This window comes from Methylophaga sp. UBA678, from assembly GCF_002299105.1.
Taxonomy (GTDB): domain Bacteria; phylum Pseudomonadota; class Gammaproteobacteria; order Nitrosococcales; family Methylophagaceae; genus Methylophaga; species Methylophaga marina.
In genome coordinates this window covers 57,672-115,342 of the sequence record NZ_DBNG01000027.1, presented here as the reverse complement: position 1 = coordinate 115,342, position 57,671 = coordinate 57,672, and the positions used below count along the sequence as shown (strand labels likewise).

56 protein-coding genes and 2 tRNA genes (2 of these 58 cut by a window edge) are annotated in these 57,671 nt (G+C 42.8%); 48 read left to right on the top strand and 10 right to left on the bottom strand.

The features are described from left to right. The 6 genes from rpmI to B3014_RS13470 all read left to right on the top strand — a co-directional run. Window positions 1–180: the 3' portion of a 50S ribosomal protein L35 gene (gene rpmI / locus B3014_RS13495; RefSeq protein WP_007145589.1), read on the top strand. It extends 18 nt beyond the left edge of the window; only the last 180 of its 198 coding nucleotides appear in the window; its start codon lies off the left edge, out of view; the stop codon is at window positions 178–180. A gap of 16 nt (window positions 181–196) precedes the next feature. Beyond that, window positions 197–556: a 50S ribosomal protein L20 gene (gene rplT, locus B3014_RS13490; RefSeq protein ID WP_286305091.1), complete on the top strand. Its 360-nt coding sequence runs from the start codon at window positions 197–199 to the stop codon at window positions 554–556. Between the two features lie 107 nt (window positions 557–663). Then, window positions 664–1,701 (top strand): phenylalanine--tRNA ligase subunit alpha, encoded by a 1,038-nt coding sequence (gene pheS, locus B3014_RS13485; protein ID WP_289244985.1) that lies wholly within the window; start codon window positions 664–666, stop codon window positions 1,699–1,701. A 16-nt stretch (window positions 1,702–1,717) separates the two neighbouring features. Continuing rightward, on the top strand, window positions 1,718–4,093 hold the full coding sequence (gene pheT / locus B3014_RS13480; RefSeq protein ID WP_289244984.1) for a phenylalanine--tRNA ligase subunit beta: 2,376 nt from the start codon (window positions 1,718–1,720) through the stop codon (window positions 4,091–4,093). Window positions 4,094–4,132: 39 nt separating this feature from the next. Next, on the top strand, window positions 4,133–4,429 hold the full coding sequence (gene ihfA, locus B3014_RS13475; RefSeq protein ID WP_091711658.1) for an integration host factor subunit alpha: 297 nt from the start codon (window positions 4,133–4,135) through the stop codon (window positions 4,427–4,429). Then, window positions 4,413–4,778 (top strand): MerR family transcriptional regulator, encoded by a 366-nt coding sequence (locus B3014_RS13470; RefSeq protein ID WP_286305088.1) that lies wholly within the window; start codon window positions 4,413–4,415, stop codon window positions 4,776–4,778. Before ihfA ends, B3014_RS13470 begins: the two co-directional genes overlap by 17 nt. Window positions 4,779–4,949: 171 nt before the next feature. On the opposite strand, the gene B3014_RS13465 is transcribed toward B3014_RS13470, so the two are convergent. Further along, a complete protein-coding gene (locus tag B3014_RS13465) occupies window positions 4,950–5,960 on the bottom strand; it encodes an HpcH/HpaI aldolase/citrate lyase family protein (RefSeq protein ID WP_289244983.1) in 1,011 nt (336 codons plus the stop codon). Window positions 5,961–6,236: 276 nt separating this feature from the next. Here B3014_RS13465 and B3014_RS13460 point away from each other — a divergent pair, with 276 nt between their 5' ends. The 3 genes from B3014_RS13460 (at window position 6,237) to B3014_RS13450 (ending at window position 9,688) form a co-directional block, all read left to right on the top strand. Beyond that, on the top strand, window positions 6,237–7,127 hold the full coding sequence (locus tag B3014_RS13460; RefSeq protein WP_286305086.1) for a pyruvate, water dikinase regulatory protein: 891 nt from the start codon (window positions 6,237–6,239) through the stop codon (window positions 7,125–7,127). Between the two features lie 8 nt (window positions 7,128–7,135). Further along, a complete protein-coding gene (gene ppsA, locus B3014_RS13455; protein ID WP_289244982.1) occupies window positions 7,136–9,502 on the top strand; it encodes a phosphoenolpyruvate synthase in 2,367 nt (788 codons plus the stop codon). A gap of 109 nt (window positions 9,503–9,611) precedes the next feature. After that, window positions 9,612–9,688, top strand: a tRNA-Pro gene (locus B3014_RS13450). A gap of 38 nt (window positions 9,689–9,726) precedes the next feature. On the opposite strand, the gene B3014_RS13445 is transcribed toward B3014_RS13450, so the two are convergent. Beyond that, window positions 9,727–11,037, bottom strand: coding sequence for an MFS transporter (locus B3014_RS13445; RefSeq protein ID WP_289244981.1), 1,311 nt, complete (start codon window positions 11,035–11,037; stop codon window positions 9,727–9,729). 699 nt (window positions 11,038–11,736) lie between these two features. On the opposite strand from B3014_RS13445, the gene B3014_RS13440 reads away from it, so the two are divergent. The 3 genes from B3014_RS13440 to B3014_RS13430 all read left to right on the top strand — a co-directional run bounded on the left by B3014_RS13440 (window position 11,737) and on the right by B3014_RS13430 (window position 17,406). Then, entirely contained in the window at window positions 11,737–12,780 is a 1,044-nt protein-coding gene (locus B3014_RS13440; RefSeq protein ID WP_289244980.1) for an NADP(H)-dependent aldo-keto reductase, read from the top strand. A 241-nt stretch (window positions 12,781–13,021) separates the two neighbouring features. Beyond that, the gene (locus B3014_RS13435) at window positions 13,022–15,310 is read left to right on the top strand and encodes a response regulator (RefSeq protein ID WP_289244979.1); all 2,289 of its coding nucleotides are present in this window, start codon (window positions 13,022–13,024) and stop codon (window positions 15,308–15,310) included. Then, a complete protein-coding gene (locus B3014_RS13430) occupies window positions 15,310–17,406 on the top strand; it encodes a two-component system response regulator (protein WP_289244978.1) in 2,097 nt (698 codons plus the stop codon). Before B3014_RS13435 ends, B3014_RS13430 begins: the two co-directional genes overlap by 1 nt. On the opposite strand, the gene B3014_RS13425 is transcribed toward B3014_RS13430, so the two are convergent. Further along, the gene (locus B3014_RS13425) at window positions 17,403–18,002 is read right to left on the bottom strand and encodes a MarR family winged helix-turn-helix transcriptional regulator (protein ID WP_286305079.1); all 600 of its coding nucleotides are present in this window, start codon (window positions 18,000–18,002) and stop codon (window positions 17,403–17,405) included. The two genes, B3014_RS13430 and B3014_RS13425, sit on opposite strands and share 4 nt — an antisense overlap. Further along, on the bottom strand, window positions 17,995–18,432 hold the full coding sequence (locus B3014_RS13420) for a chemotaxis protein CheW (protein WP_289244977.1): 438 nt from the start codon (window positions 18,430–18,432) through the stop codon (window positions 17,995–17,997). The genes B3014_RS13425 and B3014_RS13420 overlap by 8 nt, the downstream gene beginning before the upstream one ends. Window positions 18,433–18,626: 194 nt before the next feature. Here B3014_RS13420 and ectA point away from each other — a divergent pair, with 194 nt between their 5' ends. The 6 genes from ectA to B3014_RS13390 all read left to right on the top strand — a co-directional run bounded on the left by ectA (window position 18,627) and on the right by B3014_RS13390 (window position 24,924). Continuing rightward, complete coding sequence (gene ectA / locus B3014_RS13415) at window positions 18,627–19,136, top strand: diaminobutyrate acetyltransferase (RefSeq protein WP_289244976.1); 510 nt, start codon at window positions 18,627–18,629, stop codon at window positions 19,134–19,136. Window positions 19,137–19,193: 57 nt separating this feature from the next. Beyond that, complete coding sequence (ectB, locus tag B3014_RS13410) at window positions 19,194–20,531, top strand: diaminobutyrate--2-oxoglutarate transaminase (RefSeq protein WP_289244975.1); 1,338 nt, start codon at window positions 19,194–19,196, stop codon at window positions 20,529–20,531. Window positions 20,532–20,602: 71 nt separating this feature from the next. Then, window positions 20,603–21,007 carry an ectoine synthase gene (locus B3014_RS13405; RefSeq protein ID WP_289244974.1) on the top strand — a complete coding sequence of 135 codons (405 nt, stop codon included), beginning with the start codon at window positions 20,603–20,605 and terminating at the stop codon, window positions 21,005–21,007. Between the two features lie 127 nt (window positions 21,008–21,134). After that, window positions 21,135–22,577, top strand: a complete 1,443-nt coding sequence (locus tag B3014_RS13400; RefSeq protein ID WP_289244973.1) for an aspartate kinase — start codon at window positions 21,135–21,137, stop codon at window positions 22,575–22,577. Further along, on the top strand, window positions 22,562–23,446 hold the full coding sequence (locus B3014_RS13395) for a TPR end-of-group domain-containing protein (RefSeq protein WP_286305074.1): 885 nt from the start codon (window positions 22,562–22,564) through the stop codon (window positions 23,444–23,446). Before B3014_RS13400 ends, B3014_RS13395 begins: the two co-directional genes overlap by 16 nt. Before the next feature lie 38 nt (window positions 23,447–23,484). Then, entirely contained in the window at window positions 23,485–24,924 is a 1,440-nt protein-coding gene (locus tag B3014_RS13390) for a sodium/proline symporter (RefSeq protein ID WP_286305073.1), read from the top strand. 8 nt (window positions 24,925–24,932) lie between these two features. Here B3014_RS13390 and B3014_RS13385 read toward each other — a convergent pair whose 3' ends face one another. Continuing rightward, complete coding sequence (locus tag B3014_RS13385) at window positions 24,933–25,463, bottom strand: chalcone isomerase family protein (RefSeq protein ID WP_289244972.1); 531 nt, start codon at window positions 25,461–25,463, stop codon at window positions 24,933–24,935. A gap of 142 nt (window positions 25,464–25,605) precedes the next feature. On the opposite strand from B3014_RS13385, the gene B3014_RS13380 reads away from it, so the two are divergent. Genes B3014_RS13380 through B3014_RS13345 form a run of 8 tightly spaced genes read left to right on the top strand, consistent with a single transcriptional unit; the run spans window position 25,606 to window position 33,419 of the window. Beyond that, complete coding sequence (locus B3014_RS13380; RefSeq protein WP_289244971.1) at window positions 25,606–26,520, top strand: acyl-CoA desaturase; 915 nt, start codon at window positions 25,606–25,608, stop codon at window positions 26,518–26,520. Next, on the top strand, window positions 26,517–27,761 hold the full coding sequence (locus B3014_RS13375) for an NAD(P)/FAD-dependent oxidoreductase (RefSeq protein ID WP_286305069.1): 1,245 nt from the start codon (window positions 26,517–26,519) through the stop codon (window positions 27,759–27,761). Before B3014_RS13380 ends, B3014_RS13375 begins: the two co-directional genes overlap by 4 nt. Then, window positions 27,762–28,559, top strand: a complete 798-nt coding sequence (locus B3014_RS13370) for a DUF1365 domain-containing protein (RefSeq protein ID WP_286305068.1) — start codon at window positions 27,762–27,764, stop codon at window positions 28,557–28,559. Further along, window positions 28,556–29,821 (top strand): SAM-dependent methyltransferase, encoded by a 1,266-nt coding sequence (locus B3014_RS13365; protein WP_289244970.1) that lies wholly within the window; start codon window positions 28,556–28,558, stop codon window positions 29,819–29,821. Before B3014_RS13370 ends, B3014_RS13365 begins: the two co-directional genes overlap by 4 nt. Next, entirely contained in the window at window positions 29,814–30,338 is a 525-nt protein-coding gene (locus B3014_RS13360; protein ID WP_289244969.1) for a DUF2878 domain-containing protein, read from the top strand. The genes B3014_RS13365 and B3014_RS13360 overlap by 8 nt, the downstream gene beginning before the upstream one ends. Beyond that, on the top strand, window positions 30,331–31,101 hold the full coding sequence (locus B3014_RS13355) for a DUF1295 domain-containing protein (protein ID WP_289244968.1): 771 nt from the start codon (window positions 30,331–30,333) through the stop codon (window positions 31,099–31,101). The genes B3014_RS13360 and B3014_RS13355 overlap by 8 nt, the downstream gene beginning before the upstream one ends. Continuing rightward, window positions 31,031–32,113: an SAM-dependent methyltransferase gene (locus tag B3014_RS13350; RefSeq protein ID WP_289244967.1), complete on the top strand. Its 1,083-nt coding sequence runs from the start codon at window positions 31,031–31,033 to the stop codon at window positions 32,111–32,113. The genes B3014_RS13355 and B3014_RS13350 overlap by 71 nt, the downstream gene beginning before the upstream one ends. A gap of 7 nt (window positions 32,114–32,120) precedes the next feature. Continuing rightward, entirely contained in the window at window positions 32,121–33,419 is a 1,299-nt protein-coding gene (locus tag B3014_RS13345; protein WP_289244966.1) for a sensor histidine kinase, read from the top strand. A gap of 3 nt (window positions 33,420–33,422) precedes the next feature. Here B3014_RS13345 and B3014_RS13340 read toward each other — a convergent pair whose 3' ends face one another. Beyond that, entirely contained in the window at window positions 33,423–34,121 is a 699-nt protein-coding gene (locus B3014_RS13340) for a response regulator transcription factor (RefSeq protein ID WP_289244965.1), read from the bottom strand. Between the two features lie 162 nt (window positions 34,122–34,283). Between B3014_RS13340 and B3014_RS13335 the strand changes: the two genes are divergently transcribed. From B3014_RS13335 to cfa, 3 genes are all read left to right on the top strand, one after another. Continuing rightward, entirely contained in the window at window positions 34,284–34,484 is a 201-nt protein-coding gene (locus B3014_RS13335; protein ID WP_289244964.1) for a (2Fe-2S)-binding protein, read from the top strand. A gap of 318 nt (window positions 34,485–34,802) precedes the next feature. Continuing rightward, a complete protein-coding gene (bfr, locus tag B3014_RS13330) occupies window positions 34,803–35,282 on the top strand; it encodes a bacterioferritin (RefSeq protein ID WP_286305060.1) in 480 nt (159 codons plus the stop codon). Between the two features lie 161 nt (window positions 35,283–35,443). Then, window positions 35,444–36,631 carry a cyclopropane fatty acyl phospholipid synthase gene (gene cfa, locus B3014_RS13325; RefSeq protein WP_289244963.1) on the top strand — a complete coding sequence of 396 codons (1,188 nt, stop codon included), beginning with the start codon at window positions 35,444–35,446 and terminating at the stop codon, window positions 36,629–36,631. Here the strand turns inward: cfa and B3014_RS13320 are convergent, their stop codons facing one another. Further along, on the bottom strand, window positions 36,632–36,862 hold the full coding sequence (locus B3014_RS13320; protein WP_289244962.1) for a DUF2789 domain-containing protein: 231 nt from the start codon (window positions 36,860–36,862) through the stop codon (window positions 36,632–36,634). It lies immediately after the preceding gene. 170 nt (window positions 36,863–37,032) lie between these two features. On the opposite strand from B3014_RS13320, the gene B3014_RS13315 reads away from it, so the two are divergent. Next, complete coding sequence (locus B3014_RS13315) at window positions 37,033–37,632, top strand: helix-turn-helix domain-containing protein (protein WP_286305057.1); 600 nt, start codon at window positions 37,033–37,035, stop codon at window positions 37,630–37,632. A gap of 535 nt (window positions 37,633–38,167) precedes the next feature. Here the strand turns inward: B3014_RS13315 and B3014_RS13310 are convergent. Then, window positions 38,168–38,252, bottom strand: a tRNA-Leu gene (locus B3014_RS13310). A gap of 182 nt (window positions 38,253–38,434) precedes the next feature. Here B3014_RS13310 and queA point away from each other — a divergent pair. The 10 genes from queA to B3014_RS13260 all read left to right on the top strand — a co-directional run bounded on the left by queA (window position 38,435) and on the right by B3014_RS13260 (window position 48,234). Next, window positions 38,435–39,478: a tRNA preQ1(34) S-adenosylmethionine ribosyltransferase-isomerase QueA gene (gene queA / locus B3014_RS13305; RefSeq protein ID WP_289244961.1), complete on the top strand. Its 1,044-nt coding sequence runs from the start codon at window positions 38,435–38,437 to the stop codon at window positions 39,476–39,478. Continuing rightward, window positions 39,462–40,193: an RNA methyltransferase gene (locus tag B3014_RS13300; RefSeq protein WP_289244960.1), complete on the top strand. Its 732-nt coding sequence runs from the start codon at window positions 39,462–39,464 to the stop codon at window positions 40,191–40,193. Before queA ends, B3014_RS13300 begins: the two co-directional genes overlap by 17 nt. After that, complete coding sequence (gene cysE, locus B3014_RS13295) at window positions 40,190–40,975, top strand: serine O-acetyltransferase (RefSeq protein WP_289244959.1); 786 nt, start codon at window positions 40,190–40,192, stop codon at window positions 40,973–40,975. Before B3014_RS13300 ends, cysE begins: the two co-directional genes overlap by 4 nt. 57 nt (window positions 40,976–41,032) lie before the next feature. Then, a complete protein-coding gene (locus tag B3014_RS13290) occupies window positions 41,033–41,479 on the top strand; it encodes an Rrf2 family transcriptional regulator (protein ID WP_289244958.1) in 447 nt (148 codons plus the stop codon). Between the two features lie 146 nt (window positions 41,480–41,625). Further along, window positions 41,626–41,952, top strand: coding sequence for a HesB/IscA family protein (locus B3014_RS13285; RefSeq protein WP_286305053.1), 327 nt, complete (start codon window positions 41,626–41,628; stop codon window positions 41,950–41,952). Between the two features lie 104 nt (window positions 41,953–42,056). Next, window positions 42,057–43,358, top strand: a complete 1,302-nt coding sequence (gene bioA, locus B3014_RS13280) for an adenosylmethionine--8-amino-7-oxononanoate transaminase (RefSeq protein WP_289244957.1) — start codon at window positions 42,057–42,059, stop codon at window positions 43,356–43,358. Window positions 43,359–43,511: 153 nt separating this feature from the next. Next, on the top strand, window positions 43,512–43,583 hold the full coding sequence (pqqA, locus tag B3014_RS13275) for a pyrroloquinoline quinone precursor peptide PqqA (RefSeq protein WP_081443609.1): 72 nt from the start codon (window positions 43,512–43,514) through the stop codon (window positions 43,581–43,583). Window positions 43,584–43,767: 184 nt separating this feature from the next. Next, window positions 43,768–44,334 (top strand): alkyl hydroperoxide reductase subunit C, encoded by a 567-nt coding sequence (gene ahpC / locus B3014_RS13270; RefSeq protein WP_286305051.1) that lies wholly within the window; start codon window positions 43,768–43,770, stop codon window positions 44,332–44,334. Between the two features lie 75 nt (window positions 44,335–44,409). Next, window positions 44,410–45,984 (top strand): alkyl hydroperoxide reductase subunit F, encoded by a 1,575-nt coding sequence (ahpF, locus tag B3014_RS13265; RefSeq protein WP_289244956.1) that lies wholly within the window; start codon window positions 44,410–44,412, stop codon window positions 45,982–45,984. 159 nt (window positions 45,985–46,143) lie between these two features. Next, window positions 46,144–48,234, top strand: a complete 2,091-nt coding sequence (locus B3014_RS13260) for a hypothetical protein (protein ID WP_289244955.1) — start codon at window positions 46,144–46,146, stop codon at window positions 48,232–48,234. A 27-nt stretch (window positions 48,235–48,261) separates the two neighbouring features. On the opposite strand, the gene B3014_RS13255 is transcribed toward B3014_RS13260, so the two are convergent. Next, entirely contained in the window at window positions 48,262–48,927 is a 666-nt protein-coding gene (locus tag B3014_RS13255; RefSeq protein WP_289244954.1) for a response regulator, read from the bottom strand. A gap of 2 nt (window positions 48,928–48,929) precedes the next feature. Next, window positions 48,930–50,288 carry a sensor histidine kinase gene (locus B3014_RS13250; protein ID WP_289244953.1) on the bottom strand — a complete coding sequence of 453 codons (1,359 nt, stop codon included), beginning with the start codon at window positions 50,286–50,288 and terminating at the stop codon, window positions 48,930–48,932. Window positions 50,289–50,593: 305 nt separating this feature from the next. Between B3014_RS13250 and B3014_RS13245 the strand changes: the two genes are divergently transcribed. The 8 genes from B3014_RS13245 to rmuC all read left to right on the top strand — a co-directional run. Further along, complete coding sequence (locus B3014_RS13245) at window positions 50,594–51,613, top strand: AAA family ATPase (protein WP_286305045.1); 1,020 nt, start codon at window positions 50,594–50,596, stop codon at window positions 51,611–51,613. A 5-nt stretch (window positions 51,614–51,618) separates the two neighbouring features. Further along, the gene (locus B3014_RS13240) at window positions 51,619–52,509 is read left to right on the top strand and encodes an MxaS protein (RefSeq protein WP_286305044.1); all 891 of its coding nucleotides are present in this window, start codon (window positions 51,619–51,621) and stop codon (window positions 52,507–52,509) included. An 11-nt stretch (window positions 52,510–52,520) separates the two neighbouring features. Next, window positions 52,521–53,354: a hypothetical protein gene (locus B3014_RS13235; RefSeq protein WP_289244952.1), complete on the top strand. Its 834-nt coding sequence runs from the start codon at window positions 52,521–52,523 to the stop codon at window positions 53,352–53,354. Then, window positions 53,351–54,367: a vWA domain-containing protein gene (locus tag B3014_RS13230; RefSeq protein WP_289244951.1), complete on the top strand. Its 1,017-nt coding sequence runs from the start codon at window positions 53,351–53,353 to the stop codon at window positions 54,365–54,367. The genes B3014_RS13235 and B3014_RS13230 overlap by 4 nt, the downstream gene beginning before the upstream one ends. Then, on the top strand, window positions 54,360–54,899 hold the full coding sequence (locus B3014_RS13225; protein ID WP_289244950.1) for an MxaK protein: 540 nt from the start codon (window positions 54,360–54,362) through the stop codon (window positions 54,897–54,899). Before B3014_RS13230 ends, B3014_RS13225 begins: the two co-directional genes overlap by 8 nt. Further along, window positions 54,896–55,831: a VWA domain-containing protein gene (locus B3014_RS13220; RefSeq protein WP_289244949.1), complete on the top strand. Its 936-nt coding sequence runs from the start codon at window positions 54,896–54,898 to the stop codon at window positions 55,829–55,831. Before B3014_RS13225 ends, B3014_RS13220 begins: the two co-directional genes overlap by 4 nt. 88 nt (window positions 55,832–55,919) lie before the next feature. Then, window positions 55,920–56,939, top strand: coding sequence for a vWA domain-containing protein (locus B3014_RS13215; RefSeq protein ID WP_289244948.1), 1,020 nt, complete (start codon window positions 55,920–55,922; stop codon window positions 56,937–56,939). A 101-nt stretch (window positions 56,940–57,040) separates the two neighbouring features. After that, window positions 57,041–57,671, top strand: the 5' portion of a protein-coding gene (gene rmuC / locus B3014_RS13210; RefSeq protein ID WP_289244947.1) for a DNA recombination protein RmuC. The gene runs 977 nt beyond the window's last position; only the first 631 of its 1,608 coding nucleotides appear in the window; it begins with the start codon at window positions 57,041–57,043; its stop codon lies beyond the right edge, outside the window.

The following is a 57,671-nucleotide window of genomic DNA, read 5'->3' as shown; positions in this document are numbered from 1 at the left end:
CATAGTGGTGCTGCTAAGCGTTTTAAACGCACTGGTAGTGGAAAATTCAAGCGCTCACAAGCTTTCACTAGTCATATCCTGACCAAAAAAAGCACTAAGCGTAAGCGTCAATTACGTTCTACTCTGACAATCTGTAAAGCAGATCACATGTCAGTTCGTAAAATGTTGCCAAACCTGTAATTGAGGGAGTTTTCTAATGCCTAGAGTAAAACGCGGCGTCACAGCACGTGCTCGCCATAAAAAAGTTCTTGACCAAGCAAAAGGGTATTACGGTCGTCGTAAGAACGTATACCGCGTAGCTGTCCAAGCAGTCACCAAAGCAGGTCAATATGCTTATCGTGACCGTCGTCAGAAAAAACGTAATTTCCGTACTTTATGGATTGCACGTATCAATGCTGCTGCACGTGAGTGTGGATTGTCTTACAGCAGAATGATCGATGGTCTGAAAAAAGCTTCTATCGAAATCGATCGTAAAGTGTTGGCCGATATCGCTGTACATGATGAAGCTGCATTTGCTGCACTTGCAGAAAAAGCGAAAGCTGCACTGGCAAACTAATATCGTCGGTTTATTGATTAAACCTACGTGTTTGCATGTAAGTAGAAAAGGGCCGCCAAAACGGCCCTTTTTTGTTTCTGAATATTGTTCCTCAGGTGGGGGTAATAATGGCTGAACTGGACACACAGTTAGAAGCTTTAAACGACATTGTTGAGTCTGCGAAAGCAGCAATTGCAGAAGCGAATGATAATCGGGCTTTGGATAACGTTCGCGTTGAGTTTTTGGGTAAGAAAGGCAAAATCACGGCTTATCTGAAAGGATTAGCCAATGTGGGCGTTGAAGAGCGACCTATTATTGGTAAGTCGGTAAATATAGCTAAACAAGATGTGTCAGCGCTCATCGATGCCAGAAATAAAGCACTAGCTGAAATTGCAATGGAAGCTGCTTTAGCGGCAGAAAGTGTTGATGTGACTTTACCTGGTCGCAACAGCGAGGTGGGTGGTTTACATCCCGTCACTCGTACATTACAGCGTATAGAACGTTACTTTAAGAATATTGGTTTTGATGTGGCGGAAGGCCCCGAAATCGAAGATGGTCATCATAACTTTACTGCGCTTAATATTCCTGAGCATCACCCTGCTCGTGCTATGCATGACACATTTTATTTTGACGCAGATAAATTATTAAGAACACATACCTCACCGGTGCAAATCCGTGTGATGGAAGAAGAACAGCCACCTTTACGTCTGATTGCCCCGGGCAGAGTGTATCGTTGCGACTCAGACTTAACCCACACACCGATGTTTCATCAGATCGAAGGGTTGATGGTGGATGAAAATATCAGTTTTACTGATCTGAAAGGTATCTTGTCAGACTTTCTGCAAGCATTCTTTGAAAAACCACTAAAAGTACGTTTTCGTCCTTCGTATTTTCCGTTCACCGAACCTTCAGCTGAAGCAGATATCGAGTGCGTAATCTGCGGTGGAGAAGGTTGTCGCGTATGTAGTCATACCGGTTGGATTGAAATACTTGGCTGCGGCATGGTTCATCCGAATGTATTCAAACACGTCAACATTGATAGTGAAAAGTATCTTGGTTTTGCGTTTGGTCTCGGTGTCGAGCGTATGGCGATGCTGCGATACGGCGTCAATGACTTACGTATGTTCTTCGAAAACGATTTACGTTTCCTGAAACAATTCAGTTAAGCGACGAGATAAGACAATGAAGTTTAGTGAAAAATGGTTAAGAGAGTGGGTAAACCCTGCACTTGATACAGATGCATTAGTTGAGAAACTCACTGGTGCTGGTCTCGAAGTTGATGCCGTAGAAGCTGTGGCAGGCGAGTTTTCAGGTGTCGTTGTGGGGCAAGTGACCTCTGTCACACCGCATCCGGATGCCGATAAGTTACGTCTCACAAAAGTTAATGTGGGTGGCGAAGCGTTACTGGATATTGTTTGTGGTGCAAGTAATGTTCGCGAAGGATTGAAAATACCTGTTGCGGTCATCGGTGCTGTTTTACCTGGTAACTTTAAAATTAAACAGGCCAAACTGCGTGGTGTTCCATCGTTTGGTATGTTGTGTTCATCAAAAGAATTAGGCCTGACGGAATCTGCTGACGGTTTGATGGAGCTTGCTGATGATGCACCTGTTGGTGAAGATTTTCGTGTTTATCTGGATTTAGATGATAAGGCAATCGATATTGATCTCACACCCAATCGTAGTGATTGTTTAAGTGTCGCGGGTGTAGCACGTGAAGTCGGTGTACTGACTTCAGAAGATATCAACGCTGTGGCATCTGAGCCTGTAAGCGCAACCTCTTCCAAGATTTTGGATGTCAATGTTGAAGCAACTGCTGCCTGCCCACGATATCTGGGACGCATTATCGAAAATATTAATCCAGCAGCAGAAACACCTGTGTGGATGCAAGAGAAGCTCCGCCGCAGTGGGTTAAGAAGTTTGGGACCTGTGGTTGATGTGACCAACTATGTCATGCTCGAATTAGGGCAGCCTATGCATGCCTTTGATTTGGGTAAGATTGAACAATCAATTAATGTGCGTTTATCACAACAAGGTGAAAAGCTGACCCTGTTAGACGGCCAAACAATCGATACGCAAGCAGATACCTTATTGATTTGTGATGCAGAAAAGCCACTAGCCTTAGCTGGTGTTATGGGTGGACAAGACTCTTCAGTAAGTTCGCTCACAACCTCTTTGTTCCTAGAGTCAGCATTTTTTGCACCAGAAGCTATTGCTGGTAAAGCGCGAAGCTATGGTTTGCATACAGATTCATCACATCGCTTTGAACGAGGGGTGGATCCAGAATTAGCTAGCAAGACTATGAATCGTGCAACATCTTTACTGCTTGAAATTGTGGGTGGTGAAGCTGGCCCTGTTATTGAAGAATGTAGCGAGAAAGATTTACCGAAAACAGCAACAATTCATCTTCGTACTGACAGAATCAAACGAGTGCTTGGACTTGAACTGGACGGTAAAACAGTTGCTGAACAATTAACAAGATTAGGTTTGGCTGTTGATGTTGTTGAAGATGGCTGGCAGGTATCAGTCCCTTCTTTTCGTTTTGATCTCTCAATCGAAGTGGATTTAATCGAAGAGTTAGGCCGCTTGTATGGCTACGATAAATTGCCTAATACTCGTCCGCAGGGAACCGTTTTAACAACCAATATTACGGAGACATTGACACCGGTTGAGCGGTTGCAAAACCTCATGGTTGACCGTGGTTATCATGAAGCTGTGACCTATAGTTTCGTTGAGCCTAAAATCCAGCAGTTGCTCGCACAAGACGACTCAGCACCGATAAAATTGGCCAACCCCATTTCGTCTGATCTTTCTGTGATGAGAACATCACTCTGGCCCGGCCTGGTACAGGCAATGGTTTATAATGCTAATCGACAGCATGATCGGATTCGTCTATTTGAGGTAGGACGTGTCTTCAAAGGTACTTTGAATGATATTGCACAACCGCGTCAAATTGGTGGTTTAATATACGGCAGTAATTATGCCGAACAGTGGTCGCAGAAACCACGTGAAGTGGACTTCTTCGACATCAAAGCTGATGTGGAAGCATTGCTTGCTCTGGGTGGTGGTCAAGTAAGATTCGAGAAAGAATCTCATCCAGCATTACATCCAGGCCAATCTGCACGTGTCTATAAGAACGATGAAGCTATTGGTTGGCTAGGCGCCATCCATCCAAAATTAAACAAATCACTGGATATTGATGGAAAGGTCTACGTCTTCGAGTTAAGCCTGAACGAGCTCGTTGATTCTGTCGTTCCTGAGTTTGAGACACTGTCAAAATTCCCAGCATTGCGTCGTGATTTGGCTCTTTTGGTAGATGATGCTGTCAATGCTGGTCAAATTGAAGATTGCTTGAGTAAGATCGATTCTGATATTCTTAAGTCATTTCAATTATTTGACGTGTATAGTGGAGAAGGCGTCGAGCTTGGCAAGAAAAGCTTGGCAGTGGCCTTTATACTCCAGCACAAAGAGCGAACATTAACAGACGATGAAGTCGACTCATTGCTTAAAACTGTGACAGAAACCCTGTCGCAAAAGCTTAATGCAACGATAAGATCTTAACATCGCTTAATAAACAATAAGAATTAATTTGAGGTAGACATGGCACTGACTAAGGCCGATATGACAGAACAGTTGTACGATGAGTTAGGTTTCAACAAACGTGAAGCAAAAGAATTAGTTGAAATGTTTTTTGAAGAAATTCGTACGGCATTAGAAAAAGGTGAACAAGTAAAGTTATCTGGGTTCGGTAATTTTGAATTAAGAGATAAAAGTGAAAGACCAGGTCGTAACCCAAAAACTGGTGAAGAAATCCCAATAACAGCCCGTCGCGTGGTCACGTTCAGACCCGGACAAAAACTGAAGGCAAGGGTGGACAATTATGCTGGAAGCAAGTAACAACAACGAACTCCCTGTAATACCGGCGAAACGCTATTTTACGATTGGTGAAGTCAGTGAGTTGTGTGGTGTAAAACCTCACGTTCTTCGGTACTGGGAACAAGAATTTTCACAACTTAAACCGGTTAAACGTCGAGGTAATCGTCGTTATTACCAGCGTCATGATGTTGTGTTGATTCGTGAGATTCGTGGCTTGTTATATGAGCAAGGCTTCACCATCGGTGGTGCCAGACAGCAACTGGGAACCGATGCAAAAGCGAGTGCTTCTGCTGATAATCAAACTGATCAAAAACAGCTCGTAAAAGAGTTGCTGAAAGAACTTGAAGATTTAAGAACGTTTTTAAACTAATTTCTCGTTCATTCTTTTCAAATAAAAAAGCCCGTACAAAGTTCTTGTGCGGGCTTTTTTTTATTTAACTGAATGATTTTTGGCTAGTCGGTATTGTGGGTATTTAACTTGTTAATAGCATGACAGGAATAATGTATGGTTAATTTCATATCTACCTATGTAATGTAGTCCTTATGGTGTGCAATTATTCTGACTAAAAAACTGTTGTTGCACAGGTTTTCCGAGAGGAAGACCAGCTAAATAGGCCTGTTGAATTTGTTGCCAGTAATAACGATACGAAGCTTTGTCATACAGTTTTCCGTTCAGCTGAATAGGTGCCCAGTTATATTGTTGTGCTGATAGTAAAACCTCACTGGCTAGTTGGAGCTGGTCTGGGTTGGGAGACATCGCATCTATAATGGCTTTAATTTGAACAGGATGCACACTCCACATCCTCAGAAAGCCGAACTGAGTACGCGCTCGATGGGCATCGTCATAGGTTTGTTGATAATCTTTAATGGCTAAGCTGACGTTGTGTGAAGCAACACAACCAGAACTTATCGCAGCTCTGACAATGTCTGTTTTTGCTCGAGCGATTAACGCATGTTCAAATTGAAGTGGGCTCCGCATCGCTTCATCCGTTATCACTCCCTGATGAGCACTGATATAGTCCATAATGCCAAAATCGAGCACTTCAACAGGCTCCATCATGGCAATCTTATTTACTTCACCTAAAGCGCCATGCGTTTCAATTAAGACATGTATTGGCAGCGATGGCTGGAGGCTATATTTCTGTGAGGCTAGCTGGATGTATTCAAGCATCATCTCAACTTGAGTCGCATCCTGCGCCTTGGGAAGGGTTATGTAACGAATGAGATCTCTTGCCCCAGATAATAAAATATCGACTTCCTGTTTCCAGACAGGCTCATTGAACCCATGGATACGCACACCTGCCATTTTATGGATGTTATATTCGCTATTGAGAAGCTCAACAATCATATTGGCGTGGGAAATTTCTGTCCCGGTTGCTGCACCATCTTCGCAATCACAAGTTATGTCGAAAACAGGGCCATACTCAGCTTGAATCGCAAAGGCTTTGAGTAGTGTGTGACGGTTCCCTGCAAAGTGTTCACATACCGGTATCAGTGGAAGTGGTGGCTCTTCATTCACAAGCGCATCATTGGGATGAATCAAGGTACTCATTTATATATCTATCCTAGATAGGCTCTTTCTATCGGGCCAGTTATCATAAAGTGTCTGATTGTCAGAAGTATAATATATCGATTAAGTCTGGTTTTTAGTTTAAAAAGATGCGATTATTCACGGTTTTGGTTGCCGTATTTTCGTTTTGAAAATGATCCCACAGGTCTTTTTGATATGACGAGTAAATACGGTATGGTCTGAATTGAGTAAACAGTGTTTTGTCTTAACGCAAAATTTTTGTTGATCAATTCCTGTATTTCGGCACATGATTAACACATGACAGAAACAGAACTACAATATTCTGAACAAATACGGAAAGTGTTCTTTGTATCAGACCGCACCGGACTTACTGCCGAATCTTATGGAAAGTGCTTGTTGGCTCAATTTCCAGATCTCGAGTTCGAAACCATCACACTGGCCTTTGTAGACACCCCAGAAAAAGCATTACAGGCCAGAGAGAAAATAAACGAAACCAGCTTAGAGTCTAATCTCAAACCCGTTGTTTTTAGCACTTTAGTGCATGATGATGAGCAATACATTATCGAGAGCGCCAACGCTTGTGTTATTAGTTTGTTTCACAGTTATATTGGCTCATTGGAAAGTTTCTTTGGTGTTGAGTCATCTCACAAACAAGGTGTCTCGCGAATTGCATTTAGTGATACCACATACCAGCGCAGATTAGACGCCATTGACTTCGCTCTGACGCATGATGATGGTGTCAGACCCGATCATTATAATGATGCCGATGTGATTCTTGCTGGTGTGTCACGTTGTGGTAAGACCCCTACAAGTCTTTATCTGGCAATGAACTTTTCACTCAAAGTGGCGAACTATCCTTTGACGCCAGAAGACTTGTCTTCAGATGAATTACCTCAGTGTTTATTGGATAATATTGATAAACTGGTTGGGCTAACAATTAAGCCCGTGCCATTAAGTCGTATCAGACGCCAACGCAGGCCCGGGAGTGAATACGCCTCTCTGGAAATTTGTCAGGCAGAATTGACACAAGCACAATCTATGTTCGATAAAGCGGGAATTGCCGTTTTCGAAACAACCGATACTTCAATCGAAGAAATCTCAAGCCGTGTAGTACGCGCACTGGGCTTGGGCCGGGAGCGAGTAAGAGAGTCGGTTTTAATGTTTAATAAATCTATAAAAGCAAGGTAGTTATAACTATGTCGGAATATGTTATCTCTCTGGATAAGCTATGCATGGAGGATGTCGGCAGAGTAGGTGGTAAAAACGCCTCATTAGGTGAAATGCTGCAAAATCTCGCCCCTCTAGGAGTCGATGTCCCAGGTGGCTTTGCCACAACAGCGGATGCTTACCGGGAGTTTCTTCTGCACGATGGACTCCAGAGTAAAATCAATGAACGCTTGCGTGAGCTGGATGTCGATGACGTCACTGCTTTGCAAAAAACAGGTCAGGAAATCCGTGATTGGATTATGACTATTCCTTATCCAGAAGCGATGGAAAAAGCGATAGACGAAGCTTATGCCGCGCTGGAAAAAGAATACGGTCCTGAAGCAAGCTTTGCTGTGCGTTCATCAGCAACGGCAGAAGATTTACCTGATGCTTCTTTCGCGGGGCAACAAGAAACATTTCTTAACGTTTCTGGCTTAGCAAACATCAAAAAAGCGATTCGTGAAGTGTTTGCATCATTATTTAATGATCGTGCTATTGCGTATCGTGACCACCAAGGCTTTGATCATAGTGAAGTCGCTTTATCTGCTGGCATCCAAAAAATGGTGCGTTCTGATATTGCAAGTGCCGGTGTTGCGTTTTCTCTTGATACAGAAAGTGGCTTCCGTGATGTTGTCTTCGTTACTGGTAGTTATGGCCTGGGCGAAATGGTGGTGCAAGGTGCTGTCAACCCTGACGAGTTCTATGTTCATAAAAATACTCTAGAAGCCGGTCGTCCATCAGTTTTACGCCGTACAGTCGGTCATAAAGCTATTAAAATGATTTACTCTGGGGATGCTTCATCTCCGGTGAAAACGGTGGATGTTGATGCAGAAGAACGCTTACATTTCTGCTTAACTGACAAAGAAGTTGAGTCTTTAGCGAAAATGGTTGTCACCATTGAGAAACATTATAAGCGTCCTATGGATGTGGAATGGGCTAAAGATGGTAATGATGGCCGAATTTACATTGTTCAGGCACGTCCTGAAACAGTGCAAAGTCGTACCAAGAAAAACGTTCGTGAAACATTCGTTCTGAAACAAGAAGGTGAATTACTTTCTGTTGGCCGCGCTATTGGCAGCAAAATTGGTCAAGGCAAAGTGCGTTTACTAAACAGTCTCGATCAAATGAATAAATTCCAAGAAGGTGACGTTCTGTTAACAGACATGACAGATCCAGATTGGGAACCTATCATGAAACGTGCTTCTGCGATTATCACTAACCGTGGTGGTCGCACATGCCACGCGGCTATCATCGCTCGCGAATTAGGTATTCCTGCTGTTGTAGGCTGTGGCGATGCGACTGAAACCATTAAAGAAGGCACAGAAGTCACTGTCTCTTGTGCTGAGGGTGATGAAGGTAATATCTATGCTGGCTTGCTCGAATTCGAACATCGCGTAGAAGAACTCGATAATATGCCTGAGTTGCCAGTCAAGATTATGATGAACGTTGGTAACCCTGACCGTGCATTCAGCTTTGCACAATTACCAAACAAAGGTGTCGGTCTGGCTCGTTTGGAATTCATCATCAACAATATGATCGGTATTCATCCAAAAGCATTGATGAATGCAGATGAGATGGAAGGTGAAGTTAAACAAGCGATTAAAGAACGTACAACTGCTTATGGCGACCCAGTAGAATTTTACATCAGCCGTATTGCAGAGGGTGTCTCAACCATTGCTGCTGCATTCTATCCTGAAACTGTCATCGTACGTATGTCAGACTTCAAATCAAATGAATACGCCAATCTAATTGGCGGCACATTATTTGAGCCTGAAGAAGAAAATCCAATGATCGGTTTCCGCGGTGCGTCACGTTATTCATCAGAAGATTTTGCTGAATGCTTTAAACTTGAAATTGAAGCAATGAAGCGCGTTCGTGATGAAATGGGCTTAACTAATGTTGAATTGATGATTCCATTTGTTCGTACATTAGATGAAGCTGAGTCAGTCGTTAACTTACTAAAAGAAAACGGACTGGAGCGTGGCAAAAATGGTCTGCGTCTAATCATGATGTGTGAGTTACCTTCAAATGCTGTGATGGCAGATGAATTCCTTGAGTTCTTCGATGGTTTCTCCATCGGTTCAAATGATATGACTCAGTTAACACTGGGCTTGGATCGTGACTCAGCATTAGTGGCGGGTTCATTTGATGAACGTAATCCTGCTGTATTGAAGATGCTTGATATGGCCATTACCGCGTGTAAGAAAGCGGATAAATATGTCGGTATTTGTGGTCAAGGACCTTCAGATCATGAAGATCTTGCAGAGTGGTTATTAGAGCGTGGCATTAGCAGTATCTCTCTGAATCCGGATACTGTTGTTAGTACTTGGCAGGCTTTAGCTGAAAAGCACGTTTAAAAGTAAAAAAGCGAGTGTCCGGCCTGTTTTTTCAGGCCGGGCTTTGCTAATATAGCGACCTCGTCAATCTGGCTGTCTCAAGCAATCTATAGGTTGACACAAAAATCGTCGGGGCATGGCGCAGCCTGGTAGCGCACTTGCATGGGGTGCAAGGGGTCGAAGGTTCAAATCCTTCTGTCCCGACCAATTTCTCTTGTGAATATCATCAATATATAAACTCATAATTACGAGCCGCTTTGTCTTAAAGCATTGATAATCCGTTCTCGCTCTTCTTCTCCATAAAAGCTTGGATCATCAAATAAGTCTCTTTGTGGTTGATCGAACATCATGCTGAGTACTTGGGAGCTGGTTTGGACCATCGGTTCGAAGTGAGCATTATTTCCACTGACAAGATCAACTACACGGCGACGACGGTAAACTGTATAAGCTGCCAATATCAATAAAACTGCGCCAATATATAGTGGTAGACCTTGTGCTCCAATCAGTGTCATCAATGAGCCTGCTGCGACAGGTGCAAAGGCACATCCTAGGCCATGAAGAACCAACATATCCGATGAGCCTGAAACAATTTCGTCAGGATGCAGTTGGTCGATAAGTTGAGCCACTGACAGTGGATAGATAGAGAAAGACAGACCACCCCAGATAAAAAAGACAACAAGTAACACCGTTTGAGAGGGAATGATTGCCATGGATAAAGCGACGAGACCGGCTAATGTCACTACCCATGTAATCACTTTTGGCCTGTCATGCTTATCTGAATAACGACCAATAGGAATCTGCAAAGCGGCACCACCTAAAATGGTTAAACTCATGATGAGAGCAATACCACTGATGTCATAGCCAAGTTGTGTCGCATAGATTGGCGTCATTGCCCAGAATGCGCCCATCGCTAAACCCGATAAGGTTGAACCGGCAACAGAGAGTGGCGCAATTTTTAATAAATTTTTTAAACTGCTTTTAGGTTTTTCTGAATTGATAGTGGGTTGATTTCGTCGTGTTAATGTTAAAGGGAGTATCGCCCAGCTTATGAGAATAGAAACGATAGCAAATAATAAGAAATTATCTGGTTTCGCGATATGTAACATTTGTTGCGCGATAGTGAGTGCACCTAAGTTAACTACCATATAAAAAGCAAATACACGGCCACGTTCGTGACTGGCAGCCTGACTATTGAGCCAGCTCTCAATGACTGTCATCAGGGTGATGTAGGCAAGCCCATAGAAAAATCGCAAGATAATCCAGACCCATGCATCAATAAAAATAATGTGTATTAAAGTCGAGGACGCACATATTGATGCACAAAATGCAAATGTCCGGATATGTCCCATTCGGCGTATGAGTCTACCGCTCACCCAGGTGCCACAAATAAAGCCAATAAAATAGCTCGACATAATGAAGCCCATTGTCGCGCTAGAAAAACCTTCATCTGTACCTCTCAATGTAAGTAGGGTACTAATCAGCCCATTGCCTAACAATAAAAGGGCAACACTCCATAAAATAGATTGGATTGGTTTTAATAATGCAAAGGATTGCATATGTTCTCCTGTGTATTTCTGCACCTTATTGTGGAATGTCGTGCACCAAAAACATGCTTAATCAATGTGAATATAGTGAAGAAGCATGCAATATAGAGATAAACTGCAGGTTTAAGAGTCATCATTGCTGTTCTTTACCTCGTTGTAAGGCATTTGATGCAAATGCTGCACCGATAATCTGGTCATGATGATTGAGGTGATTGGGTACAGAGTGATTTTCACAGAAATTTCGCAGTCAGGTGATAATATCAATCTCGAACTATCCTTGTTAGCAGTTCACCACCCTTAGCCAGCTTACTCCCGATAAGCTGGCTTATTTTTTTCAAAACTTTACATTCCCACTGCAACCATTATTTTTTTATCGTGTCATAGTTTTACCTGAGACTATCGTCATGGGTGTAATTTCTACTCCTTGTTTTGAGAAGGCGGTGATGTCTACATTACCGCCTTTTTTCTTGCTTAGTAGATAACTAATCGATTTTCATTCGTTAATTCCAATGAATATTTCTTTCGTTTGTATAGTCAATAACCGTACTGACGTTCACTGACCTGTACGTCAGTAATCCTATCTGCGTAAATCTCCTTTTTTTGGAGTAGGGTGGTTCTAGTAACCACCCTTTTTTTATGCTTATCTCTGCATATAACATGACTAATGTATGATGAATTTGTGGTTTGAATTTTTAAAAGGTAATTATTTATATGCACTATCGCTATCTTGGGAATACAGATTTAAAAGTCAGCCGAATTTGTCTGGGTACGATGACTTTTGGCGAGCAAAACACCCAAGCTGAGGGACATCAGCAATTAGACTACGCTCTTGGTGAAGGGGTTAACTTTATTGATACTGCTGAGCTCTATGCCATCCCTCCCTGCGCTGAGACTTACGGTGCAACCGAAACAATAATTGGTCAGTGGCTACAAAAAAGAGCTCGTAGAGACGACATTGTCTTAGCGAGCAAAATCGCAGGACCAGGCGGTGATTGGGTTTCTCATATCAGAGGTGGTCAAACCCGCTTTGATGAGAAAACCATAGAAACAGCATTGAATAACAGTCTTAAACGTTTAAAAACGGACTATATTGATTTATACCAATTACACTGGCCGGAGCGTAATACAAACTACTTCGGTCGATTAGGATACGAACAGCCTGAGAATGAGCAAGGTTTGACACCGATCATTGAGACTTTACAAGCATTGGAGAAACAAGTTCAGGCAGGAAAAATTCGCCATATTGGTTTATCTAATGAAACACCATGGGGAATAATGCAATTTATCACTGTGGCTAAATCGATGAATCTGCCATTAGTTGTGAGTGTGCAAAACCCTTATAGTTTATTGAACAGAACCTATGAAGTCGGGTGTGCAGAGATTAGTCATCGGGAGAATGTTGGTCTGCTTGCCTATTCTCCATTGGGGTTTGGTGTTTTGACAGGAAAATACCTCAATGCACAACCTACTGATGCTCGTTTAACTCGCTGGCCGAATTATAGTCGCTATAGTAACCCTCAGGCGGTTGAGGCAACACGTGCCTATGTGGAGCTTGCTCAGCGTTTTCAGCTTGACCCGGCCCAGATGGCATTGGCTTTTGTTAATTCACGGCCATTCCTAACAGCTAATATCATTGGCGCCACTAACATGACCCAGCTCAAAAATAATATCGCCAGTGAGCAGCTGATATTGTCAGAAGAATTATTGTCGGAAATAACGAATATTCATCAACGTATTCCTAATCCAGCTCCATAGTAATAATTTTTATTTGTAAAAATTAAATATAAATGAAATGGGGACGACAACAATAAGAGTGGTCTTATTTTAGTCGCTGACTAAGCATGACATAAAAAATGGCATCAATGAGCAATAATATAAGAGGAGGAAAGGCAATATGACTTTTTTTGGCTGCAAGCTTGTAATTGTTGATGGGCTTTCCTCTTTCAATCCTTCAGCGACGGTGTTATTGGTTAATCACTCACATGTTGCGTGAGTCATGACGCTATCAAAAACGGGTATTTCACGGTTTGTATGGGTGGGAAGTGTGGTATTTCTCACCGTTTTAACTATAAGTTTTGTGGCCGTATTCAACCTATTAGTGGATAAAGTCACGCAGAACCAGCTTGAGCCGCTCATAAAACAGATATCAATACAGTCTAAAAATATGAGTGTTGGTGATCTTACTGAACAGACGGAAGCACTGTCTTGGTTAGATGCGGTGCCTTATATTAAACAGGCCGTGGTCTTTGGTAAAAATGCGGAGACGCTTTTTTATTATAAAAAACCGAATCAAGAGGTCACGCATAATTATGCCAATCAATGGCGGCAAACGTTCACTAAGAAAAATCATTATTCAGATTCAGAGGTTCTCCATACGCTACAGCCAATTAATGGAACCCATGAAAATGTCGAGAGTATTTATTTAGAGGTTGATAAACGTCTACTGCAAAAGCCTTTTCACTCAATCTGGCTTGGCGGATATGCTGGACTCGTGATTTTTTTTCTAGCTATCCTCGCTACAGTTTGGTTTTTTATGCGTCGATATGTTCTTCCAGTAAGACGGTTTGTCGACGCTGTATTGGAAACAAAACAGGCTCAGCGATTAGGATGTGAACAAAGTTTACAAGATATAGAGCGCACAATTGTCGATTTACAATCTGATAATCAGAACTGGGTTAAGCACAGCAAACAGTTGGATCTAAAGCTAAAGCAGCAAACAGATGAAACGTTAGAAATAACGAATCGTTTGACAGCACAATATGAGAACGAAAAAAACACGAAATTAGCACTTATTAACCTCAGTGGTCGTGGGTTAAAGGCTTTAGTTCATAAAATGATTAATGATGTCGAATTTCTGAAAGTTCACATCACTGAATCACAAGTACATGAAAAGGCCAGTCAGCTGAATGATTCAGTTCATGAGTTATTAGATGTTATTGAACGATTACAAATATATTCAAAACTAAATGACAACCAACTGCCAGTCGAGCTGCAACAGACGGATTTATATCGACTGCTTCATTCAGTACTGGAGAGTAATCAAGCCAAGGCTAGTCAAAATGAACATACACTGACATTAAGCTTCCAGTGTGATGTCAGAGAAGCCATATTGGATCCTTATAAGCTAAGACAAATCCTCAATAACTTAATCGATAATGCCATCCGGTTCTCCTCGCCAGGGAATATTGAGTTAAGCCTTGTTGAGAGCACTAACGAGACAAAACCTTTTCTGACATTTTCAGTCAGCGACCCTGGACCAATTATAGATACGGTCGAACAACAACGTATTTTTGAACCTTTTCAACAAGCTTCGAACAATGAACAAGCCATGACAGTAGGCTTAGGACTGGGCTTAGCGATCTCAAGCCAATTGATCAGCTTGATGTTGGGTGATTACGGCCTAGAGGCGACTAAAAAAGGTAATCGTTTTTGGTTCACCCTGCCTATTGAAGTCATTTCTCGGTCAACGGTGTTACCAGAAGAAAAACCATCTTCGCTAAAAACATCTGCCGAAAAGGCACTCAAAACAATACTTGTCGTAGAAGATAATGAAGTCAATCAATCCGTTGCTTTGAACATGCTAGAAAAACTTGATTGTAAAGTGGATTTAGCGAGCGGTGGCAAAGAAGCATTAGATGCATGTCGTGTGTCTGAATACGACATGATTTTAATGGATTATCACATGCCGATGATGAGCGGTATCGAAGTGACTCAACAAATCAGAGAGGGGTTGAAGCTGACAGTCCCCATTATTGCGTTAACTGCGGATGATGATGAACAAGTTAAATCTGACTTCTATGCTGCTGGGGCAAACGATATTCTGATTAAACCAGTCAATTTCAATAAGCTGGTGGATTTATTGACTAGATTCTTAGGAGATACCAAAGAAAAGTTGCCAGAATCCACTACTTTTGATCATGCCAAGGGCTCAACCCCTATACTTAATATGCGTGTTGTGGATGATATTCGCGCTATGGCAGGGGAAAGTGGCCAACAGATGGTTGAGCAAATCTTTCAGGTCTATATGGAGCATACTCCAAGCCTCATCCATGCAATCAAACAGGCCTATAAAAATCAAAACGCAGAGCAATTATTTAAATCAGCACATGCCTTGAAATCCAGTTCACTCAATATTGGCGCTTCGGCTGTTGCCGAGTTAGCAAAACAAATAGAAATGTTGGCAAGACAAAATAATCTTGACCAGATTGGGGGATATATAGATAAACTAGATACGCATTATGTTGAATTGACTTCTTTCTTAGATGAACAGTGGCGGGGGATTTGATGGCAAATACCATCAAAAAGCAAGTAGTCTTGATCGTGGATGATGATCCCGTCACACGTATGCTCATGACTCAGTCATTGACCTCGAGTGAGTTACAGATCGTCGAAGCTGCATCGGGTGAAGAAGCGATCATTCAATTTACGACGCATAAACCAGATATCACATTACTTGATGTATCGATGCCCGGCATGAATGGTTTTGAGTGCTGTGCACAACTGCGTGCTCTGCCGAAAGGTGCTGAGTGTGCCATTGTGATGGTGACAGCACTGGATGATGTTGAAGATATTGAACAGGCTTTTGAATCTGGCGCCACCGACTTTATCACCAAACCATTGAAGTGGCCGCTCTTTAAACATCGGGTTCGTTATATTCTTAAGGCGAACAAAACGCTTCAAGAGCTGAGCCTGAATAAAAATAAATTGGCTAAGGCCCAGTCAATCGCCAATCTGGTGTATTGGGAGTGGGATTTTGAGTCCGAGTTTCTCGAATGCTCATCAGATATGTTCGACATGTTGGGTTTTTCAAAAGAAACCAATCTGACAGTTCGAACCGCGCTAAAAAAAGTGCATCCAGATGACAGGCCACGTTTGATGATGGCGCTCAAACAAGCCGTTTACGAAAAGCAGTCATATGATATTGAATACCGAATTATTCGTAACGATGGTAGCGTGTTATTTGTGAATGAGCGGACCGATATTAGTTTCGAATATGGTCAATGGCGAATGGTAGGTACCTTGCATGACATTACCTCAAGAAAACAGTCAGAGCAGGAGATTACTTATTATGCTTACTACGACACGCTGACAGATTTACCTAATCGACGTCTTTTCATTGAGCAGTTAGAAACGGCCATTGCCAGTGCAAAACGCCATCAGAATAAATTTGCTCTGATGTTTCTTGATTTAGATCGTTTCAAATATATCAATGACACCTATGGTCATCACATTGGGGATGAGGTGCTCTGTCAGTCTGCCGTCAGAATTCGAGAGTGTGTCAGAGACTCAGATGTCGTCGCTAAAGCAAATTATGATGCTGATAATCGTGTTGCTCGCTTGGCCGGTGATGAATTTACTGTCTTATTGGATGATGTAGGCCGGGTCGAGCAGGTTGCTGAAATTGCTCAGCGTTTAATTCAAGCGTTTTCTGAGCCTTTCCTGATTAGTGATAAGTTTTTACATATCTCAATTAGTATGGGCATTACCTTGTTTCCTGATGATGGTCACAATGTTCAGACCTTATTACAACATGCCGATGTGGCTATGTATCATGCTAAAGAAAAGGGAAGAAATAATTATCAGTTCTTTTCTGAAAGTATGAACAACTATCTTAAATTACGTTTAGAGATGGAGAATGATCTCAGAATAGCGTTGGCTGAACAGCAGTTTGAGGTGTTTTATCAGCCGCAATATGATGCTCAGAGCATCACTATTGTGGGGGTTGAAGCATTACTTCGTTGGCGTCACCCTACAAAGGGTTTATTAACACCGGATGTATTTATTGAAGTGGCCGAGAGTACTGGACTCATTTTATCAATTGGGAACTGGGTCTTGATGCAAGCCTGCCTTCAAGTGAGGGAGTGGCAGAAAACATCAGGCTGTGCCTACCGTATTGCTGTGAACTTATCGGCGTCTCAGTTCACACAATCTTATCTGTTAGATACGATAAAAAATACTTTGGATGTCACTGATCTACCACCAGAAACGCTTGAGCTTGAAATTACGGAAACAGCCATGTTGAAAGATACTGCTGAGACTATTCCACTTTTGTTTTCGTTAAAAAAGTTGGGCGTGCGGCTCGCAATTGATGATTTTGGTACAGGCTATTCTTCTCTGAGTTATTTGAAGAACTTTCCTATTGATACTTTAAAAATCGATCGTTCTTTTGTAGAGGAAATTGTCTCAAATACAAAAGACTGTGCCATAGCACAAACAATTGTACAGTTAGCGGATAATTTGCAACTGTGTACGATCGCTGAAGGTGTTGAAACCAGTGAGCAAGCGGAAGTCTTAAGGAAGTTAGGCTGTGCAGAATTTCAGGGATTCTTTTTCAGTCATCCAATGCCTGCACAGCAATTACGCTTATTATTGGACCACTAAGTCTTATTTTTTTCGTCTAAAAAAGCGGCATGATTATCGAGTAGAGCATCATGTCGATCTAACAGACCAATATCTAGCACAGGTGAGGCATCGATGTGCTGAGCATCCATCATCTGGGCTACCCGTTTCAGAGCAGAAATGATCATGGTTTGTTCCCACTCTTGGAGATCGCCAAACTGTCGTGTAAATTGCTCTTGGAGAGGAATCGGTGCGTTCTTCAGAATTTCCAATGCTTTATCAGTCAGATGAACATGTACTTTGCGCTTATCTGATTCTGAACGCATTCGATAAACCAGTTCACGCTTCTCCAGACGATCAACAATTGTCGTGACCGTTGCCTGACTAAGACTCATCTCACTGGCCAGTTCGCCAATGGTTATCTGACCTTTATCTCTGAGGCTTTGCAGAAGCAGAATTTGTGGTGCAGTTAAGCTGGTGGTTTTTGCCAGATATTTAGAGTGCAAATCAGTTGCACGAATAACTCGCCTTAAAGCGATTAAAACTTCTTCAATTTGGTTCAACAGGTGATCCTTCTGCTTATCAGTCAGATCAAGATTATAAACTGCATCTAAATTTAAACCGATAGTTTTACTCATAATTTTCCAATTGGTTAAAACAACGCTCAAAGTCGGCCAATATAATTAGCTGTTGTTTATGTTTTACGGTTGCATATATAGGGCTCAATGCATTTTTCTGTTCAACATGAACCATATTTTGCAAATCCAGCAAGGTAATCCTTATTACCTCATCAACGCTTATCCCGACTAAGCCATTATCTGACTCAAGAATAATGATGTGGCGCGCATCATATGAATCAGCAATACCAAGCAGTTTTCTGCTGCAGACAATAGTGACAATCTCACCTCTTATATTGAGTACCCCGTCTACATATGACGGCGAGCCCGGTACAGGGACGGGGGTGATATAGTCATGAACTTCCCTCACCTTATCTACCGCATGAGCGTAAGTTTCATCTTCTATGGCGAAGCAGAGCCATTGTTTGTTGTCTTGTAACTGTAATGTCATCTATTGAATATACGTTGATAATCTCGGGCTGGACAATATATTTATTTAGTGTACTATATATATCAAATCATTAACAGCCTGACTTACTTTATTTAAATTGCTGTTTAATAAGAAACATGCAGTTTTATTAGATAAATTTCAGGTTTATTGTGACTTAAAAATAATAGAGATATAAATAATAGAGCTATTTATAAATGACAAATAACAACGATGAGAATGTTTCCATTACCCTCCGAGAACCTACAGCAGAAGACGGTTCTTCTGTCTTCGAATTAATTGCTGCCTGTCCTCCTCTGGACACCAATTCTATGTATTGCAATCTGCTGCAGAGCAGTCATTTTTCCCAAACATCTGTAGCGGCTGAAATGAATGAAACACTGGTCGGTTTTATTTCTGGTTATGTTTTACCTAAGAAACCTGACACTTTGTTTATATGGCAAGTCGCTGTGGGCGAGAAAGCAAGAGGACAAGGGCTTGCAAGCCGAATGCTTCGTCACATACTGAGCCGTGAGCAATGTAAGAATGTGAAATTTATCGAAACCACTATTACACCGGATAATCGTGCATCGTGGGCATTATTTGAAAGTTTGGCCAATAAGCTTGATGCGGAGCTAAACCGCTCAGTGATGTTTGATCGCCAACAACATTTTGCAGGTCAACATGAGACAGAAATGTTGGTCAGAGTCGGTCCATTCGAGCTATAGCAGAATAGATACAGATATCAGGATACGAAAAAAATATTACTAGGAGAAAAATAACCTATGAAAATCTTTGATGAAATTGAATCAGAAGTACGTTCTTATGCCCGCTCTTTCCCTCGCATGTTCAACCGTGCAAAAGACGAGTTTATTTATGATGAAGAAGGCAATGCCTATCTAGACTTCTTAGCCGGTGCAGGTTCACTTAACTACGGTCACAATAACGATCTATTCAAAGAAAAATTGCTTGAGTACATCAACAACGATGGCATCACTCAAGGTCTTGATCTTCACACTCGTGCCAAAGGTGAGTTTCTAGAGAGTTTCAACAACAATATTCTTAAGCCACGTGACCTTGACTATATTGTTATGTTCACAGGTCCAACGGGTACCAATGCTGTAGAAGCTGCGTTAAAAACAGCTCGTAAATATACAGGGCGGGAAAATGTCATTTCTTTTACTAATGGTTGGCATGGTCAAACATTGGGTTCTTTAGCTATCACAGGTAATGGACATCATCGTGGTGGTGCAGGCGTGAGCCTCAGTGGTGCCACTCGTATGCCATATGATGGTTATATGGGGGATGATGTTGATACAACTAACTACTTAGACAAAGTTCTCTCTGATTCAAGTAGTGGTGTAGATAAACCTGCTGCTGTCATAGTAGAAACTGTGCAGGGTGAGGGTGGTATCAATGCGTGTTCAATGACTTGGTTAAAGAGTCTTTCTGAAGTATGTAAGAAGCATGACGTACTTCTAATTATTGATGACATCCAAGCCGGTTGTGGTAGAACAGGCACATTCTTCAGCTTTGAGGAAGCGGGTATCTACCCTGATATCGTGACTGTCTCTAAATCACTCAGTGGCTATGGTTTACCTTTCGCTATTGTGTTGATGAAGCCTGAGTTAGATCAATGGAAACCAGGTGAGCACAACGGTACATTCCGTGGTAATAACCCTGCTTTCATTACAGCTAAAGCGGCACTGGATAACTATTGGAAAGACGATACTTTCGCTAAAGAAGTACAAGCGAAAGGTGATTATATCGCTGAGCGTGTCGATAAGATTGTTGAGTTGTATGGTGAAGGTAACTTCAATTCACATGGTCGTGGCATGTTCCGTGGTATTAATTGTGTGAGCGGTGAAATTGCTGGAAAAATCACCCACAACGCCTTCCAGAAAGGTCTGATCATCGAAACAAGTGGTACTGATGATCATGTGGTCAAATTTTTATGTCCGCTCACGATCACACAAGAAAACTTAGAGAAGGGTATTGATATCCTTGAGCAATCGATCAAAGAAGTATGTGCCAAGGCTGACAATATTCCAGAAGAAAAAGATTATTTCGAAGGTGATTATTCAGTGAGTGAAGAAGTCGAGAAAATGACTCGTCAATCATAAGCTTATGAACATAAAACGGGTGACCAGACACCCGTTTTACTTCCGAATATTAATCAACCAGAGGATATGAAATGCTTGTTAGACAACTTCAAGAAGCAGAAAAAACGGATCGTAAAATCGTTGATCCTAATGGCAACTGGGACAGTACTCGTTTGCTGTTAAAAGATGACAATATGGGATTTTCTTTCCATATCACCACTATCTACGAAGGTGCAGATTTCAGAATGCATTATCAAAATCATTTGGAGTCTGTGTATTGCATCAGTGGTGAAGGTGAGGTTGAAACACTCGATGATGGCAAAAAATACGCTATCACGCCAGGTACTCTATATAACCTCGACAAACACGACAAACACATGCTTCGTGCATTTAAAGAAATGAAGTTGGCATGCGTGTTTAATCCACCGCTTCATGGCACAGAAGTTCATAACAAAGATGGTGCTTACGAATTAGATGCAGAAACCATCAGTGACTGAATTGAGCCAGGCATCGGTTTCTAATAGCCGATGCCTATCTCTGGCGAATAAGCCAACCGACTTACATAACTGCCGCCTTGGCAGTAAACAATATCCAATCCCAGAAGGATGAAATAGAGAGATTACAATGAGTTTTCATACGGTAGAAAAAATCGGCGGCACTTCTATGAGCGACTACGTTGCTGTGCGCGATAACATTATTCTGAAACCGGTTCATAACGACTCGCTCTACAATCGTATATTTGTTGTTTCAGCATACGGCGGTATTACCGATCTGCTACTGGAACATAAAAAGACCGGACAACCAGGTGTGTTCGGCTTGTTTGCAAACGGACTACATGATGATAGCTGGAAACAAGCTCTCGAAGATCTGAAGCAAAAAATCTTTGCTATCAATGAAACGTTTTACAAAAAACCAGACAATCTTGAGCGTGCTAATCAGTTCATTGGTGAACGTTTAGATGATGCTGAACGTTGCTTAGCCGATTTGCAAAGACTCTGTCAGCATGGGCACTTTGAGCTGGATATGCATCTTGAAACAGTGCGTGAAATGCTGGCCAGTATTGGTGAAGCACACAGTGCATGGAATATGACCCAGCTACTACAACGTGATGGCATTGATGCCATTTTTGTTGATTTAACTGGTTGGCAAACAGACAAACATTTACCACTGGACGAACGTATTAAAGTCGCCTTTCAAGATATTGACTTGAAAAAACAACTACCTATAGTCACAGGTTACGCCCACAGTGATGATGGTCTGATGTCAACGTTTGACCGTGGTTATAGTGAAATGAGCTTCAGTCGTATTGCAGTGCTGACTGAAGCAAACGAAGCGATCATTCATAAAGAATTTCATCTCAGCAGTGCAGACCCGAGACTGGTGGGTGAAGACAATGCCGTACCTATCGGCAGAACGAATTATGATGTCGCAGACCAATTAGCTAATTTAGGTATGGAAGCTATTCATCCTAAAGCAGCCAAAGGCTTGCGTAGAAACGAAATTGCTCTTCGAGTTCGTAACACGTTTGAACCTGAGCATGCGGGTACATTAATCACCGGCGATTATGTCAGTGCCACCCCATGTGTCGAAATCATTGCTGGCTGTAAAGGCGTGTATGCGTTTGAGTTATTCGACCAGGATATGGCGGGCAATATTGATGTGTATGATCGTGAGATATTAGCAACTATCCATCGCTTTAATGCACATATCATCTCTAAAGATATCAACGCCAATACGATCACGCATTATTTATCAGCAAATTTGAAGACGATTAAACGTATTCGAAATGCACTGCAAGAGCGGTTTGAGGATGCTGAAATCAATCAGCAACAAGTGGCTATTGTTTCTGCGATCGGCAGTGATATGAAAATTCCTGGTATTCTGGCAAAAACAGTTGGGGCACTGGCCAAAGAAAATATCAGTGTTTTAGCGATGCATCAATCCATGCGTCAGGTTGATATGCAGTTCATTATCAACGAAGATGATTATGACGATGCGATTAAGAGCCTGCACAGTGTGCTGGTAGAGATTCATGACCATGGTAGAGCCATATGCCTCGCTTCATAACGATAAGCTTATTTCTTGTCTTACTTATACCTGCTCAGCTGTTTGCCGCTGAGCAGGCACCTACAGAACAACAGATGCGTGAATCTGTTGATGCTCTTAATGAGCCTTTATATACCCCATTTATTGAGCGTTATGTGCTCGATGAGTTGAAGCAGCTTCGTACCGATATGGCAGCACAACGTGCTGAAATGATACAGATGACAGTGGATAAAGAACTGTCAGCCGCGGATAGAGCTGTCGGATATGCTACTGATACTGTCACTTATTTTTTCTATCTTATTGCTGCAGCTTCATCCGTACTGGTATTAGTGGGGTGGTCATCGATTCGTGAAATTAAAGAGCGGGTGCATACGCTGGCTGATCAGGAAATTAATAGCTTAATCAATGAGTATGAAAAACGACTTCATGCCATCGAGCAGCAACTCAGCAAAGAAACCCAGCAAATTGAAGAGAACCGCGAGAAAATTGAGCACACTCAAGAAGTTCAATCCTTGTGGTTACGCGCAGGGCAGGAAACCAGTCCAAGCAACAAAATCGCCGTTTATGATCAAATCATGGCAATAAGGCCGTACGATGTAGAAGCTTTAACCTATAAAGCAGATGCAGTGCTCGAGCTGGACGAGCCACAATGGGCTGCCAATCTGTGTCATCAAGCTCTGGAGTCTGATCCGGAAAACGGTCATGCCTTTTATCAACTGGCGTGTGCCAACACCGCATTGAATCAGTTTGATGAAGCCATTCGTTATCTTAAGCAAGCGATTCAGTGTAGCGATACTTATCGCGAACAATGTAAAGACGATCCTGCACTTGAGCCGCTGCAGAACCACCCTGAACTGGAAAATTTACTGAAAGTCACAGTTGAAAGCTAAGCCTCCTTGCGCGGTGGTTTTTGCAAAAGGAGAATGCCATGATTTGGAGCTTTTTAGGATTTCTTGCCATTTTTGTTGCTATTGGCGTAAGTTCTGTTTTTTTCAGCCGTGGCACTAAAAAAGATTATTATCTTGCCAGTAGTGATATTCCCCCCAGCCTTGTCGGCTTATCTGCTGTTGCAACCAATAACAGTGGCTATATGTTCATTGGTGTTATTGGTTACACATATGCAACAGGATTGGCGTCTATTTGGATAATGATTGGCTGGATATTGGGTGATTTAATTGCGTCCACGTTTGTCCATTCACGTTTGCGTCGTGCTACAAGTGACAGTGCTGAACCAAGTTATGCTGGTGTGTTAAGTAACTGGTATGGGCAAAATGATATCGTGCTACAAAGGTTAATCGCCTTAATTTCTCTTGTGTTATTGCTGGCTTATGCGGGCGCTCAATTGGTTGCAGGTAGCAAAGCGCTACATGTTTTATTCGGTTGGCCGTCATACACCGGTGCGATTATTGGTGCCATTATGGTGACCTTATATTGCTTTGCTGGCGGTATACGAGCCTCTATTTGGACGGATGCTGCGCAATCCGTCGTCATGATTGTGGCGATGACTCTGATGCTAATCGTCGCCGTATCCTCATTAGGAGGCACATCAGCGGCAATTGAACAAATGGATCAAGTGGACGGCTTTCTCAATTTATTCCCTCAAGATTTAGTGATTCCTGGATTAACTGGTGGTGTCTTATTTGCGCTAAGCTGGATGTTTGCGGGGTTCTCAGTTATCGGACAGCCACATGTCATGATTCGGTTTATGGCATTAAGTCATGATAATAAAATGCTGCGTGCACGCCTTTGGTATTACCTGTGGTTTACAGCATTTTATTGCCTGGCGACTGGCGTAGGGATGCTGTCTCGTGTTTACCTCGGTGATGTGGCATCGTTTGATGCTGAACTGGCGCTACCCACTATGGCAATGGAGTTATTGCCACCAGTTTTGGTGGGGTTGGTGTTAGCGGGTGTATTTGCCGCCACCATGTCAACGGCAGACTCCTTGGTCCTTAACTGTTCAGCGGCGGTCACCCACGATTTGCTGCCTCATAATATCGAAAATACCTTGATCCTTAAGCTGAGTACGATTGGGATAGTGACGGTCGCATTGTTATGGGCGCTGACCAGTTCAGAGAGTGTGTTCAGCTTAGTGATATTTGCCTGGTCTGGTTTGGCTAGCGCTTTTGCCCCATTGCTTGTCGCGTTATGTCTGGGCTTCAGGCCTAGCCAGCGCCTGAGTATCGTTGCCATGTTAATCGGTCTGATGGTGGCATTGTCCTGGCGTTATTTTGAACTGCATAACGCTGTCTATGAGGGACTGCCGGGTATTATGAGTGGTCTATTGGTGTTAACAATCGGCCTCATCTGGAAGAAAAAGACCGTGGGCACGGCACATAGATTAGTGGCTGACTCTGACGTAGGGTAATGCAGCTTCTATCGCTCGAGAAGCGTTTCTTTCATGCCCTTGTTAAAAGGTTTGGGACCAAACCAGATCTGATAGTAAAAGTTTGCCAGTTCAATTGAAGAGCTGTGGGAAATTTGCTGGCCATTTTTTAGCAGATATAAACCGCTCTTTGTTTTCCTGATATCGTATACGTCGCCATCTTCCACATCCTGGTAGTTGGCATTAAAGCGGGTTAACTCATCCTCAATCTTGGAATACTCAGTGCTTGTCAGATTACGCTCGAGAAGTGTTTCTGAAGCTTCAATAAAATCATCAGCTGTAATTGAGCGATGGTAATAAAAAGAAAGTTGTTTTTCACCTGCGATGTCAGGTAAAAAATTGCAATCTGGCAGGTAAAACGCAGCGTCCGCTACATCAACAAATGCCATCACTGTGATGGATGTTTCATTACATTTTTGTAATGTAGATGACGTCGTTTTGACAGTATCCTGGAAGCGAACATCGGCTAACAGCGTGGTGCAGACAGACATCGTTATCATCGCAACTAAAAATTTCAGCATTTCTCTCTCAGTGGTTAATTATTAAACACAACGGCATTACAATCTTCACAGCGTGAATTTAAGGTGAAGCCGCATGACAGCTTGTTTCACATCAAATTCACAGATTGCTCAATACGCTATCCACTATCTTAGAAGGACTGATATGAAATCGTTACGATACTGGTTTGATAGTGATAGTAGCATCCGATATGCCGCAGCTGATGACAGGATTGATTGGTTTAGAATCATACCGTTTATCGTGTTACATCTAGCCTGTCTTGCTGTTTTTTGGGTGGGGATATCAGCTGTAGCCGTATACACAGCGGTGATTCTCTATCTTGTCAGAATGTTTGCTATTACCGCTTTCTATCATCGATATTTTGCTCACAAATCGTTTAAAACAAGCAGACCAGTGCAGTTTGTATTTGCAGTTATCGGTGCTGCCTCGACTCAACGAGGCCCAATCTGGTGGGCGGCACATCATCGCAACCATCACCGTCATGCGGATACCAATCAAGATCCTCATTCACCACGAGAGGGTTTTCTATGGAGCCATGTTGGGTGGTTTTTGACCAAACGCCACTTCCACGCTGATTATGGGCTTGTAAAGGATTTGTCTCGTTATCCAGAACTACGTTGGCTGGACAGATTTGATATAGCAATTCCATTGTTGCTGGCGCTGAGTTTGTTTGGTCTGGGTGAATGGTTAAGTTGGCTAAATCCGGGATTGAATACGAATGGCTGGCAAATGGTGGTTTGGGGATATTTTATTTCGACGGTCATCCTGCTACATGCAACATTACTGATTAACTCTCTCGCTCACAAATGGGGAAAGCGCCGCTACAACACTGGCGATGATAGCCGTAATAATTTTTTATTAGCACTTTTAACGCTGGGCGAAGGCTGGCATAACAACCATCACTATCATGCATCGTCGGCAAGACAAGGGTTTTACTGGTGGGAAGTGGATATCAGTTTTTACCTGCTTTGCTTGATGAATAAATTTGGCTTGATATGGGATATGAGAACGATACCAGTCAAAAAGCGCGACCACCGACTCAACAAGGTGAGCCAATGAATATTGCAATTGTTGGTGGCGGAATATCAGGTGTCACTGCCGCTTGGTATTTATCAAAGCAGCATAATGTCACCTTATTCGAGGCGAATGATTACATTGGTGGACATACCGATACCCATCAGATCCATATCGAAGGCACATCATGGTCAGTTGATACCGGTTTTATCGTCTTTAATGAATACAACTATCCAAACTTCAGCCAGCTACTAAGCGAACTCAAGGTAAGGGCCATCGATACTGAAATGAGTTTCAGTGTTGATCATGCTGATACTGGACTGCAGTACAATGCGACGAGTCTGAATACATTATTCTGCCAACGAAAAAATCTGATTAATCCTGCTTTTTATCGGATGATTGCCGACATTATCAAGTTCTATAAAGCATCACCGGATATTCTCAAGCAACCTAGTAACACACAAACTGTAGGAGAGTATCTTAAGAAGCATGGTTATAGTGATGTGTTCATTCACGATCACCTTATTCCCATGGCATGTGCATTATGGTCTGGTCCATCCGTTAGCTTGTTAGATATGCCAGTTCGTTATCTGGTGTCTTTTATGGCAAATCATAAAATGCTGTCGTTAATGAAAAGACCTCAGTGGCGTGTCGTCGAGGGTGGCTCCAATCAGTACATAAAACAATTTATTCATCACTTTAGTGGAAAGATTCATCAAAATTCTCCCGTCGAAAATATTCAACGCACGGATGATGGCGTTATCTTGTCTGTTAATGGTGAAAAGCAGATGTTTGATGCTGTCGTTTTGGCGTGTCACTCTGACCAGGCTTTATCACTTCTTGCTGACTCCAGCTATGATGAGGCAACGGTCTTAGGAAATATTGATTATCAGCGCAATCATATGCAGTTGCATACAGATGAATCTGTACTGCCAAGCAATAGAGCTGCATGGGCGAGCTGGAATGTTCATGTCAGCCCTGATCTGCAAGAGCAATGCACCGTTTCGTACCATATGAACACCTTGCAGAGATTAGATGCTCCGGTCGAGTTTATTGTTTCCTTGAACTCTGCCGCTCGTATCTCTCCTGATAAAGTGCTGGTAGAGCGACATTATTCACATCCGGTTTACACTGAAAAAACTTTAGCCGCGCAACAACGCTGGGCCGATATTTCCGGCCAACGGCATACGTATTTCTGTGGTGCTTACTGGGGCTGGGGCTTTCACGAGGATGGAGTAAAAAGTGCATTGAAAGTGGTTCAGCAGCTTAATGGCGAGGTGTTGTAAATGTTCTCTACTGCGTTGATGAAAGGTGAGGTGAACCACACGCGTTTTCAGCCTAAACGCCACCAGTTTCAATATCCGATTGCCATGTTAATGCTGGATGTCGATGAAATAGCGTCTGTTTTTGAGCGTCACCGTTGGTGGTCATTAGAACGCTTTAATCTGATTAGTTTTAAGCGTAAGGATTATTTAGGCCGACATAATGGTGATTTAAAAACGACGGTTGAGTCGCTGATTTTTAAACGGACGGGTGAGCAGTTTTCCGGCCAAGTTTATCTGTTAACCCATCCACGTTACTTAGGGTTTGTGTTTAATCCGGTCAGTTTTTATTTTTGTGTGAATCATCAGGGGCAACTTGAGTATGTCCTGGCGGATATCAACAACACACCTTGGGATGAACGCTATTGTTATGTATTAAAAGCGAAGCCGAGTAGTCAAGATCAATCTGTGATATCGACATTCGATAAACAGTTCCACATTTCACCTTTTATGCCCATGGATATTCAATATGAGTGGCGATTTTTCTGGCGTGAAGATGAGCTGAGTATCGATATGCATTTATTTCGCAATAATGAAAAACAATTCACTGCAGATATGATGCTAAAGCGCCAGCCTCTTGACCAACAAAGTATGTCTCGCTTACCACGGGATTACCCGTTACAAACATTCAAGATTATCTGGCGGATCTATTGGCATGCTTTGAAGTTGTGGATTCGAAGAGTGCCTTTCTATAGCCATCCGCAGAATTCATCTGATAACCGTACATACTCAGACAAACCAGCTTTGAAGGATAAATCATGACACCTCCCATTCATGCTACTCGACAAAGTGAATTAAGAATCAGCAAGTTTCATCGTCTTTGTATGACTCTGTTCTGCAAGCAATTGGATGGCTTCAAAGAAGGTTTTTTAGTCATCGAAATGGCTGATAGTCGTCTGGAATTTGGAGATCCAAAAGCCGAATTAAAAAGTCATATCTTTGTTCAACACCCACATTTTTTTGAAGCAGCTGTTCTGGGTGGTTCTGTTGGTGCAGCAGAATCTTATATGGATGGTGAATGGCAAACGGATGACTTAACACGATTAATACGATTGTTAGTCAGAAACCGCCATCTGGTAGATGGTATGGAAAAGGGCCTGGCCAGGCTGACTGGTGTTGTCATGCAAGGCGTGCATTGGTTAAGGAAAAATACGCGTGACGGCAGCCGTAAAAATATTGCTGCACATTATGATCTGGGTAACGACTTGTTTGAGTTGTTTTTGGATCGTGAACATATGATGTATTCATCTGGACTGTATTATGACTTTGCTGAAAGTTTAGAGCAGGCTCAAACTAACAAATTAGCCCGCTTATGTGACAAGTTAGACTTGCAACCAGATGACCACTTACTGGAGATTGGTACCGGGTGGGGTGGTTGTGCGGTGTTTGCAGCACTCCACTATGGCTGTCGGGTAACAACCACCACGATTTCTCAACAGCAATATGATTATGCTGTTCGTCGCGTTCAAGAATACAACCTGCAAGATAAAGTCACCGTGTTGCTGGAAGATTACCGTGATCTGGAAGGCCAATATGACAAGCTTGTCTCCATCGAAATGGTTGAGGCTGTGGGGCATCATTTTATTAATGAGTACTTTCAACGTTGCAGTGACTTGTTAAAAGCGAATGGCGTTGCGGTGATTCAGGCGATTACGCTGGAAGATCACCGTTATCGACAATCATTGAAATCAGTCGATTTTATTAAACGGTTTATTTTTCCAGGTAGTTTTATTCCCTGTGTCAGTGTTTTGGTCAATGCCGCTGCAAAAGCACAGATGAGATTAACTAATCTGGAAGACATTGGGCCGAGTTACGCGCAAACATTGCGGGTATGGCGTGAACGGTTCTTCGATAAGGAAGAGCAAGTTAAAGCGATGGGGTATGACGAGCGTTTTATAAGAATGTGGGAGTTTTACCTTTGTTACTGCGAAGGTGGCTTTATTGAACGCAGTATCAGTGATGTTCATTTACTGTTTAGTAAACAGGATACGCGACAGGCACAGTGGGTTCCACAACGTGGTTAATGTATTCAACTTTATTGCTTTCCAGCTAGTTTGGTTTATCAGTATTTTCTCAGCTGCTGCCAACAGTAGTCATTACGCATTACTAGCGACAGCGCTGTTTATCATTATCCAGCTAGCCCTGAGTCCATGGAAAAAAACAGATATCAAATTGATTCTGCTCGGGCTTTCCGCTGGGATGCTCTTAGACACTGTCTGGCTCAACTTGGATCTCATGAATTACATCGATAAAACGTTTATTCATGTTGCTCCCTGGTGGATAGGGTGTTTGTGGATCAACTTTATGTTGACCTTGAATCACTCATTAAGCTGGCTGCAACGGAAGCCTGTTTTATTGGCATTGTTGTGCATAGTCGCTGCTCCACTATCCTATTATGCTGGTAGCGAAGCCGGTGCAGTCAGTCTGAATACACCTTTTCTGGCACTAGCTGTGGTATCAATCAGCTGGGCTTTGTGGATTCCTTTGTTGATGCAGATTGCAAACCATTGGCGACATAAAGAGGAGACTGAACATGCTTGAACTAGGCCTGCTGATTGCGAGTATTACCATGCTGTTTGGCTGGATATATGAAGGAAGAACCAATAATGCTGGCGTGGTGGATGTTCTCTGGTCTGGATTGATGATGGGCTTGCCCATTCTGTATGCCACGCAGATGCAGGGTGATGTCGTGTTACGAGTAGCCAGTGCTGCATTAATGAGCTTTTGGTATCTACGTTTGTTTATTCACCTCAGTACACGAGTTTTTTCAGAACCGGAAGACGGGCGCTATCGTTATCTGCGTGAGTATTGGGGAGACAAAGCACATCGGAATCATTTTTTCTTTTTTCAATTTCAGGCTGTTTTAGCCTGGGGTTTTACCTTGCCGATTTGGTGGTTAGCTCAGGTAGAGACTTTTCAACTGGTATGGCTTGTTGTTGCATTAGCCCTCGCGTTTGGCGCTTGGGTCGGGGTCTACGTAGCGGATAAACAACTTGCCGAATTTAAAAAGAATCCCGCTAACAAAGGCAAAGTATGTGAGAAAGGGCTTTGGTTTTATTCTCGTCACCCGAATTACTTTTTTGAATGGTGTCACTGGTTTAGTTACCCCATCATGGCCATAGGCATTTCTGGTGGTGAGTGGCTATGGATAATGCCTGTTGTGATGTTTGCCTTTCTGTACTTCATCACAGGGATTCCTTACACCGAGCAACAAGCCATCCGAAGTCGTGGCGATGCGTACCGACAATATCAAAAAACAACCAGTGCATTTATTCCGTGGAGAAAGAAAGATGGGCATGATTGATTTGGCAGAAAAGAAGTGGTTTCCTGACAGCTTGATTCGAATTGGAATAAGGCAGTTACTGAAACAACGCCTAAAAGAGGAATACGCTTCAGAGCCAGATAAATTAACTCAACGTAAACAGCAATGCATTGAGCAACTAAAACAAAGTCCTATCGCCATAGAAACAGATGCTGCGAATGAGCAGCACTATGAAGTGCCTGCTGAGTTTTATAAAGAAGTACTAGGCAAGCACTTTAAATATAGTGGTTGTTACTGGACAAACAGTTGTTTGACCCTCGATGATGCAGAAGAAGCCATGCTGAGCATTTATCTGGAGAGGGCAGAGTTAGTCAATGGCCAACACATTCTTGAGTTGGGGTGTGGTTGGGGCTCTTTGACCTTATACATGGCAGAAAAACTGCCCTTTGCCAAGATAACAGCGGTGTCTAACTCACATTCACAACGCCAATATATCGAACAGCAATTATTAGATCGTGGTTTGAGTAATGTTCAGGTGATTACCTGTGATGTGAATGACTTAGAGCTGGAACAACAATTCGACCGTGTGGTGTCAGTTGAAATGTTTGAGCATATGCGTAATTACCAGCGTTTATTCGACAAGATTGGAGACTGGCTAAAGCTGCAAGGCAAGTTATTTGTGCACATTTTCTGTCACCGGGAAGTGGTGTATCCATTTGAAACTGAAGGTGAAGATAACTGGATGGGGCGCTATTTCTTTACGGGTGGTCTCATGCCTTCTGCCGATACTTTGCTGTACTTTCAATCACAATTATCCATACAGCAACACTGGTTAGTTAATGGTAGTCATTATCAGAAAACAGCAGAAGCCTGGCTGGAAAATACAGATAAAAATGAAGCGAATGTGCTACGTTTATTCCGAGATGTTTATGGCGACCAAGCGGAAACCTGGTTACAGCGCTGGCGTTTGTTTTTTATGGCGTGTGCAGAGTTGTTTGGATATGAAAATGGAAACCAGTGGCTTGTCGGACACTATTTATTCGAGAAAAGATGAGTAGTGAATGCTGAAAAATAAATCCACCCTCCAAGCCAAGTTAGTTAAAGTTTTTCTTATACAGGTTCTATTAATTAGTCTTGTCACTGTCGGTGGTATTTATGCTGCAAAAATCATGGTTGAAGATGTGCTGGTGCGCCAGGCATTAGAAGGTGAAGCTCAGCACTTTTGGGAAATGCGTGACAAAGATCCTGATTTTCCACCACCAGATACAATGAATTTAAAAACCTATCTGGTCACAGATGGGGACTACTCTTCCTTACCTAGAGAATTAGTGCCTCTGTCACCTGGTTATCAGCGAGCTGGATTAAATCAAGAAACCCCCATTCTCTACATAGAAGACAAAGGTAATAGCCGACTTTATCTGATTTTTGATGAAGTAAAAGTCTCCCGTCTGGCACTTTTATTTGGTATTTTGCCGCTCGCTGGCGTGTTAGTGGTGTTATATATCCTGGCCTGGATAGCGTACCGTCAATCGCATAAAGCGGTGTCGCCCATCGTGAAGTTAGCCAAGTCGGTGAGACAAGCCGAAATCAAAGATGGCAGTCTACCGGACTTGGATTTGCAAGAACTACGTGATATCCCCGACGATGAAGTATCAAGCTTAGTAGGCGCGTTGGATCAGTTTACCCAGCGTCTTGAGCTCTTTATTGATCGGGAGCGCCATTTCACACGAGATGCCAGTCACGAACTGAGAACCCCAATAGCTGTATTAAGAAGTGCCATGGAATTACTTGAGCGTCGTTACGATGTGGCTAATGATAAAACGATGCGCCGAGTTTATCGGACCTTATATGACATGGAAGCGTTGATTGAAACACTACTCATACTGGCGAGGGAAGAAAATGCCGTACTGCCGGTTCAGGATGTTGATATTAATGCGATGGCCCTGAAACAGTTGGACACACTGGAAACACTATTCCAAGACAAGTCGATAACCGTTGATATTGATGAACAAGCTAAATTAGTGGTTAAGGCACCCGAAGCGGTAGTGTCTATTTTGATGAGTAATTTGTTGCGTAATGCCTTTAATTACACACCTAAAGGCCATGTGATTATCAAAATTTGGCAGCAGGGCTTTTCTGTTGCTGATAGTGGTGTTGGTATGAGTGAGCAACAAGTAAAAAATGTGTTTGAACCTTTTTATCGCGGAGAACGTGATAATGATGAAAAGGGCTATGGTTTAGGAATGACCATTGTTAAACGTTTATGCAATCGCTACTTCTGGCATTTACGTATCACCAGTGAAATTGGAAAAGGGACAGAGGTGAGTGTCCATTTTCCTAAGTCACAGATTGAAAGCTAACTCTTATAAATCTTTCTCTTCACACAGCTTATATCCTACGCCAGGGATAGTGTGTAGCAGATGTTGCTGAAAAGGTTTATCAATCAGTTTTCTAAGATTGTATAAATGGCTACGTAGCGTATCGCTGTCAGGGGTATCTTCACCCCATATCTCTGTTTCCAGCTTTTCCCGTGTCACTAACTTTGGTGATTCACGCATAAGAATTTTCAAAATCTGTAGCATGATAGGTGAAAGGCGGACATTTTCACCAGCTCGTGTCACACGCATGGTCTTAGGATCAAAAATCATATCGGCAATTTGCAATGATTTTGTATCCATTTCTCCTCTATGGCGACGTATATGTGAGGTCAGTCTTGCCTCTAATTCTTTCATCTCAAAGGGCTTAATGAGGTAGTCATCTGCCCCATATTCAAAGCCGCTCAATTTGTCATTAAGTGTATCTCTGGCTGTGAGCATAACGATAGGCATATCAAGTTGTAGCTCACCGCGAATTCGTTCACAAACTTCAAATCCATCAATCCCCGGCATCATGACGTCTAACACAACAGCATCATAATGGTTCTGACTGCATAACTTTAATGCTGTCAATCCATCGGCAGCGAAGTCGACAGTCATGCCGCCTTCTTCTAAAAAGTCCCCTATATTTGCCGCCAGATCTTGATGATCTTCGACGATGAGAACGGTTGCTGGGTTGATCTTCATCTCTCGGTCCTTACTTTTTGATTGCCTGCAACGTAAGCATAACGTATTGCTGTATGGGCTTTGTGAAAAATTCATTATATTTTAAGGAATAATCTAAAAATATAATTGACTCATTAAATAACAATCATTATCATTAACATCAAACCTCAAGTGAGTACTGCAATGATTGTATGTATCTGTAACAATGTGAACTCAGACGCCATCAACGAAGCCATGGAGTCTGGTGCAAACACACTGCATCACATTCGTGAACAAACTGGCGCGTCTGCATGTTGTGGGAAGTGTCAGTTCAAAGTTAATCGTTTGCTAAATGAATTTGAACAAACGGATGTTATCCCCAGTGCATGTTCCGGAGAGGGCTAATATTCCCGCACGGTAAAAAGTATTTTAGTTAACTATAAGTCATTCTCATTATCACTCTCAGTTCAGTGTGTAACCATCATTTCCCTTCAATAACTGAGTATCTGTTTCTGTTCAATTAGCTAAGTTGATAAACATAAAGGTCTTTTTGTGTTTATCATTTCATTAGACATCTTTCATCGTCCAAGCAACCCTGCCGTATATATCCCAATCTAGATGATAATAATTCTGATTTTATTTTTAAAACAGTCGCTTAGCTTTGACTTTTGACTCAGACAAACGATAATCATGGCAACTTTACATGAAATTAAGGGGTTGTTTATGAAAGGCGATAAAAAAGTTATCGAATACCTAAATAAAGTATTAGGGAATGAGCTAATTGCTATCAATCAATATTTCCTTCACGCCAAAATGTATAAAGACTGGGGTTTGCACAACCTATACGAACATGAATATCATGAATCTATTGATGAAATGAAACATGCAGACAAATTAACAGAGCGAGTTTTATTCTTAGAAGGTTTGCCAAATTTACAAGATCTAGGTGCACTGCGTATTGGTGAAAATACAAAAGAAATGCTCGAAAGTGATTTAGCTCTCGAATTAGATGCCATCCCCGATTTACAAGAAGGCATTAAATATTGTGAATCTGTCGGGGACTATGTCACCCGTGACTTGTTTCAGGATATTTTAAACTCTGAAGAAGAGCATGTTGATTGGTTAGAAACGCAACTTGGCTTGATAGAAAAAATGGGCTTACAAAACTACCACCAAGCACAAATTGTAAAAGAAGCAGAATAAAAATCATGCTTCTGAGAGCCCGAACATGACGCGGTCTGTTCGGGCTTTTTTATGTCTGTACGTAATTACACGGCTTGTAATATATTGTCTAAATAAGTAATTTACAGATTAATCAAATTCTTTAATTTATTCAGGCTCACTCTCTGGAGGTAGGGAAAAGCATGGCTAGATTCGAGCAGTATGATAATCGTGATGACATCTATAATTCATCAACATCCAGTCAGGCTTCTTTGTCTCCGCCTGCAGTTTTACGTGAGCTAGCCAAACAGTGTGATGTTCGTTTTAACGGCAGCAATCCTTGGGATATTCAAGTTCACCATCGTGATGTTTACTCTCAGATTTTAACGAAAGGTTCATTAGGCTTCGGGGAAAGCTACATGGATGGTCTCTGGGACTGTGAGCGAATGGATGAGCTTTTTTATCGCATCATGCGCGCTAATATTGAAGAACACCTTGTGGGCGTGGGTAAGTTTGCTCTGATTCTTCAAAGTCTTAGACATCGCTTTTTTAATCTACAAACTGTAAAACGTGCCTATCAGGTGGGTGAACAACACTACGACATCGGTAATGATGTATTTGAGGCCATGCTCGACTCGACGATGAGTTACTCATGTGGTTTCTGGCAAAAAGCCGATACGCTGGAACAAGCTCAGCTGGATAAATTAGATCTGATCTGCAAAAAACTTCAACTCAAACCTGGCGAAAAGTTATTGGAAATTGGTTGTGGCTGGGGTGGTCTGGCACGGCATGCGGCTGAACATTATGGCGTTGAAGTATTGGGGATAACGATATCTCAAGAGCAACAAAAACTCGCTCAGCAACGCTGTAAAGGATTACCCGTAGAAATTCGTCTTACAGATTATCGTGATCTAGAGGGTGAGTTCGACAAAATAGTCTCGGTCGGCATGTTTGAACATGTGGGCGAAAAAAATTATCCGATCTATTTCGATACCGTGAATCGTTTATTAAAAAAAGAAGGTTTATTCCTTTTGCATACTATCGGTATATATAAAACCATTCATCGGGTTGACCCCTGGATTGATAAATATATTTTTAGAAATGGCAAGCTGCCATCAGCTGAGCAGATTGCTGATGTATTAAATAAACGCATGGTGATAGAAGATTGGCATAATTTTGGACAAGACTACGCGCTGACATTACTGGCATGGTGGGATAGGTTTGAGGCCGCCTGGCCAATACTGTCTGAAAAATATGACCAACGTTTCTACCGTATGTGGAAATATTATTTGATGAGTTGCGCTGGCTTTTTTAAATCACGACAAGGCCAACTTTGGCAAATAGTACTCACCAAACGTGATCGTACTGAAACCTATCGCTCAATCCGTTAGTTATTCATGTAGTAACACATTGAGCTGATCGACAACTTCTGCCCAGTCAGAATCTTCTGAGAGACATTCTTGGATGAACGCCCTCTGTGAGGCTGTCCAGAATTCCGCAGCCTCAATCGTTTTTTCTGGAGGCAGTTTATGCTCAACAATAAATTCATCCATCGCGGCCGGGCTATTATCCAACCCTAATTGGAGAAATAAGTTTTCTAAGGAATGAGAACTTGTATCCATAATGAATCCTCTTCGAGCAAAGTCTAATTTATTTCATATTAGTACAATAGAGGAGCCAATGCTTTCAAATTCATAACTAATTTTACTTATCCTTGTCATCTAAGCGTAAAATCAAAAAAAGAATAAATTAGTGTAAACTATTGTACACAACATAATATGGTGTGACTGATATGGAAAAAAGATTGTTTACTACTACTCAACTCGCTAAGTTACTCGGCGTGACAGCAAGAACAATCCAGCTATGGGCAAATCAAGGATTGATTAATGTTGTAAAAACACTGGGTGGCCACCGACGAATTTCTGAAGATGAAGTGATTCGTCTGGCAGAAAAACTAGGCAAACCGATCCCTCAAGAATTAGCAATACCCAGCAAATCAACACTGAACAGTCATGCTGAATTAACGGTGTTACTTGTTGATAAAGACAGCGAACTATTGAGGTTATACGAATCACAATTACTACAGTGGCAGGAAGGGCTGCCGACCAATATTCATGTGACAGACAATGGATTTGATGCCCTCATTTTGACAGGCCGCTATAAACCCAACCTCATCATTGTCGATTGGGAAATGGATGATATGAATGTGGCACATCTAGTCGATGCCATAAGTAAAAATAAAGAAACCAAGCACGCCAAAATCATTATCGTGACAACACAAGATAAATCAGCATTAGGCAAAGAAGTCACGCTACCTGCTAGCGCGATGATAGAAGAAAAACCGGTGTCTTTTGCTTTGATAAAAAGATTACTCGAAAAACAGACTGCCTAGGATGTAGAACAAAGCTTTTCAGATGGAAATGGGCTGAATTATTTGAAAGGGGAGAGAGGTGGTTACATCACTTAACGTTAAGTGATAAAAGTAGAGAATCGCCGAACTATAAAAAGCATGGGACCACACATCGCTGGGTAATAATTTTCTTCGATTCATAAAATAGTCATAATTCATTGCTATATTTTCTGAATCGCGGGTATCAGTTACACCTCTCTCTTACTCTCCTCGGCTTCAATTGTTGCTTTTGGATACCCGCTTTTTTTTCAATGGCAGATCCCCACTTACAACAAACATTACACCCCTGATGTCATCCAAGTGGGTGTTTGCCACCCATCATCAAGCCATACTGGGATTAATGCATACAAATAGCCTGGGAGTGCATATAGAGTGAAGTCGGGCTTGTGCTAATAGAGCCACTGAAAATAGATCAATTAGAGCCACAGAAAATAAATCAACAATTTACGTTCATTCTATAGGGAATGGTATATAGATATTTATAGGGATAGTTGATTGATGCAGAGAAGAGTTAGGTTGGTACCGAGGGCGAGAATCGAACTCGCACTTCCGAAGAAACCGGATTTTGAATCCGGCGCGTCTACCAGTTCCGCCACCCCGGCAACCTAAGCGCGAAATTATAACGTCTGCCCCTGAGTATTGGAAGGGTGATTTTCATTTGTTCTTAACTGAAAAATCTAACTAATTGATAGTAATAGCTAAAGCGAACGTTATTCTCGCTGGAGCTGGACGTCATAGATGATTTAAATGCTGTTTTGATAGACATTTTGCTATGATCGCGCCCATGAAAACGAGTGACTTCCAATTTGATTTGCCCGAAGAGCTAATCGCCCAATACCCCTCAGAGAACCGAACTGCCAGTCGATTATTGTTTCTGGAAGGGAATAGCGGTCAGCGCCAGGATCTCCAATTTACCGATCTTCTATCATTACTCAAGCCTGATGATTTGTTGGTTTTTAACAATACAAAAGTGATTCCCGCTCGCCTTTTTGGCGTCAAAGATAGTGGTGGTAAAGTTGAAGTGCTGATAGAGCGGGTGCTTGATGAAACTCGGGTACTGGCCCATATAAGAAGTAGCAAATCGCCAGCAGCTGGTCGTCATTTGCAACTTGAAGGTGTGCTTGATGCGGAAGTTCTCGGGCGGCATGATGCTTTATTTGAGTTGAAGTTTCACGATATTCATTCTGTGATAGATGCGCTTGATCAGTATGGACGATTACCATTACCCCCTTATATTGAAAGGGAAGTGGATAAAGCGGATTTAGATCGTTATCAGACGGTTTATGCCAGGAATGTTGGAGCCGTGGCTGCACCTACAGCGGGTCTACATTTTGATGAAGCCTTATTGAATAAAATTCGTGAAGCAGGAATTGAAACAGCTGAGCTTACGTTACATGTTGGCGCTGGTACATTTCAGCCGGTCAGAGTAGATGATGTGCGTTCTCATCAGATGCATAAAGAAGTCATTGACGTCAGTGATAAAGTGGCAGAACAAGTAAAAGCAACCAGAGCACGTGGTGGACGAGTTATCGCTGTCGGCACTACCAGTGTCAGAGCGTTAGAGTCAGCATCCATCAACGGTGAGATTACTGCTTATCAAGGAGAAACGGATATTTTCATCTATCCGGGTTATCAATTTAGAAGCGTAGATGCCATGGTAACGAATTTTCACCTTTCTGAATCCACACTGTTAATGCTGGTCTCAGCCTTTGCAGGTAAAAAACACATTCTGGAGGCATACCAACATGCCATCCAACAGCGTTACCGGTTTTTTAGTTACGGTGATGCCATGTTTATAACAAGGAATACTAATGAAGTCGCTGGATAATGTTCGTTTTGTGCTTGTCGGTACAACGCATCCCGGTAATATCGGTGCGGCAGCCAGGGCAATGAAAACGATGGGGATCACAAATCTACATCTTGTCTCGCCTAAAATTTACCCAAGTGCTGAAGCAACAACACGTGCATCCGGTGCGGATGATGTCTTACACCGTGCGGTGGTACATGATAGTCTCGATGATGCATTGGCAGGCTGTCACTATGCTTTTGCGATGAGTGCCCGTTTACGTCACTTGCATATGCCAGTAATGAACCCGCGTGAAGCAGTGACGCAACTTGAAAAGTTCGATGATGATACACATATAGCTATTGTGTTTGGTCGTGAACATTCTGGCTTATCCAATGATGAAATCGATCGATGTCAGTATTTAGTCAATATTCCTGCTAATCCAGATTATAGTTCTCTAAACCTGGCTGCGGCAGTCCAGGTCGTCGCTTATGAACTCAGAATGAGTTTCCAGCCTAATATTGATTTTGGTCGTATTGGTGAAGAGCGTGAGGCGATAACTTCAGAAGATTTAGCTCATTTATATGATCATTTTGAACGTTCGTTGACGACCATCGGTTTTCTGGATCCTGAAAACCCACGTAACCTGTTACGACGTATACGCCGACTATTTAACAGAGCGGATATGGATCGAAACGAATTACAGATTATGCATGGTATTTTGCGTGCAGCAGAAACCAAAGCGAGGAAAGAATGACAGAAAAAATAAGCCGTTGGGAACGCATCAAAGAAGATATTTCTTGTGTCTTTGATCGCGATCCGGCAGCACGGAATGTATTTGAAATTGTCACCACTTATCCCGGCGTACATGCGCTGCAGTTTCACCGTCTAAGTCATTGGTTGTGGCGTTCAAACTGGAAATGGCTCGCCAAGTTCATTTCTTCCATTTCACGTTGGTTTACCGGTATTGAAATTCACCCCGGCGCTAAGATTGGCCGCCGTTTTTTTATTGATCACGGTATGGGGGTCGTCATTGGTGAGACCGCAGAAATCGGCGATGATGTGACGCTTTATCATGGTGTCACCTTGGGTGGCACATCTTGGAAAGAGGGGAAACGCCATCCTACGCTTGGAAATAATATTGTTGTTGGTGCCGGTGCAAAAGTACTTGGTCCCATTACGCTTCATGATGGTGCCCGTATAGGTTCCAATGCCGTTGTTGTTAAGGATGTCGCCTCAGGTGATACCGTTGTGGGCGTGCCGGGCAGGGTAGTGAAAACCAACTTGAGTGAAGACGAAAAACAACGTCAGAAACTAGCACAGTCGGTTGGTTTTGATGCCTACGGTACCTCAAGTAAAACCATGGATCCGGTGGCTTCGGCCATTCATGGACTGATTCAGCATGTTCACGCTATGGATAAGCGCGTTGATGTGATGTGCAAAACTATCCACCGTCTGGGGGGGGAATTACCTGACGTTGAAATGCCGGATTTAGAAGGGTGTGATATCTACAAGGACAACGAAGAGAATAAAAGTTGACTAAAATAGTCAGGCATGTAAACTTTAGACGATTAAGTTTATTCTGGATTTGTAAGAATGCGTTTAACCACTAAAGGTCGCTATGCTGTGACCGCCATGCTTGACCTCAGTCTGAACTATGGCGTAGGCGCAATAACTCTGGCAGATATTTCAGAAAGACAAGGTATTTCTCTCTCTTATCTGGAGCAGTTATTCGCACGGTTGAGAAAGCAAGGTCTTGTGAGCAGCTCTCGTGGTCCCGGGGGCGGATATCGTTTAAGTCGTGCAGCAGATACCATAACGGTGTTAGATGTCATATCGGCAGTTGACGAGAAGGTCGATAGCACACAATGCGAAGGTCGACAAAATTGTCACGGTCATGAGCAGTGTTTAAGCCATGAGCTTTGGCAAAGCTTAAGTGATCAGATTCGTGTATATCTTGATGGCATCACTCTGGCACAAGTCGTGTCTAACTTTGAAAAGAGTAGAAACGGCGAAAAAGTTATCGCATTTGATATGCTCTAGTTTGCTCTTTGCCCCAAACTTTCGACTTATCACTTTTACAGATCTAAATGAGTGAATCTAATTAAGACGCCTTTGATATTCTTCAATCAGAATCAAACGTTCTCAATTATTTATGGTCTTAATCACTGAATGTTACAGGTGAAAATATGATTACATTGACTGAATCTGCCATTAATCGTGTCAGAGATATGATGACAAAACGTGCATCGGGTGTCGGCTTAAGAATTGGCGTCGTCAAAAGTGGCTGTTCAGGTTATAGCTATGCGCTTGACTATGCAGATGAAGTGGCCGCTGACGATGTGGTGGTTGAGCATGGTGATGTCAAAGTGGTTATTAACGAAGACGCTATGCCAATTCTCGATGGTATGGAACTCGACTTTGTTCGCGAAGGCTTGAATCAGAGTTTTAAATTCCGAAATCCTAATGTGGTTTCTGAATGTGGCTGTGGTGAGAGCTTCAGTGTCACTAAATAAACGAAACACTATTTCTCAAAAGTGCCCGCTCAATGCGGGCATTCTTGTTTTTAGCTCTCTGAATTAAAAACGGTGAGCCAGCTCTAAGACTATGTAAAACAGACATGACAAAACTAAGTAATCTTGAATTTGATGCCGCCCACATCTGGCACCCTTATACCAGCGTGTCAAACCCACCGTTATTACATGAGGTGACATCAGCAAAAGGCGTTAGATTAACTCTGGCTGATGGTCGTGAAGTGGTTGATGGTATGTCATCTTGGTGGTCAGCTATTCATGGTTATAATCACCCAAAGCTTAATGAGGCTGCACATCAGCAGATTGATACGATGTCGCATGTCATGTTTGGCGGTTTAACGCATGAACCAGCAGTCAATCTTGCCAGAAAGCTGGTAGAGATAACCGATGACAGTTTGCAGTATGTATTTTTAGCCGATTCAGGTTCAGTCTCTGTTGAAGTGGCTATTAAGATGGCTATTCAATACTGGTTTGCTCAGAATAAACCTGAAAAACATCGCTTGCTCACATTCAGAAATGGTTATCACGGCGATACGTTTGGCGCAATGTCAGTCTGTGATCCTGTTAATGGCATGCATAAGATGTTTGAAAAAGTGCTGCCGACGCATTTATTTGCTGCTGCACCTGAGTGTCGAGATGATGCTGATTGGCTGGACAGCTATATCGAAGATTTCAAACATTTGGTGGAAAAACATCACCACGAATTAGCTGCTGTCATCGTCGAGCCTTTGGTTCAAGGGGCCGGCGGTATGCGCATCTATTGCACTGAGTACCTTCGTCAAATACGCGCCTTATGTGACGAATATCATATCCTATTGATTTTTGATGAAATTGCCACTGGTTTTGGGCGAACCGGATCACTGTTTGCTTACGAGCAGGCTGGCATCGTGCCAGATATTATTTGCATGGGTAAAGCCCTTACCGGTGGGTATATGACGCTGGCAGCGGTGATGTGTAATCAGCAGGTGGCTGATGGTATTGCTGCAGATGGTTCGGGTGTATTGATGCATGGTCCCACTTTTATGGCGAATCCACTGGCTTGTCGCGTGGCAGCTGCCAGTATTGATTTGTTACTGGAGAGTGACTGGCAAACGCAGGTATCCACCATTGAAAATAGTTTGAATACCGAGCTGACTAAATATCGTGATCATGAATTAGTTAAGGATGTCAGGGTAAAAGGGGCCATTGGTGTCGTTGAGCTAAAGAAACCACTTGATGATGCGATGGACTGGTTACCAGGCTTTATTGTCGAGCAGGGTGTGTGGATCAGGCCGTTCAGAACCATGATTTATATCATGCCACCTTACATTATTGATACTGCTGACCTTCAATTGTTGTGCGATGCGATTGGTCATATATTAAACGCGTTGAATTCTACTGAGCGCTAGTTTCATGTCTCGCTGAATAATCCCGTTTATTTTAATAAGAATAATCCTGAGATGAATCAAGCAAGACCCTGATGTGACATTTTGTCAGTTTAGATAGTCTATACCTACGTTGTTTTCCCTAGAAATAACGTCTTAAATTAAGAGGAATTGATTATGTGGACTAAACCAGAATACTCAGATATGCGTTTCGGCTTCGAAGTAACCATGTATATTTGCAATCGTTAAGATTGATAAATAATAATAAAAAAGCCCTTGGAGTTTGACTTCAAGGGCTTTTTTTATTTTTCCGATTGGTTAATCGTTTTTATCAATCATACTAATAGAATTAAGTCGTTGTACCTATTTATGTGCCTCGACTACAATGCGAACTGTCACTTACGACACTAATGCAAAATTTAAGGAGCAAATAATGTCTACACTGATTAATACAGAAATCAAACCGTTTAAGGCGAATGCTTATCACAATGGCGAATTCATCGAAGTTTCAAGCGATGATCTGAAAGGCAAATGGTCTGTTTTCGTTTTTTACCCAGCTGACTTCACTTTCGTTTGTCCAACAGAACTAGGTGATGTTGCAGACCACTATGCTCAACTGCAAGAAATGGGTGTTGAAGTTTACTCAGTATCAACTGATACACACTTCACTCACAAAGCATGGCACGATGCATCAGAAACCATCCAAAAAATTAAGTTCCCAATGATTGGTGATCCAACTGGTGTTATCAGCCGCAACTTTGAAGTGATGATTGAAGAAGAAGGTCTGGCACTTCGCGGTACATTTATCGTTAACCCAGAAGGTGTGATTAAAGCCGCTGAAATTAACGATCTGGGTATTGGTCGTAACGCTAAAGACTTAGTTCGCCGTGTGCAAGCAGCACAATATGTTGCAACACATGATGGTGAAGTCTGCCCTGCTTCTTGGCAGCCAGGTGAAGAGACTCTGTCTCCATCATTAGACTTGGTTGGCAAAATCTAATCAGGCTATATCGACCTGTCCGGGCAAATGCCCGGGCAGTGTCACTAAAATTATTTTTGATTAAGGTAAATTATTATGTTGGATGCAAATATCGCCGGACAACTGAAAGGTTATCTGCAAAACATCAAACGCCCAATTGAATTGATTGCGGCTCTAGATGACAGTGCTAAAGCGACTGAAATGCGCGATTTATTGCAAGAAATCGCTGATATGTCAGGTGACATCACCTTTACTGATGATGCTGACAGCGATTCACGTAAGCCGTCATTTCAGATCAAACAGCCCGATGGACAAGAAAAAATTCGTTTTGCCGGTATTCCCATGGGGCACGAATTTACATCGCTGGTGTTGGCTCTGCTACATGTCGGTGGGCATCCAACCAAACTCGATCAGGAAGTGATCGACCAGATTAAAGGGCTGGAAGGGGAATACCATTTTGAAACGTATATCTCACTTTCATGCCAAAACTGCCCGGAAGTCGTTCAGGCATTAAACGTAATGGCCGTTCATAATCCGAATATTTCGCATACCATGATCGATGGTGCGTTATATCAGGAAGAGGTGGACCAGCGAAAAATCATGGCGGTACCAACGGTCTACCTGAATGGTGAGAATTTTGGCTCAGGCCGTATGAGCCTGCCTGAAATCATCGCCAAACTGGATACAGGTGCAGTGAAGCGTGAAGCTGAAAAAATCAGCGCAAAAGAAGATTTTGATGTGTTGATTATTGGTGGTGGTCCAGCGGGTGCTTCTGCCTCTATCTATGCCTCACGCAAAGGTATTCGTACCGGTATTGTGGCTGAACGCTTTGGTGGTCAGGTCATGGATACCATGGCGATTGAAAACTTTATTTCTGTCAAAGAAACAGAAGGACCAAAATTGGTTGCTGCATTAGAAGAACACGTCAAACAATATGAGGTAGACGTGATGAATCTTCAACGTGCAAGCAGTCTGAAAAAGAATGGCAAGATGATCGATGTTGAACTGGAGAGTGGTGCAACGCTTTCAAGTAAGACGGTGATTCTCGCTACCGGTGCTCGCTGGCGTGAGCTGGGTGTGCCAGGTGAAAAAGAATACCGTGGTCATGGCGTCGCTTATTGCCCTCACTGTGATGGGCCCTTATTTAAAGGTAAACCTGTTGCGGTCATTGGTGGCGGTAACTCGGGTGTTGAAGCTGCGATTGATTTGGCGGGTATTGTCGGTCATGTGACATTGATTGAATTTAACGGTGAGTTACGTGCCGATGCGGTGTTACAGAAAAAACTGTTCTCTTTGGATAATGTTAAGGTCATCACGGGTGCCCAAACAACTGAAATCACAGGAGATGATGGCAAAGTCAATGGGCTGATTTACATGGACAGAGCCACTGAACAACAGCACACGGTTGAATTGAATGCTGTGTTTGTTCAGATTGGTCTGTTGCCAAACACCGATTGGTTAAAAGGCACTATCGAACTGAGTAAATTTGGTGAGATAGAAATCGATAATCATGGCCAAACATCTTTGCCGGGTGTGTTTGCCGCAGGTGATGTCACTACTATCCCATATAAACAAATTATTATGGCAATGGGAGATGGCGCTCGTGCAGCACTGGGAGCCTTTGACTATCTGATTCGTAATGATTTTGATGGTAAAAGTGAAGCGGCTTAACCCCTCACACCTTTATTATTAACTGAATGAAGACCTACTGATGAAAGTCAGTAGGTCTTTTTTTTGCAAAGTACTTAACGTTTTTGCAAAAACGATTTTTATTTGTCATTTTTTTATAGCACCATGTGGAGCTTGATTTGAACCGAACAGGGAAGTGTGATGAAAAAAGCAGTTTTAGTACTAGTCCTTATCGTTATTGCTGGGCTTGTCGTATGGCAATACAAACAAGAGGAAACAAAAACATCAGCGCTTTTGCAGTATGTGCCTGCTGATACGGCATTTTACATGGGTGGCACGCTTGATAAATCCCTCGCTGTTTTTTTAGCCGATTCCCCTGTTTTTGGTTTTTCCCCCACAGAAACTCGTTTATTGGACGACATTCAATCTGAACTGTCAGTATCTAATACACCCGCGGCAAGATTTTTAACCGCTTTATTCTCAGACTACAGCCAAAAAACGGATGGTAGCTACCAAGCGTTTGTCGATTATTTTGGTCTGGCTTCTGAAGGCGATTATGCAACCTATTTACATGGCCTGGTGCCAGTCATAAATATGCCCATCGTCGATCAGGCAAAGTTAGTCACATTGTTTAAAAACCTGTCAGAAGAAGCTGGGATTAGTTTCCAGGAAAAAACGCTGGGTAAACAATCTGTATTGAGTTGGGTGGTGGACAAAAAAAATCTGCAATTGGTTTTGGCGACAACAGAATCTTCTGCTGTATTCACCCTGATTACAGATAAAGATACAGAAACGGATACTGCTGAGCGTCTTGCACAAACACCCGTTCCCGTCTCTTTCGAGGAAGATCTAGCCAATATTCGTGAGCAACAGCAATACACCAATGATTTAGTTTTCATGCTGGATATTGAAAAATTAATGAATGGGCTTTTCGTTGCTGATAATTCCAGAGCATCAAATGATTTCAAACGCTATTTTTCAGATACGCCTCTGGCTCAAAAAATGATGAATGATCCTGATATGCAAATCTGTCAGGCAGATACTTTAAAATTGATTAGTCAGGTACCTCGTCTGTTGATGGGATATAACGATATCGAAGTCAAAGATAATCAGCTCATAGCTAAAGTCAGTGCGTTATTAGAGGTACGTCATCCATTAGTGCTTAATGTTCTGCAAAGCATGCAAGGACACATCCCAGATCATGTTGTTGATGCAGAAGATAAAATCTCAAGCATGGCTGTAGCGCTGGATATGGATCAACTGACGCCCGGCGTGACAAAATTATGGACTGAATTTGCCAATGCCGAGTTTAGTTGTCCAGATTTACAACAAGCGCAAGTCAAATCAAAACAAATGAGCCCGATGGTACTGGGCGCAGTCACTGGAATGGCTCAAGGTATAAAAGGCTTAGGACTTTCCTTGTTTGATTTGCATATTGATACAGATGCAGCCAAGCCGTTGTCTATCGACTTTTTACTAAGTTTGGAAACAAGCAATCCAACTGGCATTTTGTCTCTGCTTCAGCTTGTGCCAGAACTGGCGAATATCCGTATTCCGGCGGATGGTACCGAGGTGCCGCTGAATCTCCCTTTACCTATCGATATCCCAACTTTTGCAGCCATCAAAGGATCGCATGTCGTTGTGTATAGCGGAGAAAAAAGCCAACAAGCCATAAGCGCTATTGAATCAGAAGAATTGACGCCAAACGCTTTAGGTTTCAGCTCTAGCATCAACTATATAAAGTTGGTAGACCTCATGGAAAATACGGATTTTAGTGCGATACCCGGCACAAATATGGAAAGCTGTATGGAGGTGTATTCTGCATTAGACACATTGCGTCGAATGGAAATGCAATTGAGTTATCGAAGTATGGTGAATGACAAGGGCGTAGGCATTGATAGTTTAATTACGCTGAATAAACCCGAAGCAACTAACGACAATTTTGATATTACCGGCCAGTGGCATACGGCTTATCTAGATGAGACATGCCAATGGGTAGAGGATGGTGCTGAACAGTGGAATGAAGATGGCACAGGTAGCTATAAAGAAACCAGCCAGAAGGCGAGTTGTGATTTATATCAAACCCAGTATCAATGGCAGCGGAAGGGCAGAACCTTAACGCTAACTGATACATCAGCACCAAAGTATCGTGATTCATGTCAGGATGAGTGGCAACAGGATGTTCAGAAAGAAACACTTGTCTGCGACATGATCAATATCAAAGAAGATAGTTTTCAATGCCTGTATTTCATTGATGGCAGTGAGCCCTTTATTTATCAATACACACGCTAGTGCGGAAACGCTAAACGTCGTTCTTGATTACTTGGCCTCGTCAACCAAATCCAAGAGGTTGACGAGGTTCATTTTAATCGCCAACCGAGTTAACTCAATATCGCTATTCACGCCGAGTTTCTTTTTGATAATGTAATGGGAATTAGCCACGGTCTTGGGACTGATATTCAACAGATCGGCAATGTCTTGGCTCGATTTGGCTTCTAACAACAGGCGTAAAATCTCAAACTCTCTAACCGTCAACTCATCAATGGCAGACTGTTCTTGGCCCAGTTTCTCCATCGCCAGCGCCTGTGCAATATCAGCGCTTAAGGTATGTTTGTTCTCACTTATCTGGGCGATCGCTCTAATCAGTACTTCAGGATCACTGCTTTTAGTAATGTAGCCAAGTGCTCCCGCTCGTGTGGCTTGAATCGCAAAACTCGGATTTTGATGCATACTAAACACAAGCACTTTCGCCTGATTATCAAATTGGCGAATACGTTCAATGGCTTTTAGACCACTTTGGCCCGGAAGGGATATATCCATCACCACCACATCTGGCTTATGTGATTTATAGAGAGTGTATGCCTCTGCGCCATCACAGGCTTCGGCAATAACTTCAAAGTTCACTTGTTTTTGCAATAAAGCCCGGTAACCTTCCCTGACAATCGCATGGTCATCCACTAACATGATTCGTATAGAGTTATTCATCGTCAGGCTTCCGCTTTTTGAGTCATTGGTAGAATGATGGTTACCACCAGTCCGCCATTAATTTGTGTGTCCAGACTGAGATCACCGCCGAGTGCTGCAACCCGTTCATGGATGCCGAGTAGCCCCAAGCCATTACTGCTAGAAAAAGCACTCAAATCAGCCACACCATCATCTTTTATGATGAGTGATAGGGCGTTCTCTTTCTGAATATTGATATTGACCTCAGCGTGCTCTGCACTGGCATGTTTCGCGATATTTGTCAGACATTCCTGCACAATTCGGTAAATATGTACCGCCAAGGTTTCGGCGAGTTCATCCATATTACCGACAAGAGATAAGCTGTAATGCGTTTTGCCTGAGCTGCGTTGATTCCAGCTTTTTATCAACTGTTTCAAGCTGGTTTCCAGTCCGAGTTCATCTAGCTCTGCGGGGCGTAATCGCGTCAACAGATCGCGAAGCGCACTCATCATATGCCCGGTAATGTGACGAATAGAATTTAGCTCCTCCACTATTTCCGGACAGGTATTTTTAGCCGACTGTGATGCCGATGTGGTGACGGCATTGATACCGGCCAGGCATTGACCAAACTCATCATGTAACTCTCTGGAAATGTAGCGATGCTCTTCTTCCTGGGTATTCATAATCTTGATCGAGAGTTGTTTGTTTTCCGCCATGATATTTTGTTGGGTACTGACTAAGGCATTGATGGCATGACTGGTACGTTTCCATTCAGCGATATCAAAGTCCGGTAGACGTATTGCTAAGTCTCCGGCTCGCATTTTTTCGAGGCCAGCGACAATATCTTTCGCGGGTTTTAGCATGCGATTAATGGTGATAAAAACCAGGCAACATAGAGCCATGATGGTGACTACAAGTACGCCAAGCGCAGCTTGTAAGTTATGCCAGGCGCGTGCTGTTTCAATATCGACATTCAATGTCACCAGTATTGTCCCGTACTTTATCGCATTGAAATTGACCGACCGTTTTACTTCCACGCCTGGGTTAAAAAATTGTGTATAAAAATGCCCGAACCAAATCGGGTAATCCTTATTTGATGCCTGAGTGGCATTACATAAACTGCGTTGCCGACTTTGTGTTCGGGATAAAAATTGCGTGCATGAACCGGGAACACTATCAATTTTGTTCCATAGACCAATATCCGGAAAAGATTGTGTAAAGTCATAACGTTGAAACATTTGTAGCAATTGTTGTCGGATTTGGTGCTCAATCCTGCTCGCCGTCGCCTCTGCTTCATTGAGTGCTTGTTGATTGGTTTGATACAACACATACCATGCACTGCTGACGATGCAGATCACCGCAATAATCAAAATTCGCACGAAGAGTTGGAGTTGTAGATTCATCCGTTTTTCACTGATACAAACATGAAGCTAGTCTAGGAGTAATCCAGACATCTGCAAAGCGCTGTTTATTGTGTCGGGAAATTTGCCCGATGACACTAGGCATATTTCGGCTGAACGCAGATTAGGATAAAGTTCTAATATGATTCATCAACTGAGCACTATTCATCCGGTAGGTCAGTGTGGATTGCAAACTCATAAAGCGGTCTGAAATGATAGCGTCATAAGATTATTTGTTGATACATATGATTTTATGTCAATGGACTGGCTAGAGTGATGAAATAAAAAAACCAATAAGGGGAGAGAAAATGGCTGAATCTCAGCTTTTACAGACAGCGAGAGAACAAGCGCTGGCGTTAGAAAATGTCGTCAATCAAGTTGTCGTTGGTCAAAAAGAAGCAGTTAGATTGATTTTGATTGCCTTACACGCACGGGGTCATGTGCTGCTGGAAGGTGGTGTAGGTGTAGGTAAAACCACCTTACTACGTACGTTTTCAAAAGCGCTGGGTGGTGCTTTTGGGCGTATTGAGGGTAGCGTCGACTTAATGCCGAATGACCTGCTCTATAGTGCTTGGGTGAATGCAGAAGGTAAACCGGTCATTGATCCTGGCCCATTGATTAATCATGGTGCAGAAACAGCCGTTTTCTTCTTTAACGAAATTAACCGTGCCAGACCTCAGGTGCAGTCATTATTACTTCGTGCCATGGCTGAGCGCAGTGTTGAAGCATTTGGTAAAGAATATCGTTTCCCCCATATGGTGGTGTTTGCCGATCGCAATGCGGTAGAAAAAGAAGAAACATTTGAACTTAGTGCCGCCGCTCGTGACCGTTTCTTATTTGAGATAAATATCAGCCGCCCGACTGATGACGCGATTCGTCGCCAACTTATTTTCGATCCTGCGTTTCATGATGTGGATCAGCTGCTGAACACGATTGGTGAACCCTTACTGGACTATCAGCAATTAAATGCTCTGGATCATGATATTCAACGTAGTATTTTTGTATCACCTGAAATTGAAAATTACGTGGTTCGTTTATGGGATGCCAGCTGGACGCCGCATGAATTAGGTATCGAAATGCCTGATATCTATGTGGAAGACCTGGTGGTGGCCGGTGCCAGTGTACGTGGTATGTCAGCCATGGTAAGAGCCGCAAAAGTGGCTGCCTGGTTGGATGGGCGTGATCATGTATTACCAGATGATATACATACCGTTTTATTACCTTCCATGACACACCGTGTCTTCCTTTCTCCAGTGTATGAAGGTCGACGCGAACAAATTATGCCGCAATTTGTTCGAGCTCTTCGCGATCATATCGCGACGCCTTAATCTGTATGGCTATCAGAAACCTGCCTCAGCAGGAGTTTGTTTATCGTTTTCCCGATAAGGTGTTTAGTCATGTGCCAGGCGCGCATAGCGGTACAGCGTTAGGCAGTGGCGATCGGTTTGCGGGCTTTGCCGATTTGTTTGATTATCCTGACCCTCGTCGTCTGGATATACGTGCCAGTTTGCGTCATCAAGCCGCTGATGTGACTCAGCAAGGCCAACAACGCTGGTTGGTAAAACGTTATCAACAACGTTCATCCATCACGTTGTGGCTAATGTCTGATATCAGTCAATCCATGACGGTTTCCAGTGTGAATCATCAACGACTGGCAAAACTGGCTCATATGATCGCACACAGTGCAATTGGTATTGGCGATAAGTTTGCTATGACGGCGTTTGATAGTGAATGGCGTCAAGACATGACGATTATGCCCACTACGCAACGTAGCATGCCGGCATTTGCGGCTGAGCGTCTGATGGATGCGGCTAAACCAAAAGCACCTGGGGCGGCGGGCTTAACACATGCCACCGATCTGATTAACAGTAAACGTGCCATGGTCTTTTTGGCTTCCGATTTTTGTTTTGATCTGAGCTTGTTGGAGCAAAGTTTACGCAAATTGTCGCAATATACGGTCATCCCGATTGTATGGCGGCATGACGATGTCGATCACTTTCCTTCGCATGCGGGATGGGCAGAAACACGTGATGCTGAGACAGGTCAGCGGCACAGCGTCTGGATGCGGCCAAGTATTAAAAAGCGTTGGCAACAACAAATGGATGACCATTTTTCTCAACTCTCAGCGTGTTTTATGCGTTATCGCATAAGACCACTCTATGTTGAGGGCGATGTGACGCCACAACAGTTGACCGAATATTTTTACGCCATGAAAAACTCATAGGAATACAGACAATGCGATTATTTGCTCTGTTTTTATTTACGCTGGTGACAGCAAACGCCTTTGCGGAAGATGTCACTATTCGTTTTGATCGTAGCTGGGGATTACTGGTCGGTGACCAGATCCAGGCAACCATTCATTTACCCGTAGATAGCAGTCACTTAGAAGCCCACTCACTGCCACAAGTCGAAAAACGTTATGGCCCTTGGCTGCAGTTGTTAAAGCGCCAGTCAGAAGGGACGGTGATGACATTAACGTTTCAGATAATTAATGTGCCAGCACAGACTCGGGAAGTGCAAACACCAGAAATAGAACTTCGCACAGAAGCAGGAGAGTTCTTAAAGGTGCCTGCGACTACACTGGAGCTGGGTTCATTTTTATCGAATGCGGATGGTAGTCAATATCAGCCACGTGCCGATGCTGTGTTACCGCCTCAAAGTCATCAACAGCTTCTGACTGAGTTGTGGATTGCCATAGCTGTTTTATTTGTCGCTATCTTAATCTGGTTGGCTTGGCACTTTGGTTTACGGCCACGTCATCGTTTGCCATTTGCGACAGCCGTATTTGAGTTAAATAAAATGCGTTTTCTGGGGCGCAAAAATGCCGATGAAGCCAGTCGTCAATTGCACCATGCATTTAATCGCAGCGCAGGTCGTGTGCTTGTTAAAAATGATCTGTCAGTACTGTGGCAGAAATGCCCTTGGTTGGAACCGCTGGCCGACGAGATTGAACACTTTTACCAGCAGTCAGCCAGCCACTTCTTTAGCCGTGAGCCAGTGGAACAAGCACCATTCTCCGCCTCTTTTGAACTGGCAAAAAAATGTCGTGCTAAGGAGAAAATGGCATGATGCTAGCCGGTTTGGAATGGGATCATGCCTGGCTTTTGTTTTTATTGCCGCTGGCATTATTACCCTGGTTTAATCACAATCTGGATAAAACCGTCGCCTGGGTGAATCTGGTTCCCGTCGATCCTTTATCACGTGTAATTAATCTTACCCTGAAAAGCTTGGCTTCTCTCGTCATAGCTTGCCTTATCCTGGCATTAGCCTCACCCAGTTTACCTGAGCAGAAAAGAGAGCGAATTGGTGAAGGTGCGGAGATCGTGTTGTTATTAGATCGCAGCCGAAGTATGGATGATCCTTTTGCTGTCAAAGCACAAGCTGCAGCAGTCAGTGTAGGGGGCGATAATTCAAAACGTAATGTGGCTCGGGAGTATTTAACGGAGTTTGTCAAAAATCGTCCTGATGACCGATTTGGCTTCGTCTTTTTCAGTACCAAAGCTATTAATCTTTTACCGTTGACCTATGACAAAGAAGCTGTTTTAGCAACGATTAATGCTAATGCTCTGGGTAAAGGCTTATCAGACACCAATATGGCTGAGGCATTAATCAGCAGTGCCAAAATGTTTGAAGACCAGCCTTATCGTGGTTCCCGAATTGTCTTGTTGGTGTCTGATGGTGGGCAATTATTAACAGATGAAGCTAAAGAAGAGATTGCCAGCACTTATCGTGAGATGAATCTCACGATTTACTGGATATATCTTAAATCCAGACAGGAAATGACACTCGAAGCCAGCGAAAATGACAATTTGTTGTGGGTCGACATTCCTGAACGGAAATTACATACGTTCTTTAAATCGATAGGTGTGCCTTATCGTGCATTTGAAGCTGGCTCATTAGAAAGCTTTGCAGATGCCTTATCTGAAATTGATCGCCAACATTATCAAACACTGATTGTGGAAGAAACACTGCCACACGAACCTAAAGAAGATGTCTTTCTCTGGTTGGCGATGTTAGCCATGTTGTTATTGGCAAGTTCACATTTATATACATGGTGGGGAGTAAAAAAAGCCCATGAATAAGAAATTACAAACACTACGTTTTTCGTTGATTGTATTGATTTTGGCCAGCACCGCTTCGGTTATCTATTTAGCCATGCAATTGTGGCAAGAAATACAGGTTGAGCAATACATTACTTCACCCTCGGCCAGTGATGATGTACCAGACGATGCTCGTGCACATTTTGCTAAAGCGGCTGATTTTGAGAAGCAGGAACAGCATGAATTGGCCTTGGATCAGCTCACTATTGCTTTGGGTAATGCTTCGGGTGAATTGATGCCTTTGGCTTTTTACAATCGCGGTAATATTAATTTACGCGCAGCGCTGGAGATGACGGAAGCTGATGCCCGTCAGTTACCCTTAATCGAATTAGCTAAACAGGATTTTCGACGTGCTTTAGCGATAGATCCCAATCTCTGGGATGCACGCTATAACCTGGAAGTGGCATTGAGAGCGGTACCTGAAGATCCGGCTGTTAACCCTAACTATGAAAAGAATGTGATCAGCAGCCAGCGTTCAATTGAGAGTAAAGCGTTCAAGGTAGATCTTCCATGAGAGTGAGTTACCAAAAACGTATATTGCTAACAGCCATTGTGATGCTGACGGCGTTTATATTTGTTGTGGCTGCTTTATGGTTCCCGCTGGTCAAGCGAGATGTCAAAATCATGGATGCCATCTTTGTCATCGATATCACCGACAGCATGAATGTGAAAGACGCTGAATTAGACGGGGAGAACGTCAGTCGCTTAGCGTGGGCCAAAGAGTTTACGCGCAGAACGTTATTAGAAATGCCATGTGGTGCTCATGCGGGATTGGCTATTTTCAGCGAATCCAGAAGTTTAATTTTGATGAACCCGGTTGAAGTCTGTGGGTCTTATCATGATTTGATACAGATGCTTGAGCAGGTCAATCCTTATATGGCCTGGGCCCGTTCCAGTGAAGTATCAAAAGCGGTCTATACCGCTATTCGTCAGGCTAAAGAGATTGATCCCAGACCGACCATTGTGATGTTGACAGACGGGCATGAATCTCCCCCGATTAATCCCACCTTATTTCCTAAGTTTGCTGGTAAGCCAGGTGAGATTCACGGAATCTTAGTCGGGATTGGTGGTGAGGAGCTTCTTCCTATCCCTAAAACAAATGACAAAGGTGTGATTGAAGGCGTATGGGGAATCAATGAGGTGATGCATGAAGATGTGTTTGCTTCAATGCGAGCTGATAGGGATGTCAATGTGAATAAACCCAGAAGTGAACACCTGTCCTCACAGAAAAAATCTCACTTGGCTACCTTAGCGAATCGGGTAGGATTTGCCTTTGTCTCATCACCAAATGACCCGGTGGATCTAGTCGATACTATCCGAGATGAGTCTAACACCCGTGAGCAAACCATCGATTATGATTTATATGCCTGGTTTGCTGGTGCAGCCTTGTTTTTAATTTTGTTGGTGTTTCTACCCTATAGGTGGTTTGTACGAACAGACGACTAACACATGGAGTGAGTTATGTTTGACAGGGATTGTCATTTTAGTCTGACGATTTTCAGATCTTTTGTATGGCTGCGCCTGGCAGGATGTTATGACTGAGTTCAATTGGGCTCATCCTGTTTTTTTCTACTTTCTGCCCCTGGCCTTGTTACCCTGGCTGTTTCTGAACACGACTAAAACGGTTGTTTGGCAAGGGTTTATTCCTAGAGACTCATTGTCTTTAATACTGTCATGGCTTAGCAAATTGTCAGCATCCGTTGCTATTATTTTTCTATTTCTGGCTCTGGCGAATCCTTACATTCCTGAACAAGTGGTTGAACGTACTCGCCAGGGAGCGGAGTTTGTCATTCTGTTAGACCGTAGCCGCAGTATGGATGATCAATTTGCTAGGCCGCCATGGAATACCCTTCGAAGGGACACTGTGATTAGTAGAAGCAAACGCGAAGTTTCAAGGGATTATCTTGCTGAGTTTGTGAAGCGCCGTCCAGATGACCGTTTTGGTTATGTTTTTTTTAGCACCAAATCAACTGAAATATTGAAGCTTACCTACAACAAAGAAGCCGTTCTGGCGACGATCAATGCTGGTGGACTCGGTAAAGGTTTATCTCAAACGGATATTTTCAAAGCGCTGAGTTTGGCTGTGAATATGTACAAAGATGAGCCTTACCGTGGATCACGAAATATTTTACTCATTTCCGATGGTGGCCAAGTTTTTTCTGCCGAGCAGACAGCATACCTGCACCATGTTTTTAAAAAGATGCGTCTGAATTTATATTGGATTTACCTACGATCAATGAAAGGCATGACGTTGGACGCCAGCGATAATGACAGTCTGCTCTGGATTGATATGCCAGAACGGAAATTGCACAGAGCCTTTAAAAAACTGGGCGTACCTTACGAGGCTTTTGAAGCAGGCTCACTGGATGAGTTTTCTAAAGCCATTGATGAAATCCACAAACAGCAATCACAGCCTCTAATTGTGGAAGAGCGTGTACCGAAGCAATCTCATCATGATCTTTTTTTGTCGATAGCGTTACTCGCTTTTTTACCATTGGTACTAAGCCGATGGTTAACTGTGCTGGGCGTGTATCAAGCGACACATAAACCCTAGCGCGAATATCGCAATTATTATCTGGCTTTGTTATCTTGTAGAGCTTGTTCAGCCTGCACGTATCAGGCTGATAGCACCATCTCTATATTGCAGGAATCACTATGTTAGAAAGTCTGTCGCCTGATCAACTTATTGGTTTACTGGCAATTGTTGTTGTGGTTTCTGCTGCATTAGCTTATTTAGTATTTGCTTTACGTCATAGCCGCAAAACAGCCGAACTACAAAACCACATACACGCCTTAGAGCTCAGTCAGAGTGGACAAGAACAACAACTGCAAGCGGCATTGGCTACTGAGTCACGATTAACGACTGCTTTGGATGAACAGAAGCAACAGATTCTTCAACTCAATCAAACATTGGAACAGACAAAACAGCAGTTACATCAGGCTGAAAAACAATCGGAAACAGCACAGGCTAATTACCAGTCTTTACAACAGCAATTCACGGATAAAAAAGCTGAGCTGCAACAGCAAATAGAGGCGTTTCAGGACTTACAGCAAGCTTATCAGTCACTCTCCAATCAACATACCGAGTTAAAAACGACTTTAGAGAGAAGGGAAGAACATTTCAAAGAGCAAATGGCGCAGCTGGCAGATACCAAACAATCAATGACTAAAGAGTTTGAGAATCTGGCAAACAAGATTTTTGAAGAAAAAGGCAAAACATTCACCGATACCAGTAAGTCGAGCATTGATGTGCTGCTGAAACCTTTTCGTGAGCAGATTGAAGGGT

What these genes read in the sequence shown, in the direction of transcription:
- rplT (WP_286305091.1), top strand. Translation starts at nt 197, where the DNA reads ATGCCTAGAGTAAAACGCGGCGTCACAGCACGTGCTCGCCATAAAAAA.
- pheS (WP_289244985.1), top strand. Translation starts at nt 664, where the DNA reads ATGGCTGAACTGGACACACAGTTAGAAGCTTTAAACGACATTGTTGAG.
- pheT (WP_289244984.1), top strand. Translation starts at nt 1,718, where the DNA reads ATGAAGTTTAGTGAAAAATGGTTAAGAGAGTGGGTAAACCCTGCACTT.
- ihfA (WP_091711658.1), top strand. Translation starts at nt 4,133, where the DNA reads ATGGCACTGACTAAGGCCGATATGACAGAACAGTTGTACGATGAGTTA.
- B3014_RS13470 (WP_286305088.1), top strand. Translation starts at nt 4,413, where the DNA reads ATGCTGGAAGCAAGTAACAACAACGAACTCCCTGTAATACCGGCGAAA.
- B3014_RS13465 (WP_289244983.1), bottom strand. Translation starts at nt 5,960, where the DNA reads ATGAGTACCTTGATTCATCCCAATGATGCGCTTGTGAATGAAGAGCCA.
- B3014_RS13460 (WP_286305086.1), top strand. Translation starts at nt 6,237, where the DNA reads ATGACAGAAACAGAACTACAATATTCTGAACAAATACGGAAAGTGTTC.
- ppsA (WP_289244982.1), top strand. Translation starts at nt 7,136, where the DNA reads ATGTCGGAATATGTTATCTCTCTGGATAAGCTATGCATGGAGGATGTC.
- B3014_RS13445 (WP_289244981.1), bottom strand. Translation starts at nt 11,037, where the DNA reads ATGCAATCCTTTGCATTATTAAAACCAATCCAATCTATTTTATGGAGT.
- B3014_RS13440 (WP_289244980.1), top strand. Translation starts at nt 11,737, where the DNA reads ATGCACTATCGCTATCTTGGGAATACAGATTTAAAAGTCAGCCGAATT.
- B3014_RS13435 (WP_289244979.1), top strand. Translation starts at nt 13,022, where the DNA reads ATGACGCTATCAAAAACGGGTATTTCACGGTTTGTATGGGTGGGAAGT.
- B3014_RS13430 (WP_289244978.1), top strand. Translation starts at nt 15,310, where the DNA reads ATGGCAAATACCATCAAAAAGCAAGTAGTCTTGATCGTGGATGATGAT.
- B3014_RS13425 (WP_286305079.1), bottom strand. Translation starts at nt 18,002, where the DNA reads ATGAGTAAAACTATCGGTTTAAATTTAGATGCAGTTTATAATCTTGAT.
- B3014_RS13420 (WP_289244977.1), bottom strand. Translation starts at nt 18,432, where the DNA reads ATGACATTACAGTTACAAGACAACAAACAATGGCTCTGCTTCGCCATA.
- ectA (WP_289244976.1), top strand. Translation starts at nt 18,627, where the DNA reads ATGACAAATAACAACGATGAGAATGTTTCCATTACCCTCCGAGAACCT.
- ectB (WP_289244975.1), top strand. Translation starts at nt 19,194, where the DNA reads ATGAAAATCTTTGATGAAATTGAATCAGAAGTACGTTCTTATGCCCGC.
- B3014_RS13405 (WP_289244974.1), top strand. Translation starts at nt 20,603, where the DNA reads ATGCTTGTTAGACAACTTCAAGAAGCAGAAAAAACGGATCGTAAAATC.
- B3014_RS13400 (WP_289244973.1), top strand. Translation starts at nt 21,135, where the DNA reads ATGAGTTTTCATACGGTAGAAAAAATCGGCGGCACTTCTATGAGCGAC.
- B3014_RS13395 (WP_286305074.1), top strand. Translation starts at nt 22,562, where the DNA reads ATGCCTCGCTTCATAACGATAAGCTTATTTCTTGTCTTACTTATACCT.
- B3014_RS13390 (WP_286305073.1), top strand. Translation starts at nt 23,485, where the DNA reads ATGATTTGGAGCTTTTTAGGATTTCTTGCCATTTTTGTTGCTATTGGC.
- B3014_RS13385 (WP_289244972.1), bottom strand. Translation starts at nt 25,463, where the DNA reads ATGCTGAAATTTTTAGTTGCGATGATAACGATGTCTGTCTGCACCACG.
- B3014_RS13380 (WP_289244971.1), top strand. Translation starts at nt 25,606, where the DNA reads ATGAAATCGTTACGATACTGGTTTGATAGTGATAGTAGCATCCGATAT.
- B3014_RS13375 (WP_286305069.1), top strand. Translation starts at nt 26,517, where the DNA reads ATGAATATTGCAATTGTTGGTGGCGGAATATCAGGTGTCACTGCCGCT.
- B3014_RS13370 (WP_286305068.1), top strand. Translation starts at nt 27,762, where the DNA reads ATGTTCTCTACTGCGTTGATGAAAGGTGAGGTGAACCACACGCGTTTT.
- B3014_RS13365 (WP_289244970.1), top strand. Translation starts at nt 28,556, where the DNA reads ATGACACCTCCCATTCATGCTACTCGACAAAGTGAATTAAGAATCAGC.
- B3014_RS13355 (WP_289244968.1), top strand. Translation starts at nt 30,331, where the DNA reads ATGCTTGAACTAGGCCTGCTGATTGCGAGTATTACCATGCTGTTTGGC.
- B3014_RS13350 (WP_289244967.1), top strand. Translation starts at nt 31,031, where the DNA reads ATGCGTACCGACAATATCAAAAAACAACCAGTGCATTTATTCCGTGGA.
- B3014_RS13345 (WP_289244966.1), top strand. Translation starts at nt 32,121, where the DNA reads ATGCTGAAAAATAAATCCACCCTCCAAGCCAAGTTAGTTAAAGTTTTT.
- B3014_RS13340 (WP_289244965.1), bottom strand. Translation starts at nt 34,121, where the DNA reads ATGAAGATCAACCCAGCAACCGTTCTCATCGTCGAAGATCATCAAGAT.
- B3014_RS13335 (WP_289244964.1), top strand. Translation starts at nt 34,284, where the DNA reads ATGATTGTATGTATCTGTAACAATGTGAACTCAGACGCCATCAACGAA.
- bfr (WP_286305060.1), top strand. Translation starts at nt 34,803, where the DNA reads ATGAAAGGCGATAAAAAAGTTATCGAATACCTAAATAAAGTATTAGGG.
- cfa (WP_289244963.1), top strand. Translation starts at nt 35,444, where the DNA reads ATGGCTAGATTCGAGCAGTATGATAATCGTGATGACATCTATAATTCA.
- B3014_RS13320 (WP_289244962.1), bottom strand. Translation starts at nt 36,862, where the DNA reads ATGGATACAAGTTCTCATTCCTTAGAAAACTTATTTCTCCAATTAGGG.
- B3014_RS13315 (WP_286305057.1), top strand. Translation starts at nt 37,033, where the DNA reads ATGGAAAAAAGATTGTTTACTACTACTCAACTCGCTAAGTTACTCGGC.
- queA (WP_289244961.1), top strand. Translation starts at nt 38,435, where the DNA reads ATGAAAACGAGTGACTTCCAATTTGATTTGCCCGAAGAGCTAATCGCC.
- B3014_RS13300 (WP_289244960.1), top strand. Translation starts at nt 39,462, where the DNA reads ATGAAGTCGCTGGATAATGTTCGTTTTGTGCTTGTCGGTACAACGCAT.
- cysE (WP_289244959.1), top strand. Translation starts at nt 40,190, where the DNA reads ATGACAGAAAAAATAAGCCGTTGGGAACGCATCAAAGAAGATATTTCT.
- B3014_RS13290 (WP_289244958.1), top strand. Translation starts at nt 41,033, where the DNA reads ATGCGTTTAACCACTAAAGGTCGCTATGCTGTGACCGCCATGCTTGAC.
- B3014_RS13285 (WP_286305053.1), top strand. Translation starts at nt 41,626, where the DNA reads ATGATTACATTGACTGAATCTGCCATTAATCGTGTCAGAGATATGATG.
- bioA (WP_289244957.1), top strand. Translation starts at nt 42,057, where the DNA reads ATGACAAAACTAAGTAATCTTGAATTTGATGCCGCCCACATCTGGCAC.
- ahpC (WP_286305051.1), top strand. Translation starts at nt 43,768, where the DNA reads ATGTCTACACTGATTAATACAGAAATCAAACCGTTTAAGGCGAATGCT.
- ahpF (WP_289244956.1), top strand. Translation starts at nt 44,410, where the DNA reads ATGTTGGATGCAAATATCGCCGGACAACTGAAAGGTTATCTGCAAAAC.
- B3014_RS13260 (WP_289244955.1), top strand. Translation starts at nt 46,144, where the DNA reads ATGAAAAAAGCAGTTTTAGTACTAGTCCTTATCGTTATTGCTGGGCTT.
- B3014_RS13255 (WP_289244954.1), bottom strand. Translation starts at nt 48,927, where the DNA reads ATGAATAACTCTATACGAATCATGTTAGTGGATGACCATGCGATTGTC.
- B3014_RS13250 (WP_289244953.1), bottom strand. Translation starts at nt 50,288, where the DNA reads ATGAATCTACAACTCCAACTCTTCGTGCGAATTTTGATTATTGCGGTG.
- B3014_RS13245 (WP_286305045.1), top strand. Translation starts at nt 50,594, where the DNA reads ATGGCTGAATCTCAGCTTTTACAGACAGCGAGAGAACAAGCGCTGGCG.
- B3014_RS13240 (WP_286305044.1), top strand. Translation starts at nt 51,619, where the DNA reads ATGGCTATCAGAAACCTGCCTCAGCAGGAGTTTGTTTATCGTTTTCCC.
- B3014_RS13235 (WP_289244952.1), top strand. Translation starts at nt 52,521, where the DNA reads ATGCGATTATTTGCTCTGTTTTTATTTACGCTGGTGACAGCAAACGCC.
- B3014_RS13230 (WP_289244951.1), top strand. Translation starts at nt 53,351, where the DNA reads ATGATGCTAGCCGGTTTGGAATGGGATCATGCCTGGCTTTTGTTTTTA.
- B3014_RS13225 (WP_289244950.1), top strand. Translation starts at nt 54,360, where the DNA reads ATGAATAAGAAATTACAAACACTACGTTTTTCGTTGATTGTATTGATT.
- B3014_RS13220 (WP_289244949.1), top strand. Translation starts at nt 54,896, where the DNA reads ATGAGAGTGAGTTACCAAAAACGTATATTGCTAACAGCCATTGTGATG.
- B3014_RS13215 (WP_289244948.1), top strand. Translation starts at nt 55,920, where the DNA reads ATGACTGAGTTCAATTGGGCTCATCCTGTTTTTTTCTACTTTCTGCCC.